Source organism: Streptomyces sp. NPDC017979 (assembly GCF_044328175.1).
Classification (GTDB): domain Bacteria; phylum Actinomycetota; class Actinomycetes; order Streptomycetales; family Streptomycetaceae; genus Streptomyces.
Map to the genome: position 1 here is coordinate 279,538 of NZ_JBIRGU010000002.1, position 43,691 is coordinate 323,228.

General features: G+C 72.2%; 37 protein-coding genes (1 of these 37 running past the window's edge). 18 read left to right on the forward strand and 19 right to left on the reverse strand.

What is annotated here, in order from left to right:
• On the forward strand, positions 1 to 291 hold the final stretch of the coding sequence (locus ACH4E8_RS07235) for a TetR/AcrR family transcriptional regulator (RefSeq protein ID WP_398445218.1). The gene continues 303 nt to the left of window position 1, outside the view; the window shows 291 of its 594 coding nt (coding positions 304–594); the start codon falls outside the window, past its left edge; its stop codon occupies positions 289 to 291.
• A 24-nt stretch (positions 292 to 315) separates the two neighbouring features.
• Here the strand turns inward: ACH4E8_RS07235 and ACH4E8_RS07240 are convergent, their stop codons facing one another.
• Positions 316 to 1,422, reverse strand: a complete 1,107-nt coding sequence (locus ACH4E8_RS07240) for a citrate synthase 2 (protein ID WP_398445220.1) — start codon at positions 1,420 to 1,422, stop codon at positions 316 to 318.
• A 464-nt stretch (positions 1,423 to 1,886) separates the two neighbouring features.
• Between ACH4E8_RS07240 and pdxH the strand changes: the two genes are divergently transcribed.
• The gene (pdxH, locus tag ACH4E8_RS07245; protein ID WP_398446067.1) at positions 1,887 to 2,531 is read left to right on the forward strand and encodes a pyridoxamine 5'-phosphate oxidase; all 645 of its coding nucleotides are present in this window, start codon (positions 1,887 to 1,889) and stop codon (positions 2,529 to 2,531) included.
• A 302-nt stretch (positions 2,532 to 2,833) separates the two neighbouring features.
• Here the strand turns inward: pdxH and thrS are convergent, their stop codons facing one another.
• Positions 2,834 to 4,099 carry a threonine--tRNA ligase gene (gene thrS / locus ACH4E8_RS07250; RefSeq protein WP_398445222.1) on the reverse strand — a complete coding sequence of 422 codons (1,266 nt, stop codon included), beginning with the start codon at positions 4,097 to 4,099 and terminating at the stop codon, positions 2,834 to 2,836.
• Positions 4,100 to 4,933: 834 nt separating this feature from the next.
• The gene (locus tag ACH4E8_RS07255) at positions 4,934 to 5,692 is read right to left on the reverse strand and encodes an SIS domain-containing protein (RefSeq protein ID WP_398445223.1); all 759 of its coding nucleotides are present in this window, start codon (positions 5,690 to 5,692) and stop codon (positions 4,934 to 4,936) included.
• A 267-nt stretch (positions 5,693 to 5,959) separates the two neighbouring features.
• Here ACH4E8_RS07255 and ACH4E8_RS07260 point away from each other — a divergent pair, with 267 nt between their 5' ends.
• The gene (locus ACH4E8_RS07260) at positions 5,960 to 6,652 is read left to right on the forward strand and encodes a metal-dependent transcriptional regulator (RefSeq protein ID WP_398445225.1); all 693 of its coding nucleotides are present in this window, start codon (positions 5,960 to 5,962) and stop codon (positions 6,650 to 6,652) included.
• 756 nt (positions 6,653 to 7,408) lie between these two features.
• The gene (locus ACH4E8_RS07265; RefSeq protein ID WP_398446069.1) at positions 7,409 to 8,326 is read left to right on the forward strand and encodes an alpha/beta fold hydrolase; all 918 of its coding nucleotides are present in this window, start codon (positions 7,409 to 7,411) and stop codon (positions 8,324 to 8,326) included.
• A gap of 71 nt (positions 8,327 to 8,397) precedes the next feature.
• Here the strand turns inward: ACH4E8_RS07265 and ACH4E8_RS07270 are convergent, their stop codons facing one another.
• On the reverse strand, positions 8,398 to 9,078 hold the full coding sequence (locus tag ACH4E8_RS07270; protein ID WP_398445227.1) for a GPP34 family phosphoprotein: 681 nt from the start codon (positions 9,076 to 9,078) through the stop codon (positions 8,398 to 8,400).
• Between the two features lie 162 nt (positions 9,079 to 9,240).
• Between ACH4E8_RS07270 and ACH4E8_RS07275 the strand changes: the two genes are divergently transcribed.
• Positions 9,241 to 10,134, forward strand: a complete 894-nt coding sequence (locus tag ACH4E8_RS07275) for a GNAT family N-acetyltransferase (RefSeq protein ID WP_398445229.1) — start codon at positions 9,241 to 9,243, stop codon at positions 10,132 to 10,134.
• Between the two features lie 20 nt (positions 10,135 to 10,154).
• Here the strand turns inward: ACH4E8_RS07275 and ACH4E8_RS07280 are convergent, their stop codons facing one another.
• The 5 genes from ACH4E8_RS07280 to ACH4E8_RS07300 all read right to left on the reverse strand — a co-directional run bounded on the left by ACH4E8_RS07280 (position 10,155) and on the right by ACH4E8_RS07300 (position 15,385).
• Entirely contained in the window at positions 10,155 to 10,619 is a 465-nt protein-coding gene (locus ACH4E8_RS07280) for a subtilase-type protease inhibitor (RefSeq protein WP_398445231.1), read from the reverse strand.
• Between the two features lie 418 nt (positions 10,620 to 11,037).
• The gene (locus ACH4E8_RS07285; protein WP_398445233.1) at positions 11,038 to 11,958 is read right to left on the reverse strand and encodes a hypothetical protein; all 921 of its coding nucleotides are present in this window, start codon (positions 11,956 to 11,958) and stop codon (positions 11,038 to 11,040) included.
• A 22-nt stretch (positions 11,959 to 11,980) separates the two neighbouring features.
• On the reverse strand, positions 11,981 to 13,666 hold the full coding sequence (locus ACH4E8_RS07290; protein WP_398445235.1) for a transporter: 1,686 nt from the start codon (positions 13,664 to 13,666) through the stop codon (positions 11,981 to 11,983).
• On the reverse strand, positions 13,663 to 14,493 hold the full coding sequence (locus ACH4E8_RS07295; protein WP_398445237.1) for an ABC transporter ATP-binding protein: 831 nt from the start codon (positions 14,491 to 14,493) through the stop codon (positions 13,663 to 13,665). Before ACH4E8_RS07295 ends, ACH4E8_RS07290 begins: the two co-directional genes overlap by 4 nt.
• Before the next feature lie 271 nt (positions 14,494 to 14,764).
• Positions 14,765 to 15,385, reverse strand: coding sequence for a bifunctional DNA primase/polymerase (locus ACH4E8_RS07300; RefSeq protein ID WP_398445239.1), 621 nt, complete (start codon positions 15,383 to 15,385; stop codon positions 14,765 to 14,767).
• A 487-nt stretch (positions 15,386 to 15,872) separates the two neighbouring features.
• Here ACH4E8_RS07300 and ACH4E8_RS07305 point away from each other — a divergent pair, with 487 nt between their 5' ends.
• Both ACH4E8_RS07305 and ACH4E8_RS07310 read left to right on the forward strand, forming a co-directional pair.
• Positions 15,873 to 17,258, forward strand: coding sequence for a transcriptional regulator (locus tag ACH4E8_RS07305; protein WP_398445241.1), 1,386 nt, complete (start codon positions 15,873 to 15,875; stop codon positions 17,256 to 17,258).
• Between the two features lie 249 nt (positions 17,259 to 17,507).
• Positions 17,508 to 19,358 carry a hypothetical protein gene (locus tag ACH4E8_RS07310; RefSeq protein ID WP_398445242.1) on the forward strand — a complete coding sequence of 617 codons (1,851 nt, stop codon included), beginning with the start codon at positions 17,508 to 17,510 and terminating at the stop codon, positions 19,356 to 19,358.
• A 64-nt stretch (positions 19,359 to 19,422) separates the two neighbouring features.
• On the opposite strand, the gene ACH4E8_RS07315 is transcribed toward ACH4E8_RS07310, so the two are convergent.
• Entirely contained in the window at positions 19,423 to 20,826 is a 1,404-nt protein-coding gene (locus ACH4E8_RS07315) for an ABC transporter substrate-binding protein (protein ID WP_398445244.1), read from the reverse strand.
• 183 nt (positions 20,827 to 21,009) lie between these two features.
• Here ACH4E8_RS07315 and ACH4E8_RS07320 point away from each other — a divergent pair, with 183 nt between their 5' ends.
• Together ACH4E8_RS07320 and purU are read left to right on the forward strand one after the other, a co-directional pair.
• Entirely contained in the window at positions 21,010 to 21,447 is a 438-nt protein-coding gene (locus tag ACH4E8_RS07320) for a hypothetical protein (protein ID WP_398445246.1), read from the forward strand.
• Between the two features lie 126 nt (positions 21,448 to 21,573).
• The gene (gene purU, locus ACH4E8_RS07325; RefSeq protein WP_398445248.1) at positions 21,574 to 22,425 is read left to right on the forward strand and encodes a formyltetrahydrofolate deformylase; all 852 of its coding nucleotides are present in this window, start codon (positions 21,574 to 21,576) and stop codon (positions 22,423 to 22,425) included.
• Positions 22,426 to 22,554: 129 nt separating this feature from the next.
• On the opposite strand, the gene ACH4E8_RS07330 is transcribed toward purU, so the two are convergent.
• A complete protein-coding gene (locus ACH4E8_RS07330; RefSeq protein ID WP_398445250.1) occupies positions 22,555 to 24,042 on the reverse strand; it encodes a maleylpyruvate isomerase N-terminal domain-containing protein in 1,488 nt (495 codons plus the stop codon).
• Positions 24,042 to 24,623: a sigma-70 family RNA polymerase sigma factor gene (locus ACH4E8_RS07335; RefSeq protein ID WP_398445252.1), complete on the reverse strand. Its 582-nt coding sequence runs from the start codon at positions 24,621 to 24,623 to the stop codon at positions 24,042 to 24,044. The genes ACH4E8_RS07330 and ACH4E8_RS07335 overlap by 1 nt, the downstream gene beginning before the upstream one ends.
• Before the next feature lie 365 nt (positions 24,624 to 24,988).
• On the opposite strand from ACH4E8_RS07335, the gene ACH4E8_RS07340 reads away from it, so the two are divergent.
• Complete coding sequence (locus ACH4E8_RS07340) at positions 24,989 to 25,504, forward strand: EF-hand domain-containing protein (RefSeq protein ID WP_361971047.1); 516 nt, start codon at positions 24,989 to 24,991, stop codon at positions 25,502 to 25,504.
• 350 nt (positions 25,505 to 25,854) lie between these two features.
• On the opposite strand, the gene ACH4E8_RS07345 is transcribed toward ACH4E8_RS07340, so the two are convergent.
• Positions 25,855 to 26,508 carry a response regulator gene (locus ACH4E8_RS07345; protein WP_398445254.1) on the reverse strand — a complete coding sequence of 218 codons (654 nt, stop codon included), beginning with the start codon at positions 26,506 to 26,508 and terminating at the stop codon, positions 25,855 to 25,857.
• A 191-nt stretch (positions 26,509 to 26,699) separates the two neighbouring features.
• A complete protein-coding gene (locus ACH4E8_RS07350) occupies positions 26,700 to 27,791 on the reverse strand; it encodes a sensor histidine kinase (RefSeq protein WP_398445256.1) in 1,092 nt (363 codons plus the stop codon).
• Between the two features lie 493 nt (positions 27,792 to 28,284).
• Here ACH4E8_RS07350 and ACH4E8_RS07355 point away from each other — a divergent pair, with 493 nt between their 5' ends.
• Positions 28,285 to 29,268 carry a CPBP family intramembrane glutamic endopeptidase gene (locus tag ACH4E8_RS07355; protein WP_398445258.1) on the forward strand — a complete coding sequence of 328 codons (984 nt, stop codon included), beginning with the start codon at positions 28,285 to 28,287 and terminating at the stop codon, positions 29,266 to 29,268.
• Between the two features lie 34 nt (positions 29,269 to 29,302).
• On the opposite strand, the gene ACH4E8_RS07360 is transcribed toward ACH4E8_RS07355, so the two are convergent.
• Positions 29,303 to 30,742, reverse strand: coding sequence for an MFS transporter (locus ACH4E8_RS07360; RefSeq protein WP_398445260.1), 1,440 nt, complete (start codon positions 30,740 to 30,742; stop codon positions 29,303 to 29,305).
• A 261-nt stretch (positions 30,743 to 31,003) separates the two neighbouring features.
• On the reverse strand, positions 31,004 to 32,575 hold the full coding sequence (locus ACH4E8_RS07365) for a class I adenylate-forming enzyme family protein (protein WP_398445262.1): 1,572 nt from the start codon (positions 32,573 to 32,575) through the stop codon (positions 31,004 to 31,006).
• 166 nt (positions 32,576 to 32,741) lie between these two features.
• Between ACH4E8_RS07365 and ACH4E8_RS07370 the strand changes: the two genes are divergently transcribed.
• From ACH4E8_RS07370 to ACH4E8_RS07380, 3 genes are all read left to right on the forward strand, one after another.
• On the forward strand, positions 32,742 to 33,887 hold the full coding sequence (locus tag ACH4E8_RS07370; RefSeq protein WP_398445264.1) for an acyl-CoA dehydrogenase family protein: 1,146 nt from the start codon (positions 32,742 to 32,744) through the stop codon (positions 33,885 to 33,887).
• 1 nt (position 33,888) lies between these two features.
• On the forward strand, positions 33,889 to 34,812 hold the full coding sequence (locus ACH4E8_RS07375; protein ID WP_398446071.1) for an acyl-CoA dehydrogenase family protein: 924 nt from the start codon (positions 33,889 to 33,891) through the stop codon (positions 34,810 to 34,812).
• A 400-nt stretch (positions 34,813 to 35,212) separates the two neighbouring features.
• Positions 35,213 to 35,683 (forward strand): ATP-binding protein, encoded by a 471-nt coding sequence (locus ACH4E8_RS07380; protein WP_398445266.1) that lies wholly within the window; start codon positions 35,213 to 35,215, stop codon positions 35,681 to 35,683.
• A gap of 150 nt (positions 35,684 to 35,833) precedes the next feature.
• Here ACH4E8_RS07380 and ACH4E8_RS07385 read toward each other — a convergent pair whose 3' ends face one another.
• Positions 35,834 to 36,760, reverse strand: coding sequence for a cyclase family protein (locus ACH4E8_RS07385; protein WP_398445268.1), 927 nt, complete (start codon positions 36,758 to 36,760; stop codon positions 35,834 to 35,836).
• A 116-nt stretch (positions 36,761 to 36,876) separates the two neighbouring features.
• Between ACH4E8_RS07385 and ACH4E8_RS07390 the strand changes: the two genes are divergently transcribed.
• The 3 genes from ACH4E8_RS07390 to ACH4E8_RS07400 are packed head-to-tail and all read left to right on the forward strand — an operon-like array spanning position 36,877 to position 40,026.
• Positions 36,877 to 37,782: an SDR family oxidoreductase gene (locus ACH4E8_RS07390; protein WP_398445270.1), complete on the forward strand. Its 906-nt coding sequence runs from the start codon at positions 36,877 to 36,879 to the stop codon at positions 37,780 to 37,782.
• Entirely contained in the window at positions 37,775 to 38,980 is a 1,206-nt protein-coding gene (locus ACH4E8_RS07395) for an acyl-CoA dehydrogenase family protein (RefSeq protein WP_398445271.1), read from the forward strand. Before ACH4E8_RS07390 ends, ACH4E8_RS07395 begins: the two co-directional genes overlap by 8 nt.
• Positions 38,977 to 40,026 carry an alcohol dehydrogenase catalytic domain-containing protein gene (locus tag ACH4E8_RS07400; RefSeq protein ID WP_398445273.1) on the forward strand — a complete coding sequence of 350 codons (1,050 nt, stop codon included), beginning with the start codon at positions 38,977 to 38,979 and terminating at the stop codon, positions 40,024 to 40,026. The genes ACH4E8_RS07395 and ACH4E8_RS07400 overlap by 4 nt, the downstream gene beginning before the upstream one ends.
• A gap of 37 nt (positions 40,027 to 40,063) precedes the next feature.
• Here ACH4E8_RS07400 and ACH4E8_RS07405 read toward each other — a convergent pair whose 3' ends face one another.
• Positions 40,064 to 40,780: a hypothetical protein gene (locus tag ACH4E8_RS07405; protein ID WP_398445275.1), complete on the reverse strand. Its 717-nt coding sequence runs from the start codon at positions 40,778 to 40,780 to the stop codon at positions 40,064 to 40,066.
• 76 nt (positions 40,781 to 40,856) lie between these two features.
• A complete protein-coding gene (locus ACH4E8_RS07410) occupies positions 40,857 to 41,852 on the reverse strand; it encodes a GlxA family transcriptional regulator (RefSeq protein ID WP_398445277.1) in 996 nt (331 codons plus the stop codon).
• Between the two features lie 71 nt (positions 41,853 to 41,923).
• Between ACH4E8_RS07410 and ACH4E8_RS07415 the strand changes: the two genes are divergently transcribed.
• Positions 41,924 to 43,237, forward strand: coding sequence for an MFS transporter (locus ACH4E8_RS07415; RefSeq protein WP_398445279.1), 1,314 nt, complete (start codon positions 41,924 to 41,926; stop codon positions 43,235 to 43,237).
• Positions 43,238 to 43,691: the final 454 nt, after the last annotated feature.

Sequence of the window (43,691 nt, forward strand, 5' to 3'; positions counted from 1 at the left end):
ACCGGCCCCCTGTTCCGCGCCGCGCTGCGCCTGTGGGTCGCCGCGTCGAACGAGGAGCACCTGCACGCCCGCGTCGCCGAACTGGAGTCCAGGCTCGGCCGCGAGACCCACCGCATCGCGGTGCGCCTCCTCGCCGTCGACGAGTCCCGCCCCGGCGCCCGCGAAACCGTCCAGGGCCTCCTGGACATGGCCCGCGGACTCGGCCTGGCCAACCTCCTGACGGACGACAGCGCCCGCCGGCAGGGTGTGGTCCGCCAGTGGGCGCTGATCTTGGACGAGGCGCTGGGGTGAGCGTGCCGGCCGGGCCGCTCGTACTCAGCCGGCCGTGACCGCCTGCTCGTACCCCTCGACCTCCCGCGGGTCCCGCGACGGCGGGCCCACGTACCGCGCCGACGGGCGGACCAGGCGGCCGGTGCGCTTCTGTTCCAGGATGTGGGCCGACCAGCCGGCCGTGCGGGCGCAGGTGAACATCGAGGTGAACATGTGCGCGGGGACCTCGGCGAAGTCCAGCACGATGGCCGCCCAGAACTCCACGTTCGTCGCCAGGACCCGGTCCGGGCGACGGTTGTGCAACTCCTCCAGCGCCGCCTTCTCCAACGCCTCCGCGACCTCGAAGCGCGGGGCCGCCAGCTCCTTCGCGGTGCGGCGCAGCACCCGGGCGCGGGGGTCCTCGGCCCGGTAGACGCGGTGGCCGAAGCCCATCAGCCGCTCGCCCCTGTCCAGCGCCTGCTTCACGTACGCCGTCGCGTCGCCCGTCCGCTCGATCTCCTCGATCATGCCGAGCACCCGGGAGGGCGCGCCGCCGTGCAGCGGCCCCGACATCGCGCCGACCGCGCCGGACAGCGCAGCCGCGACGTCCGCGCCGGTGGAGGCGATGACGCGGGCGGTGAAGGTGGACGCGTTCATGCCGTGTTCCGCCGCGGACGTCCAGTACGCGTCGACCGCCTTCACGTGCCGCGGGTCCGGCTCGCCGCGCCAGCGGACCATGAAGCGCTCGACCACCGAGTGAGCCTTGTCGATCTCGCTCTGCGGGACCATCGGCAGGCCCTGCCCCCTGGCACTCTGTGCCACGTACGACAGCGCCATGACGGCGGCCCGCGCCAGGTCGTCCCTCGCCTGCGCCGCGTCGATGTCCAGCAGCGGTTTCAGCCCCCACACGGGCGCCAGCATGGCCAGCGCGGACTGGACGTCGACCCGGATGTCGCCGGAGTGGACGGGGATGGGGAAGGGCTCGGCGGGCGGCAGCCCCGGCTCGAACGCGCCGTCGACCAGCAGCCCCCACACGTTCCCGAACGAGACGTGTCCGACGAGGTCCTCGATGTCGACGCCGCGGTAGCGCAGCGCGCCGCCTTCCTTGTCGGGCTCGGCGATCTCGGTCTCGAACGCCACGACTCCTTCGAGTCCAGGTACGAAGTCGGACATCAGGCGGCTCCTCACGATCATGACGCGTCGGGGGCGTACGACTGGTGGTCGGTCATCCCGGTGATGCCCCGTGCGATGGGTGGTCACCCGTTCGACGGGAGCGGAAAGCCGCCTCGGCTGCTGTGGGAGGGCAACAGGGGCAGCGGATCGATTCTGTACGGTTCCCACGGTCTCGCGCAGCGTGAGAACTGGCACAGCGTGCCATCGAGTGGTCTGAGGGTTGCGGACCTGCCACCGAGGGAAGAATGAGTGGCGCCGTTGCGCCGGAGGGCTCGCCGCCGGGTGCCGGTTGCCGGGGGCTCGGCGCTGGGTGCCGGTTTTGGCATATGCCGGGCGGCTGCCGGCCGTACGGCGGCCTACGGCAGGATGGCACCGTGACCGACCACGCCGCCGCTGCGAAAGCCGCCGCTCAAGCCGTCGCCCGGATCGCCGCGGCGACCGGCTCCGCGCCCGATCCCGCCGTGATGCGCGAGCAGTACCGCTCCACCCCGCTGCTGGACACGGAGCTGGCGCCCACGCCCATGGACCAGTTCGTCCGCTGGTTCCACGACGCCGTCACGGCCGGGCTGCACGAGCCGAACGCCATGGTCGTCGCCACGGCCACGCCCGACGGCCGGCCCTCCTCCCGCACGGTGCTGCTGAAGGAGTACGACAGCCGCGGCTTCGTCTTCTTCACCAACTACGAGTCCCGCAAGGGCCGGGAGATGGCCGCCAACCCGTACGTCTCGCTGCTCTTCCCCTGGCACCCGATCGCCCGCCAGGTCGTCGTCACGGGCACCGCGTCCCGGATCGGCCGGGACGAGACCGCCGCGTACTTCCGCAGCCGCCCGCACGGCTCGCAGCTCGGCGCGTGGGCGAGCCGCCAGTCGTCCGTGATCTCCTCCCGACAGGAACTGCTGGACGCCTTCGACGAGTTGGCCGACCGCTACCCGGCGGGGGAGCAGGTGCCGGCGCCGCCCCAGTGGGGCGGGATCCGGGTGGAACCGCAGACCGTCGAGTTCTGGCAGGGCCACCAGGACCGGCTGCACGACCGACTGCGCTACGTACGGATCGACGAAGGCGAGAGCGGCGGCGGGGAGGGCTGGCGGGTCGAGCGCCTGGCGCCCTGAGCGGCGCGGGGGTGAGGGCCACGGGCAAAAGCAGAACCCGCGGGCTCTGGTTCCTCCTGACGGAGGAGCCGGCCGGACGTACCGGCGAGCCCGCGGGTCGGTGACTGCTTGGAATTGCGGCAGGTGGCCTGCCGACTGCACAGAGTGCGACAGCAGGCCCTAGCCCGCAGTCACCTCACGCGTCCGGATTGCATACATCTGCCGAACCACCTCCTCTCTCGTGTGCGCCACACACTAGGAGGGTGCAGAAGGGCGCATCAAGCGCTTTTTTCGCGTCTCGCCTGCCATCGCCTTTCCGCAGGTCAGCGGCGTGCGTCCGGACCGTCCCCGACCCAGAGCCCGGTGCCGCGCGCCGCGGCCACCCGCTCGATCCGCCCCACCGCCTCCCCGGCCGGCAGCGCGGCCACCTGCCGGCCGTCCCGCAGCCGCAGCGCCACCAAGTCGCCCGCGGCCTCCCGCGGGCCGACCACCGCCTGGTACGGCACCAGCCGCGCGGCGCGGATCCGCGCGCCGAGGGTGCCGCGGTCCGGCCCGACCGACTCCGCCCGCAGCCCCGCCTCCCGACAGCGCTCCACCAGCCTCGCGGCGACCTGCCCCTCCGCGTCGGTGACGGGCAGCGCGACGACCTGGACCGGCGCGAGCCAGACGGGGAACGCGCCGCCGTGCGCCTCGACGAGGTGCGCCACGGCCCGCTCCAGACTGCCCACGATCGACCGGTGGATCATCACCGGGCGATGCTTGGCGCCGTCCGCGCCGACGTACTCAAGACCGAACCGCTCGGGCTGGTGGAAGTCGATCTGCACGGTGGACAGGGTCGACTCGCGCCCGGCGGGGTCCGCGATCTGCACGTCCACCTTGGGCCCGTAGAACGCGGCCTCGCCCTCCACCGCCTCGTACGGCAGCCCGGAGCCGTCCAGCACCTCGGTCAGCAGGGCGACCGACCGCCGCCACGACTCGGGCGCGTCGACGTACTTGCCGCCCGGCCCCGGCAACGAGAGCCGGTAGCGGGCCGGCCGGATGCCCAGCGCTTCGTACGCGTCCCGGATCAGCCCCAGCGCCGCGGCCGCCTCGTCCACGACCTGCTCCATGGTGCAGAAGACGTGCGCGTCATTGAGCTGAATGGCCCGCACCCGGGTCAGCCCGCCCAGCACCCCGGACGGCTCGGAGCGGAACATGGTCCCCAACTCGGCCATCCGGACCGGGAGTTCCCGGTAGCTGTGCGCGCGGGAGCGGAACATCAGGGCGTGGTGCGGACAGAGGCTGGGCCGCAGCACGACCTGCTCGCCGCCGAGCTCCATCGGCGGGAACATGTCGGCGCTGTAGTGCGACCAGTGCCCGGAGATCTCGTACAGCTCGCGCTTGCCGAGCACGGGCGAGTACACGTGGCGGTACCCGGCCTTCCGCTCCACCTCGCGGACGTACTCCTCCAGTGCGTACCGCACGACGGCGCCGTCCGGCAGCCAGTACGGCAACCCCGCCCCCATCAGCGGATCGGTGTCGAACAGATCGAGCTCGCGCCCGATGCGCCGGTGGTCGTGGACGGTGGTTTCGGCATTCTCGGGATTCACGGCGGTCTCCTCGCTGCGCTTGCTGCGCCTGCTGGGGGAGCGAGTGACCACACGGCGAAGCCCCGGGGCACTCGCCCCGGGGCTTCGACTTCGTCAGCTGTCAGCGCGCCGGGACACTCTCCGGCGTCGTCGTGTACACGGCGGCACGCTGCATGCGCCCCACGCTAACAGCCGGCGCCCTACGGTGCGGGCTAGTTACTGCCGCCCGTCCGCGGCCCGCGTCCCTGAAACCCACTCGCCATAGCCCTGCGGGCTGCGTTGACGTCTGCGGACCGTGGGTGGCTGGTCGCGCAGTTCCTCCCCCTACGCCCAGGGGGCGTGGGGGACCCCCAGCGCCCCTAACCCTCCCTGCCTGGGCCCGCAGACGAAGCACTTGGGGCAGCGAAACAGGGGCGCGGGGAACTGCGCGACCAGCCCACCACCGGGCCGCGGAGACCAATGAACCGGTGGGACGACGGCGAGTGGGTTTTAGGGGCGCTGGGGTCCCCCCCCCACGCCCTCTGGGCGTAGGTGGGGGTACCCCCGTGCCCGCAGGGCACAGGGGGAGGAACTGTGCGACCAGCCCACCACCGGGCGGCGGGTAAACGGCTACGGCCAGCACATCAGGGGCGCGAGGAACTGCGCGAGTGCCCCACCACCGGGTCGCAGGTAGACGACTACGGCCAGCACACCAGGGGCGCTGGGGGTCCCCCCACGCCCCCTGGGCGTAGGGGGAGGAACTGCGCGACCAGCCACAGACGGCCCGCGGAGACCAATGCGCCCGCAGGGCCACGGCGAGCACGTCACCCCGCAAGCCAGCCCGCAGGGCGAACCGCAGGGCGAACCGCGGGGCGCTCAGGCGTGGCGGTAGAAGATGCGGGCGCGGTTCTCCGACATCACGCGGCCGTTCCACTCGTGGCCGCCGTCCACGTTCCCCGACCGCAGCAGCGGCGGCTCCACGCCCCGCTCCGCCAGCGTCTCCGCCGCCGCGGCCATCATCGCCTGCATCAGCGCGCTGGTGACGACCGTGGACGCGGGCGCGAAGGGCGCCTCGATCGCGTCGTGCGTGAGGACCGTGTCGCCGATGGCGATCTTGGAGTCGAGGACGACGTCGCAGTGGTCCTTCAGGAACGTGCCCGTGGTGTGCCGCGATGAGGTGGAGTCCGCGTACGCCACCGACGTCACTCCGATGACCTTCAGTCCCAGCGCCCGCGCGTTGAGGGCCATCTCCACCGGCAGGGCGTTGCGGCCCGACAGCGAGATGATGACGAGGGTGTCGCCGGCCTGTGCCGGGCTGGTGTCGAGGACGGCCGCGGCCAGCCCGTCGACGCGCTCCAGCGCGGAGCCCAGCGTCGCGGGGACGACGTCGACGCCGACGACGCCGGGGACGGCCAGCAGGTTCATCACGGCGAAGCCGCCGGCCCGGTAGACCACGTCCTGCGCGGCGAGCGAGGAGTGGCCGGCGCCGAAGGCGAACAGGCGGCCCCCGGCGGCCACGGTGTCCGCGATGACCTCCCCGGCCGCGGCGACGTTCTGCGCCTCCTCGTCGCGTACGCGCGCCAGCAGATCGATCGCCGCGTCGAAGAACTGACCTGCCAGCTTGCTCTCGCTCATCGCTGAGCCCTTTCGAGGAGGTGGGAAGCCCGGTGGCAGCACGCGGCGCGCACGCATGCGGTGCGTACACGTCCGGGTACGCGGACACCAGGGAACGCGCCGGGGAATGCCCGCGCCGTCGATCACGTTGCGGTCTGGACCATTGCCCTGTCAATACGGTCACCGGTCGCTCTTGAACGCCGGCTTCCGCGGTGACGGCACGGTTGTCAGTGGGATGCGTAAGAATTGAGTTCGGGGCCGCACCGCACGATTCTTCGAGGGGCACGAATGTCCGGACTGATCGACACCACGGAGATGTACCTCCGCACCATCCTTGAGCTCGAAGAGGAAGGTGTGGTTCCCATGCGCGCCCGCATCGCCGAGCGGCTCGACCAGAGCGGGCCGACGGTCAGTCAGACCGTGGCGCGAATGGAGCGCGACGGCCTCGTGACGGTCGCCGGGGACCGCCATCTGGAGCTCACGGAGGAGGGCCGGCGGCTGGCGACGCGCGTGATGCGCAAGCACCGGCTGGCCGAGTGCCTGCTCGTCGACGTGATCGGCCTGGAGTGGGAGCAGGTCCACGCCGAGGCGTGTCGCTGGGAGCACGTGATGAGCGAGGCGGTGGAGCGGCGCGTGCTGGAGCTGCTGCGCCACCCGACCGAGTCGCCGTACGGGAACCCGATCCCGGGCTTGGAGGAGCTGGGGGAGAAGGCGGAGGCGGATCCGTTCCTGGACGTCGGCATGGTCTCGCTCGCCGACCTCGACCCGGGCTCGGACGGCAAGACCGTGGTCGTCCGCCGGATCGGTGAGCCGATCCAGACCGACGCCCAGCTGATGTACACGCTGCGGCGGGCGGGCGTGCAGCCCGGCTCGGTGGTGAGCGTGACGGAGGCCGCGGGCGGCGTCCTGGTCGGCAGCGGCGGCGAGGCGGCGGAGCTGGACGCCGACGTCGCGTCGCACGTCTTCGTCGCCAAGCGCTGAGCCGCCTGCCGCCCGAGCCGTCTGCCGCCTGAGTAACCTGCCGCTTGAGCCGCCCGCCCGAGCCGCGGGCCTTGAGCTGCGGCCCCCGGGCTGCCCGTCTTGAGCCGTCGGTGCTGAGCCGAGCGCGCCCGGTGCCCTAGACGCACCGGGCGTGCTGCGTGCCTGCCGTACGGAGCCAGCGCGCCTCCCCCGCCGTACGTCGCCGCGAGGCGCACCGCGCACCCGCAGCCCCCTGTGCAGCGCCATCGCGTCACCTCATCGCGTCCGGGTCGCCTTGTCGTGGCTTTTTCCGTACGGAACTACAGCGTCTGCGCGCCGCGCGTGCCACGCTGGGGCGAGGCATATGACTCAGAGCCGTGGAGGGATCAGGCATATGCGCCCCTGGCACGCCCGGCGCACCCAGCGGCGCACTCACCTCGCCCCGGCCCACTCCCCTCACTCCTGGGGCGCGCTGCCGCTCCCGCGCCCCTCGCGTACCGCCTGGTGGGGCCCCGGCATCCGTGGATGCCGGGGCCCGTCCTCCCCTGTGCTGACCCGGAGCCCCGAGCTCTCAGGGTCATTCCCGTCGGACCGTCTTCCCCGAGCGGCCCGCCTCCCGCAAAAGATCTCCCCCGGCCACTCGGCGCCAACCCTCGCCCCCCGTCACACGAAGGTGGGGTGTTGTCCGCCGTTAGCCGGGCATGGGCCCGTGTTCGAATAACAGTTCGATAGGCTGGTCTTACTGGCCGTGCGGGAGGGATGGGGGGTGCCGGGTACGTGGTGCGGCGCATTGATGTGACCGGAGCGGATGGCGCACGCCTGGTCGCTTGGGAGTACGGCGCCCCGACGCCGCCGCCCGTCAGCGCGCCCGCGAACTCCGGCACGGCGCCCGGAGCGACCTCCGGGACGACCTCGGGCGCCGGCCGTGACCCCGGCGTATTACTGCTGCACGGGCTGATGGGCCGGGCCTCCCACTGGACCACCACCGCACGCTGGCTCTCCACCCGCCACCGCACCGTCGCCCTCGACCAGCGTGGCCACGGCCGTTCCGACCGGTCGGCGGACGGCCCGTTCACCCATGACGCGTACGTCGACGACGCCGAAGCCGCCGTCGAACAGCTCCGGCTCGGCCCGGTCAGCATCGTCGGCCACTCCATGGGCGCGCTCACCGCCTGGCGCCTCGCCGCCCGCCGCCCCGACCTGGTCCGCGCCCTGGTCATCAGCGACATGCGGGCCTCCCCGCTCGGCGCGGCCTCGCAACGCGTGTGGGAGAGCTGGGTCCGCGCCTGGCCGGTCCCGTTCGCCACGCTCGCGGACGCCCGCAAGTGGTTCGGCGAGGAGGACCCCCTGGTGGAGCGCCCCAGCCCGGTCCGCGGCGACTTCTACGCGGAGGTGATGGCCGAACGCCCCGACGGCTGGCGCCCGGTCTTCTCCCGCCGCCAACTCCTCAAGGTCCGCGAGACCTGGGTGCACGACGCCCACTGGGACGAACTCGCCCAGGTCCGCTGCCCCACGCTCGTGGTCCGCGGCCTGGACGGCGAACTGGGCCGCGCGGAGGCCCACGAGATGGTGCGCGTCCTCCCGCACGGCCGGTACGCCGAGGTCACCGACGCCGGCCATCTGATCCACTACGAACACCCCGCGGGCTGGCGCGCCGCGATCGAACCCTTCCTCGACGAGGTGGCCAGCGCCTGACCGTCGGCCACCCCGGGCGGTCCGCGGCCGTACGGAACGAACGAGCGGGCCAACCGTCGGCGGCCCGGCGGTCAGGTGCCGACGACGACCGAGGTGACCACGGCGGTGGTGATGATCGTCGTGAGGGCGAGCTGCGCCGCCTCGACGGCCCGTCGAACGGCCGGAGCCGCCCATCGGCCCTCCGCGATCTCGGCCATGGCGGCTTCGACCCGGGACTCGTCGTCGGTCGGGAAGGCCAGCCGGGCCAGCCCCGCGCCGTGCAGCAGGGCGATCAGGCTCGCCGTCCGCTCGTCCGGACTCGCGCCGCGCAGCACGGCGGCGGAAAGCCGCTCGCGCACCGCGGCCTCGACCGAACCGTCGGCCTCGGGGTAGCGGCGCACCGGGAAGAGCCCGAGGACCTTCTTCGTCTCCGCGCGGACCAGGCCCTTGTCCACCAGCCCCTTGCCCGCCGCGGCGACCGCGTCCTTCTTCAGGGCCTCGATCCAGTGGGCGACCTTGCCGGGCTTCTTCCGGGCGGTGACGGCGTCGAGCGCGGCCTCCAGATGCGGGGGACCGACAGGGGCCGGGCCGCTCTCCGCGGGGTCGGTCACCGAGACGACGCCGTCGGCGTCGATCGCGATCCGGCGGGCGAGCGCCAACTCCACCAGGGAGGCCGCCCCGATGGCCAGGGCGACCTTCGCGGACTCCCGTTCGACGCCTGACTCGTCGTCCAGCGACAGGAGCAGGAGCTGTTCGCCCAGAGTTGTTTCCATGCACATACAGACGCCGCGCGGCGCAGGAACGGTTGAGGGGAAGCCGTTCGCGCACCGGCCGTTCGGGTCGCGCACCGGTGGTTCCGGTCAACGGCGCGCCCCGGAGCTGCGCCATCTCCGCCCGCGCCGTGCCAAACGCACGCGTACGCGCGACCATGCCCCATGCGTCCGGACGACTGGCACCTCACCCAAGACCTGCACCACTTCCTCAGCCGCGCCCGTGGCTTCCTCCACGCGCGACCCGCCCTGCACACGCTCCCCCTGACCGTCACCGAGACGCTCCGTGCGCAGGGGGCGGACGCGTACGGGCCCGACGCGCCCGTCTTCGGTTGGTTGGAGCGGTCCGGGGAGGTGCGCGCCGCCTTCTTCCGCACCCCGCCCAGGAGGTTGACCCTCACCCCGCTCGACCCCGGGGGCGCGGAATCCCTCGCCGCCCTCCTGGCCGAACTCGCGCACCCGCTGCCGGGCGTCACCGCGGACCACGACACCGCCGTGCCCTTCGCCGCCGCCTGGCAACGGGCCACCGGGGTGACTGCGGTGCTTCAGGAGCGGCACCGGCTTTACCGGCTGGGCGAGTTGAGCCCGTCGCAGCCGCCGCCGGCCGGGCGCGGGAGGGTCGCGGGGGTGCGGGACCGGGACCTGCTGGTGCGCTGGTACCGGGAGTTCGGGGCCGCGATCGGACGGGGCGCTGGGCAGGCCCCCGGGACCTGGGCCGACGTCCGGATCGCCGACCGCAGGGTGACGCTCTGGGAGGGGCCGGACGGCACCCCCGCTGCCATGGCCGCGGTGTCCCCGATGGTCGCGGGCCAGGTCAGGGTGGCGCCCGTGTACACCCCGGCCCACCTGCGCGGCCTGGGGTACGCGGGTGCGGTGACGGCGGAGGCCGGCCGGGCGGCGCTCGCCGCGGGCGCGACGGACGTCGTCCTCTTCGCGGACCTCACGAACCCCACCAGCAACGGCCTCTACCGGCGGATCGGCTACCGCCCCGTCGCCGACTTCACGATGTACGACTTCACGACGGAACCGGAGCCGGAGCTGAAATCGGAGCCCGCCTGAGCCCGACTGAGCCCTGCGACTCAGAAGGAGAAGACGACGCCCAACGTCGCGGTCATCTCACAACCGTTGTTGTACGTCCCCGACCAGGCGACGCGCTCGCCCCGCCAGACGCCGTTCGCGCTCACCGTGACCGGGTCCCACTCGCGCGTGCAGAGGGTCTGCGGCAGTTCGGACGGCAGCGCGGCGAAGTCGCCGTCCACGGCGTTCAGTTCGCGACAGGCCGCCGCGGCGGACGGGTGCGTGCCCGTCGCCCGCGGCGCGCAGTCGAGGGTGACCGCGCGCTCCACCGTCGACGGCGCCGCCGACGTGCCCTTCGCGACGGTGAGGACGAGCGCGGAGGGTGCGTACAGGCTGCTCACGGCGGCAGGCGGGGCGGCCGGCCCGGCGACGGGCTGGGCGATCGGCTGGGCTACTGCGGTGCCCAGAGCCGTACCGCTCAACAGAAGTGCGGCGGCCGTGGCGATCGTGCTCCGCAGATGGCGCATGGAGGGACTCCTTCACTACGAGGGTTACGAGGGTGATGCGAGAGGTGCAACGGGTGCGAGGGGTGCGTGTGACGTGAGAGCCACCAGGCTTACCGGAGCCGCGAGTTCGCACGGGTTCGTTGGCTCATGCGCTGGTGGGGTTGTACGACTGCGGACAGGAGTCTTGCGTACGCACACAGTGAGCGCATGCGACTGCGCTGTTTTCCGGTCGCGCATCACTCGTTAGGGGTGACCGAATGGTCGTTCGGGCTGTTCGCTGCGGGTGTGGACGCCTCGTGCAAGGCGTCCAACATATGGACGATCACGGGTGGTCCAACCCGAAACAAACGCCTGAGCTGCACACTTGCTCAGGCGGTACGTTCCTTCAGCCACGCCGCTTCGACGGGAAACAGCCCCTCGCAGCGCACCGGCGCCCGGCTCAGGAGCCGAGCGGCTTCCGCATCTCCTCGCGCACCCGCACCGTCGCCTCCGCGACCTCCGCCAAGTCGACCGCGCTCGGCGTCATGCCCATCGACGCGGGGGTGACCATCGACACCGACGCGTTCGTGTTGTCGTCCGCCCAGGCGCACATGGGCATCGTCGCCCGGCCCGTGTCGCTCTGGTCGGCCACCAGGACCTGACAGCTGATCTTCACCTCGGAGCCCGCCGGCGTGACGTCCTTCGCCGGCACGGCCAGTTCGATGCCCTTCGCCGTCGCGCTGCCGCGGAGGATCGAGTCGCGGGCCCGGTCCGGGTCGCTGATCCGGCCGTGCAGCCCGGAGACCACGATGACGCCCGCCGCCTGCCCGTGCACCGAGGTGTACTGGGCGACGGTCGACCGGGCGTCCTTGATGATGTCCTCGCTCGTGCCCTTCAGCCGCTCCTGGTACTCCTTCGACATGTCGCCGGCCAGCTCGTACTTCCCGTCGAGCAGCGTGGAGGGCAGCGTGAGCTGGTGCTCGGCGGGCGGGTAGCCGTCCGACGGCCCGTCGTCGGAGCCGCCGCCCACGACGTTGTTGCCGTACCAGGACAGCAGCAGCAGACCGGCCACGGCGGCGAAGGCTATGAGGACGTTCCGGCCGGTCCGCTTCGGCGGGGGCGGCGGCGGGCCCTGGAACGGCACGCCCCAGGGTCCCGGCGCCGGCGCCTGGGCCTGGGCCTGCGTCGGCCAGGGCCCCGGAGCTCCGTACCCCTGCGGATGCGGGGGCTGTTGCCCGTACGCCCCCGACTGCCCGTACGCTCCCGGCTGTCCGTGCGCCTCGGGCCGGCCGTACGGCCCCGGTTGTCCGTACGGGCCGGGCTGTCCGTAGCCTCCCTGCGGGGGCTGCTGCGGCTGGTGCGGAGGCGGCGGCGTCGACATGAGCAGCAACCTACGCCACCCGCTACTTGCTGACCGCCGCCAGGATCTCCGGCAGTTCCCGGATCGTCGCCGGCGCCGCGAGCCGCAGCCCAGCCCACCCGACGAGCAGCCCGTACGCGGCACCGGCCGGCAGCACCGTCCACAGGTGTCCGTGCCCGTCCGTCAGGTGCAGCCAGACCGTCACGGCGATCAGCGGCGCGCACACCAGCGCGGAGACGACCGCGCCGCTGAGCAACGACGTCCAGGCCAGCGCCCCCTGCCCCGCCGCCACGTTCTTGTACGCGCTGTCCTGCGGGATCGTGTACGGGCGGCGGGCCGAGGCGAGCGCACCCGTGCCCACCATCGCGCCGAGCACCGCGAGCGACAGCCCCAGCGCCGACGGCAGGCCCTGCCAGTCGCCGACGAACGCCGCCACCGTCACGACCGCGACGACCGTGTACGGCAGCGCCACCAGCAGCAGCGCCAGGGCGCGCGCCCGCAACTCCTCGTAGGCGTCCCGCGGCGTGGCCAGCGTCTGCATGACCATCCAGAACGCCGAGGTGTCCTGGCCGAACTGGTTGTACATCTGGAAGCCGAGCATGCCGGTGGCGAACGATGCGAAATAGACCGACTCGACGCCCTGGGCGGCGTTGAAGATCGGAATCAACAGACCGATCGCCAACGTGCTGACCAGGCCCGCCTTGGTCTTCGGATCGCGCCAGAAGTAGCGCAGGCTGCGCTGCATCACGGCGGCCGTGCGGCCCCGCGGGAACAGCCGGTGCAGCAGGGCGGACTCCGTGGCGTCCGAGGACGAACGGGCCGCCCGGGCCCGCGGGCCGGCCGCCGCGATCGTGGAGCCGTCCGGGGACGTCATCAGCCTGCCGAGGCTCGCCCGCCACCAGGCCAACAGCCCGTACAGCGCCGCGGCCGACAGGGCGAGTTGGGCGACGGCCGTGCCGTACGAGCCCTCGCTCACCGAGTCGACGGCGCCGAGCGCCGACGCCGGCGGCACCCAGCGCACCACCGCGGCGGCCGGCTCCAGCGCGGACAGGTCCACGTCGGTCGAGCTGAGCCGCTGGAAGCCGAAGTTGACGAACTGGATGCCGACCGCGATCACCAGACCGCTCAGCAGCGCCAGGTCCCGGCCCCTGCGGGAGGTCAGCAGCCGGACGTTGGCCGCGGCGACGGCCCGCGCCAGCGTCACGCACACCAGCAGCGTCAGGGGTACGGCGACCAGGGCCGCGGCCCACGCGGCGGGGCCGTGCGCCAGTGCGATCACCGAGCCCAGCAGCACGCACAGCGTGAACAGCGGGCCGATGCCCACCAGCGACGCCGTGGTCAGCGCGGCCACCAGCGGCCGCGGCCGCAGCGGCAGCATCACCAGCCGCGTCGCGTCCAGCGTCTCGTCGCCGCTGGCGAAGAACAGCGGCATGACGGTCCAGCCGAGCGCCACCACCCCGGCGAACAGCACGGTGACGGCGGCGGCGTGGTCGTGGCCGCGCATCGCGGCGAGCCCGAGCAGTTGCAGCAGGGCGAAGAGGAGCGTCGCGACGAGGGCGGTGACGAAGGCGCGCTTGCGCTTGGTCGACTGGCGCAGGCCGTTGCGCAGCAGCGACAGCTTCAGCCGTACGAAGATCCCGGCGAGGGCGCCGGGGGCGAGCTCGCCCGTGCCCGCATCCGCGGTGCGCGTGCCCGTACCCGCAACTGTGGTCGAGGGCGCCGCGTTCATCGGGCCGCACCCGCGCCGCCGAGCCAGTCCAGGGACCCGCTCCGGTCGTGGTCCTGCGCGCCGACGAGTTCGAGGAAGGCGCTCTGCAACGACGGCGCAGCGCCGCGCACCTCAGCGAGCGGCCCCTGGGCGCGGATCCGGCCCTGCGCCAGCACGGCCACCCAGTCGCACAGCGACTCCACCAACTCCATCACGTGGCTGGAGAAGACGACGGTCGCGCCGGAGGCGGTGTAGCGCTCCAGCACGCCCCGGATGGTCTGCGCGGAGACCGGGTCGACGCCCTCGAAGGGCTCGTCGAGGAAGAGCACCTCGGGGTTGTGCAGCAGGGCGCAGGCGAGGCCGATCTTCTTGCGCATGCCGGTGGAGTAGTCGACGACGAGCTTGTGCTGCGAGCCCGCGAGGTCGAGCACGTCGAGGAGCTGGGTGGCGCGCTTGTCGACCTCGTCGCCCGGCAGCCCGCGCAGCCGGCCGTTGTACGCCAGCAGTTCGCGGCCCGACAGCCGCTCGAACATCCGCAGCCCCTCCGGCAGCACGCCGATGCGCGACTTCACCCGGACGGGGTCCCGCCACACGTCGTGCCCGGCGACCTGCACCCGGCCCTGGTCCGGCCGCAGCAGACCGGTCACCATCGACAGGGTCGTCGTCTTGCCGGCGCCGTTCGGGCCGACGAGGCCGATGAAGCGGCCGGCCGGCAGCGTCAGGTCGACGCCCGCCACGGCTATCTGTTCACCGAACCGCTTCCACAGTCCTTCGACGCGGACCGCGGGCGGCGCCGGGTGCGCTCCGCCCGTCCCCGCGGCCGCTGGGGCCGTCTGTTCGTCCGGCATGGTCCTGCTCCTTAGGGTCCCCGTGGTCACACGCGCCACAGCCACGACGTCCGGACCAGGTGCAGCCCGGTGGGCGTGAGGTGAAATGACTGTGTACGCGTCAGTACGGAACCACCCTAAACAGGGCGCTACCTGCGGTTTCCCGCCCCTCCCCCGATCATCCCCACAAACCCCCGCGTTCCCCTCGCCCCGCCCCGTGCAACTCCCGCCCTGCGCGTCGTCGTCGACGGCGCGCGGGGGTCAGGCCCGGCGGGTGTCAGCTCCGGCGGCGTCAGGCCCGGCGGGCGGCCCGCGTCGCCGCCGCGTCCCGCCCGCAGGCGTAGGCGAGCGGGCTGATCAACTCGTCGGCGTCCGGCAGCCAGCGGTTCTCCGCGGTGGGTCGGCGCACCCACTGCACCGCGCCGCGGGCCCCCACCCTGGTCGGCGGCGCCGCGATGTAGTGGCCCTGTCCGCGCGGCACCAGGTCGATGGCGCTCGGCGCCCACCCGAGGTCGCGCACGAGCGCGGGCGCCTTGGCCGCGCCGCCCGGCAGCACGAAGAAGGACATCCGGCGGTCGGGGGTGAGGGTGACCGGGCCGAGCGGGAGGTCCATCCGCTCCAGCCGGGCGAGGGCGAGGAAGCCGGCCGACTCGGGGAGTTCGAGGACGTCGAAGGTGCGGCCGGTGGGCATCAGCACGGAAGCCCTCGGCTGCTTGCCCCACAGCCGACGTGCACCGCTGGCGCTGCCGGTCGCCTGGTTCGCCCAGTCCGAGCGGGCCGGGTGGGCGCCGGGCGCCGCGCAGTCGGAGTCGCCGCACGAGCATTGTTCCGTGGTCCCGGCCGCCTCCAGCCACGTCCCCGGAAACACGTCCCAGTGCCGCTCCTCGGCGTACCGGACGGCGTGATCCAGCATCTGTTCACCCCGTTGTTGGGGGATTTGTGCGGCTTCTGTGACTCCGATGGTCTCTTCCACGACCCTCTCAACTCCCGCGGTCACCTGGGGTTACGGGCCTCCGACGGGCCGCCCCGGGGATCATGATCCCGCATATGGGGCGCATGGATGCACATACGGGGGCGCGCATGCACATGGTGCACCGAAGGGGGTATCCACAGACGAGGGGGCGGCTGTGCGGGGGTGCACGCCCTGCCGGGCGAAGTCGCCTGGTCGGCGGGGCGGAGTGCACGTATCCCGCGTGCTTCATTTCGAAGGGAAACAGACTCTTCCGACGGCTTCTTTCGGGGGGTCTTCCGGACTTCTGGGCTTCTGACCTTCCGGATGCATCCAGGATTCTGGAGAAACCCGACCAACTCTCTCTCAACTCTCTTAAGTCTGCATTCTCCGTATAACAGCCGAGCGGTGGTCAGTTCGTCGATCACCGCGGCTCTCAGGGGGTAGAACCATGGCAGCCAGACCGCTCGTCGCCCGCCAGCCCAACGAACGGCTGCAGGCACTCATCCAGGAAGCCGGGTGCTCGAACGCCGGGCTCGCGCGCCGCGTCAACATGGTCGGTGCGGAACGGGGGCTCGACCTGCGCTACGACAAGACGTCCGTGGCGCGTTGGCTGCGCGGCCAACAGCCGCGCGGGCGGGCCCCGGGAATCATCGCCGAGGCCCTTGGCCGCAAACTCGGCCGTACGGTCACGATCGACGAGATCGGCATGGCCAACGGCAAGAACCTCGCCTCGGGCGTCGGCCTCCAGTTCTCGCCGACCGTCCTCGGGGCGATCGAGCAGGTCAGCGAGTTGTGGCGGAGCGACGTCGGTCGCCGCGACTTCCTGTCCGGCGCGTCCGTCGCCGCGTCCGCGCTCGTCGAACCCAGCCGCGACTGGCTGATCACCGGCGCCGACGCACAGGTCGCGCGGAGCGCCGGCGCCCGGGTGGGCACCTCGGACGTCGAAGCCGTACGGGCGATGACGACCGCGCTCACCGAACTCGACCACCGCTTCGGCAGCGGCCACATCCGGCCCGTCGTCGTCCACTACCTCAACTCCGTCGTCTCCGGCCTGCTCTCCGGCTCGTACCGCGAGTCCGTGGGGCGCCAACTGTTCGCCGCGGTCGCCCGACTCACCGAACTCGCCGGCTACATGGCCGTCGACACCGGACAACCGGGGCTCGCCCAGCGCTACTACATCCAGGCGCTACGGCTCGCCCAGGCCGCTGACGACCGGGGCTACGGCGGATACGTCCTGGCCGCGTCCATGAGCCACCTCGCGGCCCAACTCGGCAATCCGCGGGAGATCGCCCAACTCGCCCGCGCCGCCCAGGAAGGCGCCCGCGGCCAGGTCACCCCGCGTGCCCAGGCGCTGTTCTACGCGGCCGAGGCGCGCGGCCACGCCCTGCTCGGCGACGCCCGCACCTGCCACTCCGTCGCCGGCAAGGCGCTGGCCGCGATGGAGCGCACCGACCCGAAGGAGGGCGACGACCCGGAGTGGATCGCCCACTTCGACGAGGCGTACCTCGCGGACGAACTGGCCCACTGCTACCGCGACCTGGGCCAGGCGGAGGCCGCCGCGCACCACGCGTCGAGCGCCCTCGACGGGCATCCGGAGGGGCGGGCGCGGCGGCGCGCCATCGGCTTCGTCCTGCTCGCCACCGCACAGGTGCAGCAGCGCGAGGTCGAGCAGGCGTGCCACACGGGCACCCGCGCCCTGGAGTTGATGGGGACGCTGCGCTCCAGCCGGGGCGCGGAGTACCTGGACGACCTGCAACAACGCCTGGAGCCCTACGCGTCGGAACCGTCGGTGCGCGAGTTCGGGGCGCGGCTGGAGCTACAGGCGGCGGCGTGAACGCGGGCCGCCGGCAAGGGCGTCGGGGGCGCCCCGTACCGGCGCGGCGGCGCCGTTCCCGTACGGCCCGAGCGGTCACCGTCGGGTGAGGGGGCGTCCAGCAGGTTGAACGGGGGGCATCAACAGCGTCTGGGGGCGGCGTTGCGTTACCGGCCCGCGCGGGGGAGCGGGGGTCTTGAACCACCCGGTAGCGTGAAGCGGCGGTTCCTCGGTTCCGAGGTTCCCCCGTCTTCACACGTAGGAGTTCCGGTGACGCAGAGCGGACACGGCGACGGGCAGCGGCATCCCGCTGCCCGTCCCGCGCACGAGGGCGTCGTGCTGCCCGCCGAGGGATCCGACCCCTGGATACCCGACACCCCGGCACCCCAGCAGCACACCACGCCGGCGAGCGGGGTGCCGTGGGGCGAGCCGTGGGGGCCGCAGGGCGGGGCGGGGCAGGCTCCGCCGCCATCCGCGCCGCCGACTACGGCGCCGGGCGCGGTGCCGCTGCCGCCCGAGGCGCCGCCGACGGGTGCGCATGCGGCTGCGCCGCATCAGGGCGGGCATCCGGCGACTCCGCATCGGGGCGGGCATCCGGCTGCGCCGCTACCGCCGGCCGGGCTTCCTCCGCAGGCCGCGGTGCCGGGGGCGTATCCGCCGGGCATGGGGCCGGAGGCGTATCCGCCGGGCGCGGTGCCGGGTGCGTACGCGTCACCGGTGAACCCGGAGCACCCGAACCCGGCACCGTACCCGCCCGCCGCGCACCCCGGCCCGCTGCCGCCCGTGGCCGGGGAACTCGTCGTACCTCCGCAGGCTCCTCCGGTCGGCCCGGGTGGCGGTGCGATGCCGCCGCCGGCGCAGCCGGGGCCACAGCCGTACGGCGCGGCGGACGCCACGCAGCTCATCCCGCCGATCGCGCCGGGCGCTCCCTTCGCGCCGGGCACGCCTTCCGGGTCGGGCACGCCTTCCGGGCCGGGGGCCGGTGACGCGACGCAGGTCATCGCGCCCGTCCCGGCCGGGCCGCCGCCGCCCGGCCCCGGCGCGCTGCCGCCGGAGCAGTCGTACGGCGCCGGCGCCGTGGACGCGACGCAGGTGATCCCACCCGTTCCTGCGGGCGGTGGTGACGCGACGCAGGTCATCCCGCCCGTACCGACCGGGCCCGCCGCGGACCCGCCCACCACCTTCCTCGGCACCGGACGGCTCGGGCAGCAGGGCCCGGGCCGCGGCGGGGAGTACGGAGCCGGGCGCGGTGCCGAGCCCGTGACGCAGCACCTGCCACCGGTCTCCGACGCGGCGGTGCCGGGGGAGTTCGACATGCTCTTCCGCGCGCAGGCGGAGTCCGGGGCGGGATGGGACGACGCTCGTCACGCACCCGGGGGCGCGCACGGCGGGCGCGGCGGGCGCGGCGGGCGTGCCTCGCGCGCCAACCGGGAGGACCGCGAGGAGCGGCGGCGCAAGTCGTCGCAACTCGCCGTCATGGGCGCGGTGATCGTCGCCTGCGCCGTCCTCGGGCTCGGGGTCAGCGCCGCGCTCTTCGGCCCGGGCGACGACGACGCGCCGAAGTCCACCGTCGACCGGAACGCCCCGCCGCCGTCCGCCCCCGCCGACGCCGGCACGCCGCCCCCTTCGCCGTCCGCGCCGTCGCCGTCCACCGCGGCCGCCGACCCGGTCAGGACGCAGGCCGTCGCGCTCGACAAGCTCCTCGCGGACAGCAACAGCAGCCGGGCCGCGGTGCTGCGCTCCGTCGAGAACATCAAGCAGTGCAAGGAACTCGACCGGGCGGCGTCCGACCTGCGCGCCGCCGCGAAGCAGCGCCGCGCCATGGTCACCCGGCTGGAGGGCGTGAGCGTCGACAAGCTGCCGCGCAACGCCGAGTTGACGGCCGCGCTCAAGCAGGCGTGGCAGTCGTCCGCCACCGCCGACGACCACTACGCGGCCTGGGCGACCCAGGTGAAGGGCAAGAAGGGCTGCAAGGACGACCGGGCCCGCAGCACCCGCAGCACGGTCGCGGCGAACCGCGCGAGCGGCGAGGCGACCAAGGCCAAGCGCCAGGCGGCCGGCTACTGGAACGCCATCGCCGCGACCCACGACCTGCCGCGCCGCTCCGGCGACCAACTCTGACGCCTCCTCGCACGTCCGGGGCGTCCGGGGCGTCCGGGGCGTTCGGAGGCGTCCAGGGGCGTCGTCAGTTCTTGCGCTGCGCCGAGAGGATCGCGTCGACGTTCACGAAGTCGGGCTCCTGGGCCACCAACCGCCCCTCGCGCACCACGTTGAACGTCACGTGCCGGTTGACCGCCCGCGGGAAGTCCGGCGTGCCCAACTTCGTCCCCCGGTCCCAGCGGAGCGTCGGCGTCACCCCGCCCGTCGACACCTCCAGGCCGTCCGCGAGGGTCTGCGACACCGCGTGCGCCGTGATCTCGTCCGCGTCGATCGCCTCGATCGTCGCGTTGAGGACGGTGTAGGCGATCCAGGTGGTCTGGGTGCCCACGTCCGTGGGGTCGACCCTGTTGTCCGCGAACGCGTGCTCGTCGATCACGTTCTTCATCTGGTTCCAGCGCGGGTCCGCAGCCGCCGGGTACCAGCCGGTGATGAACGCGCCCTCGAAGGGGCCCGAGCGCCCGCCCGTACGGTCGATGAGGGACTGCCCGACGCTGCCCACCACCGACGAGAGCGCGATGTCGCGCCCGTCGTCCGGGAGGCGGCGGAAGGAGTCCACGAACGTCTCGGTGCGGTCCCCGAGCGCCGTCGTCACGCACCCGGGCCGCTTGTCGTCGCTGGCTTCCGAGCCCTCCCCGGCCTTGGTGCGCGCCTGGTCGGCCTGGCGGGTGTACTCGGTCGCGTTGTCCGGTGCGAGGACGTCCACGGCCTCGCTGTGACCGCCCTGCGCGAGCCCCGCGTCGAGGAGTTCCGGCAGCTTGTCACCGGCGATGGAGTCCGGCCGGACGATCGCCACCCGGCGACAGGTGTCGGCGAGTTGGCGCCCCTGGCCGGCGAAGAGGGCGGCCGGCCCGCCGTTGACGGGGTAGGAGAGGAAGTTGGTGAACTCCTCCTCGGACGCGCCGAAGCCGCCGACGAAGGGGATCCCCGCGACCTGGAGCGGCGCCGTGAACGCCCTGCCGTGCTGGCTGTACGAGCCGACGACCGCGACCACGTCCTCCTCGACCGCCTGCCGCGCGCACTGGGACGCCCCTTCGGCGGTGTTCTTCTCGTTGCAGGTGACGACGGTGAGCCGATGGCCGTCGACGCCGCCGTTGGCGTTGACCCACCGGGCGTACGCCTTCGCCATGGCCGGCATCCCCGGCATGTTCGTGGCGTCCGTCCCCTCGGGGGCGAAGGTCATCACCTTCACCGGCTCGCGCGAGCCGCCGTCCAGACCGGGGAGCACGCCGCAGCCGGACGCCAGCAGCGCGGTGGCGACGGCCACGACCGCGGTCGCCGCGGCCCGGCGCCGTCCCGGGCGGGGCGCGGCCGTACGGGTCGGAGGCGTGCCGGCCCGAGACGTGCGGGCCTTGGAGGTACGGGCCGTACGGGCCCTCTGCGGACGGGGCGAGGTCTCACGGATGGCAGCGGTGCCGGGCCTGCTGGTCATGGTCCATCACGGTTCCGCTACCGCGGTAACGGAACCGTGAGCGATGCTGGCCGCGGGGTGTCGGACGGATGAACAGCCGGGGGGTGCGCGGGGCGCACGGAGCGGGAACGTACGATCGACGGCGTGGAGCAAGCCCCGGTCACCCCTTCCCGTCGCACCCGTCGCTCGTCCACCATGGGCGGTATGCCGTTGAATGACATGCCGTGGTGGCGCTGGCGCTGCAATGTGCGCTCGGCGTTGCACATGCTCTCCGCCCCCGCCTTCCACCAGGACGTCTGGCTGGCCGGGCAGGAGGGGTACGGCGACGTGACCGACGCCGTCTACCGCCTCGTCGAGGACACCTGGCTGGACAACTGGTCCGCCGAGAAGTACGTCGGCACGATCTTCCGCGACGCGAACGAGGCGGCGCTCGTGGACGCCGCAGTGCTGCGGGTGCTGCGGATCCTGCACCAGGTCGGCGCGGACGCCCACGTCTCGACGTACATGGAGCACCCGGGCTGGCCGGAGGCGGTCGCGGCGGCCCGCGAGGCCCACGTGTGCCTCGCGGCGAACGACGGCGACGCCGCGGACGAACCGCCGCGCTCGCTGGACGTGCTGCGGATCATGACGCGTACGGCGTAGGGGCGGCGCGCGGGCACTCGCGAGGTGCCGTGCTGTCGATTCGGTGGCTTTTGTCGGGAAATATTCCGCCTGTCCGCACGGCGGACGTGAACGCCTCCGCGACAGCCGGTGTGGCACCCTACGAGGATGACGGACCAGTACGTTCTGACGCTCTCCTGCCCGGACAAACAGGGCATCGTGCACGCCGTGTCGAGCTACCTCTTCATCACGGGCTGCAACATCGAGGACAGTCAGCAGTTCGGGGACCAGGACACGGGTCTGTTCTTCATGCGGGTGCACTTCTCCGCCGAGCCGCACGTGACCGTGGACAAGCTGCGGGCCAGCTTCGCCGCCGTCGGCGACGCCTTCCAGATGGACTGGCAGATCCACCTCGCCGACGAGCCCATGCGGGTCGTCCTGATGGTCAGCAAGTTCGGCCACTGCCTGAACGACCTGCTCTTCCGCTCCCGGATCGGCGCCCTGCCGGTCGAGATCGCCGCCGTGGTCTCCAACCACCGGGACTTCGCCGAGCTGGTCGGCTCGTACGGCATCCCCTTCCACCACATCCCGGTCACCAAGGACAACAAGGCCGAGGCCGAGGGCGCCCTGCTGGAGCTGGTGCGGGAGCTGGACGTCGAGCTGGTGGTGCTGGCCCGCTACATGCAGGTGCTCTCCGACGACCTGTGCAAGCAGCTCAGCGGCCGGATCATCAACATCCACCACTCCTTCCTGCCGAGCTTCAAGGGCGCCAAGCCCTACCACCAGGCGCACGCCCGCGGTGTGAAGCTGATCGGCGCGACGGCGCACTACGTCACCGCCGACCTCGACGAGGGCCCGATCATCGAGCAGGAGGTCGAACGGGTCGGCCACGACCTCACCCCCGAGCAGCTGGTGGCGGTGGGCCGGGACGTCGAGTGCCAGGCGCTGGCGCGCGCGGTGAAGTGGCACGCGGAACACCGCATCCTGCTGAACGGCAGCCGTACGGTCGTCTTCGCCTGACGGCACCGGCCCACGGCCTTCGGTCCTGCGGGTGGTGGGGGTGCCGCACATGGCGGGCGCAGCGCGCAGCGCGCAGGGTGCAGGACGTGGGGCGTGGCTGGTGGTCGGCTGGCGGGCCGACGGTCGTGGTCACATCCGGCTGAGCGACGCGGCCGCGAAGAGTACGTCCCGGATCGCCTCGCGGTCGCCGTCCTGACCGACCGCCGCCTCTTCCGGCGGCACGTGTCCGGCGACCAGCTTGCAGAACTCCACCCCTTCGAGGGCGACCTGCGCCACCGCACGGTCCGGGGAGCCGAGCGCCGCGGGCGAGTCGAGCGCGATGTACCAGTCGCCGCCGCCCGCTCCCTCCACCTCCAGCCGCACCGAACGTCCCGGCGCCCCCGCGGGCACCAACTCCTTCACCGGGCCGGCAAGCCCGGCCCGCCTGCGAGCGGCGAGCGTCGCCGGCAACAGCCGGGCCGCCAGGTCGATCATCCGCTTGAGGTGCGCGCCGCGCGGCGGGTCGTACGGATAGTCCACCGCGTCCGCGATGTCGTCGGCGTGGATCCAGCACTCGAAGGCGCGGTCGATGAGCGCGTCCCGCAACGGCAGCGAGAAGTCCCCGTACGACACGGACATCTCCGCCGCGCCGTGCGCCGCGAAGGACACCGTACGGATCAGGGTGTGGCTCTGGTCGCGCCACAGACGGTGCGCGGCACGCCCGGTGGGGAGGTGCTCGGAGCGCCAGAACTTCTCCGTGCGCTCCATCGGCTGCTTCGGGCCGTCGCGACCGGGCGGGGCATCGAGTCCGAGGGCGTTCGCCACGAGCCCGTCGACGGTCATCAGATGGCCGATGACGCCGCCGACGGTCGTCATGCGCCGCACCGACTCACGGCCGTCGAACCACAGCAGGTGCAGCGGCGCGTCCCACTCGGCGTCGCCGATGTCCCGCAGCAGTGCGTCGAGCCGGGCGGTCTCCGCGTCGTACGGCGTGGCCCAGTCGGGCACCGGGATGCGGGGCGGCCGGCGGCCGAGGCAGTTCTCCAGCACCCGGAAGCGCAAGGAGGGCGGAAGGTCGAGCTCGCACTCGGTGTGCAGCAACTCGACCGCGCCGCGCAGCCGCTGTGCCTCGTCATGGCAGGGCACGCAGAGCTTCAGATGTGCGTCGACTGCCGCGGTCTCCTCGGCGGAGCAGGCGGCCAGGGCCCAGGCGCCGAGCAGGGACTTGAGCACGCCGTGCGACGGCGGTGACGGCGGCCCTGCTCGATCGACGTCGCCCGGGTCGACGCCCGGGCCCTCGACGCCCGGGCCCTCGACGCCCGCGGTCTTTGCCGGCTCCTCGGTTCGCTCTTCTCGTTCGTCTGTTGCTGCTGGTGACTCTGGTGTTTCGGGCATATCGGCCTCGGCCGGTCGGTCGGCTGGCGTGGATCCGTGGGTGGGCGGGGGCGTGTGGCGTGAAGTGGACGCTGCGGAAGGCGGGGGGACGCGTGGTGCGACGTTCCTCCTGGGCCGGGGCACCCCGGAGGTTTCCCACGACGAAGGCGGGACGAGGCCGTCACCCGCCCGCCTGGGCGCGGGTATGCGTGGTACGCCCTGCACCTCCTCGTACTCGCCGTCGCCGCCCTCCCGGTGCGCCATCACAGGGAGCGCCCGTATCCAGGGGGTGACGAGCCCTCCACGGGCCGCGTGTGTGCAGTCGACAGCAACTGGAGGCCGAGCCGCAGTCTGCGCCTGGCCTCGTCATCGGTCACTCCCAGGTGTGCTGCGGTCTGTCGGTAGTCACGCCGCTCGAAATAGGCCAACTCCAGCGCCCTGCGCAGGGGAGCGGGCATAGAGGTGCGTATGTAGTCGGCCCGGGCCTCCGCCGCCGCCCGGCGCACCCGCTGCTCCAACTCCTCGGTGCTGCCCGTCCCGCCGTCGGCGAGCGCAGCGGCACCGGTGCGGCGCAGCCGCGACACGGCTTGCTGGTTGGTCAACTTGGCGACCCAGGACCGCAACGACCCCTGCTTGGGGTCGTACTCGTCCGGGTGTTCCCAGACGTAGCCGAAGACCTCACGGGTCACCTGGTCCGCTGCCTCGTCGTCGTCGAGCACTCGGTGGGCCAGGCTGTGCACGAGGGACGCGAGCCTGTCGTACAGCTCGCCGAGCGCCGCGGCCTCGCCCCTGGCGAGCCGCTGCTGCATCTTGCGGTCCCAGCGCGGCTGCGCGTCCTTCGCCATCGGTTCCGTCCCCCAAGCCTGCTCGCGCGTACCGCTCCGTGCACCGCCCTCCGCGGTGTCCCACGAAGCGCCACGGTGCTGTTGGTGCCCTCGATGTCCTTTCCCCGTCAACGAATGTAATGCGCGTGACGATGCCCGCACGCCCCTTTGCTCCAAGTGCGCCCCCGAGGGAGGGTTGAGGTGGTAATGGAGCTTCGGGCCGGAAGACGTCCCGAGCACGGCCCGACGGGGGGCGCACCGGACGCCCCGAGCCCTCGCCTTCGAAACTGTGATCAGGTCTTCACCCATGGTTCGTTTTGCGCTCCCTAGCAGCTAATTGGCGGGTACTTGCACGCGTCAGCCTTCCGGGGCCGTACGCTCCCCGCATGGACAGCGCAGAGTACGAGCGCAAGATCGCGTCTCGCTTCGCCGCATTCGATCAGGACGGCAACGGCTACATCGACCGCGAGGACTTCAGCGGGGCGGCGGCCCGCCTGCTCGCCGAGTTCTCCACCACTCCCCGCTGCGACAAGGGGCAGGCCCTCTACAACGGCGCGGAGGCGTTCTGGCAGGGCATGGCCGGTATCGCCGACGTGGACGGCGACCAGCGCGTCAGCCGCCAGGAGTTCGTCACCGGAGCGGTGAAGCGGCTCCGCGACAACCCCGAGCGCTTCGCGGAGATCGCCCGCCCCTTCCTGAGCGCGGTGATCGCCGTGGCCGACGCCGACGGTCAGGGCATGACCCCCGCGGCGGCCGAGCGAGTGCTACGAGTCCTAGGCGTGGGCACCGAGGTGACGGCCCAAGTGGCCACTGCCCTGGACACCGACGGCGACGGTCGCATCGGCGAGGACGAGGTCCTACGGGCCTTCGCCTCCTACTACGTGACGCCTGAGCAGCCCTAACTCCCCGAAGCGGCCTCCCCTGCCACAGCTCCCGGCCGGCTTCGCACGTTCCCGTGGAGCCCGGGGCCCCAGAGCCCCTGGGCTCCCGGCGAAGACCTGGGGTCCTGGAGGAGCCCTGGGAGCCCTTCGGCTCCCAGGGGAGTCCTAGGCGTTCGGCAGCCCTGTAGTTCCAGGCGGGGCCTTGGGCTTCAACTGAGCCCTTGGGCCGAGCAAAGCCCTGGCTGTCGCTGGCTGCCCGTGGCTTGCAGTGGCTTCCAGTAGTTGCCTGGGTTTCCGGCCGGTGGTCCCGGACAGTGGTCCTGGCTGGTGGTCCCGGCCGGTGGTGCCGGCCCCTGGGCGGGCGCCTCTGTTCAACCGTTGCTCACATAGTCCTCCCCTGGGACGACCAGGCCCGATTCGTACGCCATCACGACCGCCTGTGTGCGGTTCTGCGCTTCGAGCTTCATCAGGACGTTGCTCACATGCGTCTTGACCGTCTCCAAGCTCACCACGAGTCGCTGCGCGATCTCCGGGTTGGACAGGCCCTTCGCCATCAGCCGCAAGGTGTCCTGCTCGCGCCCGGTGAGCGGCAGCGGCAGGGGCGGGACTGCTGAAGCCGGGCGCGCGGTCACCAGCCGGCGGACCGCATCCGGGAAGAGCAGCGAGTCGTCGGTGGCGACCAGGTGTACGGCGCGGGCGATGCGGTCCGACGGCGCCCGTTTGAGCACGAACCCGTCCGCGCCGGCGCGCAGCGCTTCGTACACGTACTGGTCACTCTCGAACGTGGTGATCACCACGACCTTCGGCGGCTCGTCCAACTCCGCCCGCAGCCGTCGCGTGGCCTCGATGCCGTCCATCCCGGGCATTCGCACGTCCATCAGGACCACGTCCGGCCGCAACTTGGCCACCAGCGGCACCACCTCCGTCCCGTCAGCCGCTTCGCCGACCACGTCGAGCTGGGGCTTCGCCGACAGCAAGGTGCGCAGACCGGTGCGGGTCAGCTCCTCATCGTCCGCAATAAGCACGCTGACGGTCCTTGCCGCCCTGGCTCCCTCTATTGCCTCCGCACCCGCACCCGCATCCGACGCCCATGCCGTTGACGCGGGTGGGGGTGCTTGGGCGGGTGGCGTGGCTGTGGTCGCGGTGGCAGGCTGGGGCGGCGGCGCGAGTGCGGTCGCGGCTGTGGTGTCGTTCATCGACCCCTCCTCGTCCAAGGTCATGGATCTGGTTGCAGCGGGAGGCTGGCGGCGAGTCGCCAACGGCCGTCGGAAGTGGGGCCGCAGTCGAGGTCGCCGTGCAACAGGTGGACTCGTTCTTCCAGGTTCTTGAGTCCGAAACCGAGTCGGCCGGCGCGGGCAGGGCGGAAGCGTCGGGCCGCGGATCCAGGTATCGCGTTGGTCAACTCGACCTCCAACCGATCTCTTGTCACGTTCAGTACCAACTGCACAGCGGGCCCCGCGGCGTGTCGCAGCGCGTTCGTCAGTCCCTCCTGCACGATTCGGTACGCCTCCCGAGACACGGGGCCCGGGACGCCTTCCAGGTCGCCGTTGATGTCTATGTGCACCTCGATGCGGGCCTGTTGAACGCGGTCGACCAGGGACGGCAGCTCGGCCAGGGTGGGTCCGATGACGGCCGCGGCGGGGACGCCGCCACCCCGCCGAAGGGCACCCAGGACGTGGTCCAGGTCGTCCAGCGCGCCGCGCGAGGTCTCTTCGATGCTGTTGAGGGCTCTCCGCGCGGCCACCGGGTCGCTGTCCAGCAACTCACCGGCCACCGCTGCCTGGATGGTGGCTGCGGTAAGCGTATGACCGATGGAGTCGTGCAGCTCCTGAGCCAGGCGGTTGCCCTCCGCCAACACCCGCATCCGCTCTTCCAACGCGGCCACCCGCTCTGCCTGCCCCGGCCCGAGGAACAAGGGCGCGAGCCAGCGGAGCACCGCGGTGCCCACGGCGACGACGAACCAGGCGAGCAGCAGCGCGACACCGGCCAACGGCACCGTCCACGCGCCGTGCCAGCCCGCTGCGACGTCCGTGGTCACGGAGAGAATGCGGAGGTCCTTCCCGCCACCCTTGAGCCACATCGTGATGGGGAGGAGTGCGACGGCAGTTGATATCGCCGCCACCATGACGACGAAGCCGCCGACTACCGAACTCGCCAGCAACCACGCTCCCGTACGCAGTCGCTCTGGTGCCTCCGCGCGGGTGGGAGCGGGCAACTCGGAGCCGAGGAGCGCATTGGCCAGCCACACGGCTCGCCGGCGGGCGGAGTGCAACAGCCCGCAGAGCATGATGAGATCCGCCGCGAGCATGCCGCTGGCGACCGTTCGCCAACCTGAAGACCACGTGCGGGTGCTGGCCCCCAAGAAGAAGAGCGCGGTCAGCAGCGCGATGAAGCCAAGGCACGTAGCGAAGACGACGTGCCCAAGTCCGCGCAAGGTACTTCGCGGGTGCAGGGACAGAAGGAGGTGCTGGCGCATCGAGCTGCCCGACAGCTTTGCAAGACCCGCGAGGAATTGACGCGGGCGGGCTGTTGCACGCGCTGGAGATTGTGGACGGGTAGCTGGATGAGTCGGAGACGTTGGCAGGGATGACGGACGCTCGTGGGCCTGTTTGCTCTTCCACACCCTTCCGATTTTGCAGATGGCTGCGCGGTGGCGCCTCCCCCAGGTGAGGGAGATCCAATCTCGCTCACGATCGCGATGTGGGCGACCGGCCGTCCGGCGGACAGTGGTCGGCATGCGGCGTGCCTCACGAGCCGCAGAAAGCCATAGTCATGCCCACGGGAGAGAAGGTCTGCACGCCATGACGTACGTCGTCCCGACCGAGATTGATCAGCTATCGAGGAGGAACCGCACCCGCGGGTTGTGGGTGTTCTTCCTGATTACCTTCGGTGGCGCCTGGGCGGGGATGTCACTGCCGTTCTTCACCGACCTCTCTCCGCTACACCCTCTGGTGCAGATCATCTTCGGCTTCATGCCCGCCCTTGGTGCGGTGGTTGCCCGTCTCGTCACGGGGGAGGGCTTCTCCGATGCCGGGCTCCGCCTTCGTCTCCGCACCGCGTGGCCGCACTATCTGATCGCCTGGCTGGGCCCGTTGGCCTTTGCCGTCGTGGGCCTGGGGACTGCCCGGTTGTTCGGAATCTGGGACGGTGATCTGTCGCAGCTCGGCGACTCCGTTGACGGAGTGCCGGGGTGGGCGGTCGTGCCGTTGCTGATGCTCGCGGTGCTGATCCTGTCGCCGATCTATTGGGGCGAGGAGTTCGGCTGGACGAGTTATCTCAGGCCCCGACTGTGCTCCGGCCGCCCCTTGGCGTCCGTGGTCCTCACGGGTGCGATCTGGGCGGTCTGGCACTATCCGCTGGCCTTCAACGGCTACATCGAGTTCGAGCACCTGCTGCTCGGCCTGGCGGTCTGGTCGGTGGGCTTCCTCGCCCTGGAGATCATGCTCGCGGCGCTCGCCGTGCGCAGCCGCACGGTGTGGACCGCGTCCCTCGCCCACGCGGGGAACAATCTCGTGATCTCCCTGCTCCTGGAAGTCCTCGTCATGAACGGCGGCGACGGCAAGGAAGGCGGGCCCGGCCCGATATCGGTCACGTTGTTGACCCTGCTGCCGATGGTGCTGGTCTGCATCTGGATCCTGCGCAGCGGCAAGTTGGAGGCCCCGAGCGATGACGCAGGCAATGAGGATCGGCGCGGCGGGCGTCGCACCGAAGACTCTGCGGCGTTGACCTCCAGGTCTCTCGGTGCCTCCACCTCCCTCACGGCATCGAAGTCCAGCTCCTCATAAGACACTTCCCCTTCTTCTCGTTCTTCCGGCTCCTTCAGTGCCCCGAGGAGGTCACGATGAAGCGGCGTGGCACCAATGCCGTCACCAAGACCGCCACTGTGGTCACGATGCCGACTGACACCCATGACGTCGTGGTGAGCGCTGCGTCGAAGGCGTTACGGGCGGCGGCCAGGACCGTGGGGTCGCCCAGTTGCTCGGCGTCGCCGATGGACTCTTGCGCGGCGGACGGCTGGCCTGCCATGTGGCCCGCGTACGCGGCCGCGTGGATGGAACCGAGCAGCGCCACCCCGAGGCCCACCCCGAGTTCATACGACGTCTCCGAAACGGCACCGGCCTGTCCGGCGCGTTCCGCGGGCACCGCCGACACCAGGACCGCGGCGGCCGTGGTGATTGCGATGCCGTCGCCGAGCCCGAGGGCGATCAGGACCACTGCGACGTACGGATACGTGGTCGGTTCCGGGGAGAGCGCGAGGACGAGGAAGCCGGCGATGAGCCCGCTCAGCCCCAGTGCCATCGCGGCGCGGACCTGGATCTTGCGCATCAGCCAGGGAGCGGAGAGCGAGCCGACAAGGGTGGCGAGCGCTGCGGGCAGGGTGCGGACACCGGCTTGTGAGGGGGAGTAGCCGTGGACGTATTGCATCCACAGCGACAGCAGGTACAGCGCGGCGCCGATCGCGAGCATCGCCATCAGGGTCGCCAGCGCGGCGGCCGTGAAGGCGCGGCGCCGGAAGAGCCGTACGTCGAGGAGGGGATCGGGTTGGGCGAGCTGACGGCGGGCGAAGAGCGCCAGCGCGGCGAGGCCCAGGACCAGGGCGATGGGCCCGGTCGCGTCGGCTCCGCTCTTGCTGAGGTGCTTGATGCCCCATGCCAGCGCGATGACGCCGACGACCGAGAGCACCGCTCCGACCCAGTCGAGTCGCCCGTGTCCGGCGTCCTTGAACTCCGGCAGGAGCCACACCCCGGCCGCGACGGTGGCCACGACGACGGGCACATTGACCCAGAAGGCAGCCGACCAGTCGTACTCCTCGACGAGTACGCCGCCGACCAGGGGGCCGATGGCGGCGCCCGCGCCGGCGACGGAGGCCCACACGCCGATGGCGAGCGTGCGTTCGTGCGGGTCGGTGAAGATGTTCCGGATCAGCGAGAGCGTGGAGGGCATCACCATGGCGCCGCCGATTGCGAGCAGCACCCGCCCGCCGATGAGCTGCGCGGACGTGGCCGCGGTGGCGGCGACGACGGAGGCGGCACCGAAGAGGACGAAGCCGCTGAGGAAGAGCAGTTTGCGGCCGTAGCGGTCACCGATGCCTCCGGTGGTGACGAGCAGACCGCCGAGGACCAGCCCGTAGACGTCGATGATCCACAGCTGTTGGAGCGCATCGGGCTCCAGGTCGTCGATGAGGGAGGGCAGCGCGACGTTCAGAATGGTGGCGTCCATCGCGACCAGCAGGAGGCTCGCGCACAGCACCGCGAGCATGCTCCAGCGCCGAGCCCGGCTGAAGCCCGCTGGCGCCGGCCCGTTCGACGGGGGCTGCGGCGGTTGGGGCGGCTTCGGAGCCTGTGGCCCCGGTGGCTGCTGAGTACCGCCCATGCCGACCCGTCCCTTCGTGGCCCCCGCCGAGGAAGACTGCCGTGGCGGCGGCCGACCACCGCGGAGACGGGCCCGGTGCTTGCCCCGAACGGCGCACGGCCCGCGGCGCCGAAGGCCGGGGACGTGGCCCGGGACGCCGTCCCCGGGTCAGGCGAAGCGCTCCCGCAGCTTGTACTTCAGGACCTTCCGCAGGGCGTCGTTGCGGGGGAGGGCGTCCACCACTTCCAGTTGCTCCGGCAGCTTGTAGGGGGCGAGGCCCTCGGCCCGCAGGAAGGCAGTGACGGTGGCAAGGTCCAGCCGGGCGCTGCCGGTCCGCTGTTCCAGGACCGCGCAGACCCGTTCGCCGCGTTCGGCGTCCGGCAGCCCGATCACGGCCGCGTCGGTGACGTCCGGGTGGGTGTGCAGCAGGTCTTCCACCTCCTTCGCGGAGATGTTCTCGCCCTTGCGGATGATGACGTCCTTGAGACGACCGGTGAGCACCAGGTGTCCGGAGGGTGTCAGCCGTCCCAGGTCGCCGGTGATGAGGAAGCCTTCCTCGTCGAAGACGGCGGCGGACTGGACCGGGTCGAGGTAGCCCCGGCAGACGGCCTCGCCCCGCAGGCGCACCTCACCGTCGACGATCCGGATCTCCATCCCCTCCGGAGGCCGCCCCTCGGTCGTGGCGAGGTCGGCCACGGAGTCGTCGGGAGAGCCCATCGTGATCATGGGTACTTCGGTCATGCCGTAGCCGTGGGTGAGTTGGCAGCCCAGCTCGCGTACGACGGAGTGGTACAGCTCCGGTGGCTTGGGTGCTCCGCCGCCGGCCAGCAGCCGCAGCGTGGGGATCAGCTTCCGGCCCGGCTGCTTGCGCTGTTCGGCGAGGAAGAGGGAGTAGAAGGCCGTGGAGCCGCCGGTGGTGGTGACGCCGTGACGGCGGTAGTCGTCGAGTGCGCCGGGCAGCGCGAACTTCTCGAACAGGACCGCGGGAAAGCCGTACAGCAGCAGCATCACCAGGTAGTCGGCTCCGCCGATGTGGGCGAAGGGGAAGGCGATGGAGCCGATGTCTTCGGGGGTCAGTTGCAGCGCGTGCGCCAGGCAGGAGCCGCCCGCGATCAGGGAGCGGTCGGTGTGCAGGACCCCCTTGGGGTCGGAGGTGGTGCCCGAGGTCCAGTAGATCCAGCGGACGTCGGTGCCGCCGTCGGGTGGCGGGGGCAGGGTCGCGGGGTCGCCGCAGGGCAGCGAGCCGTAGCCGTCGAAGACGCCCCGTGCCCCGATGCGGGTGGCCATCGCCCCGTGGTCGAAGTCGCGCCACACCCCGGGTACCGCGAAGTGTTCGGCCTTGGACTCGCGGAGGGCGAAGGAGACTTCACGGTCCCGGTAGAAGGGGATGATCGGGGTCTGCACGGCGCCGAGCCGGGCGAGGGCGACGCACAGGACGACGGTTTCGATGGTGGTCGGGAGTTGCCAGGCCACGACCGTGCCGGGCCGCACTCCCCGGGCGTACAGCCCGGCCGCGGTCTCCTCGGCGGAGGTGCGCAGGCCGCCGAAGGTCAGCGATCGCTCGCCCTGGAGGAGGACCCGCCGGTGCGGGGTCAGTTCCGCGCGCCGGGTGACGAGGCCCCAGAGGGTGGGGGAGTCGCCGAGCGCGTGTGCGGTGTCCGCGCCGTTCGTGGCGGGCGCCTGGCCCTGGCCTTCCGCGGCGCGCCTGCCGTCCGTGTGATGTGTGCCGTCCGTGTGCATTGGGCGTACGCCTCCATCCACCCCGGGCCCGCGGTAGCCATGTCTGACGCACCGTCAGGCATGGTCGAGAGGGTAGGTCTCGGGCGCTTGTCGGTCCAGAGGCGCGGGGCTAACCTGCAATATCTGACGCAGCGTCAGACATCGGCGGGGAGAGGTGGTCCGGGTCGTGGACCTCAGCTATACGGAAGAGGAAGAGGCGTTCCGGGCCCGAATGCGGGAGTGGCTCGGAGTCAGTCTGCCGAAGCTTCCTTCGAAGCCGTCTCCCGACAACTGGCCCGCCCGACGCGCCTACGACACGCTCTGGCAGCGGATGCTGTACGACGCGGGCTATGCCGACCTCCATTGGGGCGCTCCTCCCACCGAGCGGCTGATCTACCTGGAGGAGAGCGAGTTGGCGGGCGCGCCGTACGTGGGGGCGAACTTCGTCGGACTGCTGCACGCCGGCCCCACCATCGCGGCCGAGGGCACGCCCGAGCAGCGGGACCGTTGGCTGGAGCCGATCCTGCGCGGCGACGAGATCTGGTGTCAGGGCTTCAGCGAGCCCGACGCCGGTTCGGACCTCGCGGCCCTGCGCACTCGGGCGGTGCGGGACGGCGACGAGTACGTGATCACCGGGCAGAAGATCTGGACCTCGCACGCGGAGGTAGCCGACTGGTGCGAGCTGCTGGTGCGCACCGACCCCGACGCGCCCAAGCACCGCGGGATCTCCTGGCTCGCGATGCCTATGGATGCGCCCGGCGTCACGGTTCGTCCGCTGCGCACGCTCGTCGGTTCGGCGGAGTTCGCCGAGGTCTTCTTGGACGAGGTGCGGGTGCCGGTCTCCCACCGGGTCGGTGCGGAGCACGACGGTTGGCGCGTCACCATGGTCACGCTCTCCTTCGAGCGGGGCACCGCGTTCGTCGGCGAGGTCGTCGCCTGTCGCCGCACCTTGCGGGAGGTTGCCCGGGTCGCCCGTGCCAACGGCAGGTGGGACGACGCGGTCGTGCGCCGCCGCATCGGGCGGTTGCACGCCGAGTTCGCCGCACTGTGGCGGCTCACCCAGTGGAACGTCAGCGAGGCGCAGGCCACCGGCGGGGTGCCCGGGATCGGCGGCTCCGTCTTCAAGCTTCGCTACTCCCAAGCCCGTCAGGAGCTGTACGAGGCGGCGGCCGAGGTGTTGGGTGCGGACGCGCTGGACCTGGACCGCGGATGGACCGCGGACCGGCTGTCCTCGCTCTCGTACACCATCGCCGCCGGCACCTCCCAGATCCAGCGGAACATCATCGCCGAGCGCATCCTCGGCCTCCCCAAGGAACCGAAGGGCGGTGTCTGACGTGCGATTCCAGTTCACCGACGACCAGCGGGTGCTGAAGGCCGCGACCCGCGAGTTGTTGGAGCGCGTCTGCCCAATTGAGGCGCTGCGGGCCGTGCTGGATGGGCCGCCGGCCCTCGACCGGCGGATGTGGGCGGCGCTTGCCGAGGCCGGGGTGTTCGCGCTGCGGCTGCCAGAGGCGGCGGGCGGGGTGGGCCTTGGGCGGGTGGAGGCCGTCCTGGTCTTCGAGGAACTGGGGCGGGCCTTGGTGCCCGGGCCGCTGGTGGCGAGTCATCTGGCCGCCGGAGTCGTGCCGGGTGCGGCGACGGGGGATCGGGTGGTGGCCCGGGTGGACGGCGGGTTGGTGGCGTGGCTGGCGGCGGCGGACGCCGTCGTTGCGGCGGACATGGGCCGCGTTCCCGTGGATACGGCCCGGGCCGTGCCGCTGAGGTCCTTGGACCCGTTGACCCCGCTGCATCGCGTCGCTTCCCCGCGCGTGGAGACGGGTTTCGAGGCGGGGGGCTGGGACGTGGAGGCGGCCCTGCTCGTTGCCGCCGAGCAGTTGGGCACTGCTGCCCGGGTCACCGATGTGGCCGTACGGTACGCGAAGGAGCGTGAGCAGTTCGGGCGGCCGGTGGGCGCCTTCCAGGCGGTGAAGCACTTGTGCGCCGACATGCTGGTGCGTACGGAAGTCGCCCGCGCCGCGGTGTACGGGGCCGCCGTCACGGGGGACCGCGTCGAGGTGGCCGGTGCGAAGCTGCTGGCGGACGACGCGGCCGTGCAGGGTGCCCGTGACTGCCTTCAGGTGCACGGCGGCATGGGCTTCACCTGGGAGGCGGATGTCCATCTGCACCTGAAGCGTGCCTGGGTGCGGGCAGGGATGCGGCCCCGGGCCGCCGAGGCGGAGGAGGTGCAAGCACAGGCGCTGACCGTCGCGTCGCTATAGCACCATTGGACGTCACGGTGCGTCGATATCGGGTTGTGTCCTTCGGATGACTCGTCACGGGCCGTCGTCGGGCACTCGCTCCGGTACGCTCCGTGAGGTGCGAGTCGTTCCGAGGCGTAACGGCCCCGGTGTTGCCCCTGTGGCGGCTCCGGGCGCGGGAAAGTGCGCCGCTCACACCCCTGGTGAGCGGGCTGCGCGCCTCTGTTCGACTCCTTGCAGCAGGCGTCGCACAGTATGCACCAAGCGTCATCCTTCGCGCTGGAATATGCCCGAAGCGCTTGTTGCCGTGACTGTACGTCAACCATGCTGGCCCGTAGGGGAGTCACGCACGGTGACTCTCTCGGGAGAGACCCAGTCGAGGCGCGAGGCGTTGTGTCCGCCGGTTCGGATGGTGTGAGCGGTGCAGGTGCTCCAGGTTCAGTTGGAGGTCGGTCCGGATCCCGCGGAGGTGGGGCGGGCCAGAAGATGGGCGCGTTCTCGGCTGGTGGGATCCGGCATACAGCATGATGAGCCGCTGGCGGAGACGCTGATCCTGTTGATCTCCGAGCTGGTCACCAACGCCGTGGTGCACACCGGCTGCCCCGCCGTGCTGAGGATGCTCTTCGGCTCGGGCAAGGTGGAGGCGGGCACGGTGCGGGTGGAGGTCGCGGACAACTGCGCGCGTCCGCCGCGGCGGCGCACCGCCGAGGAGGACGAGACCAACGGACGCGGGCTGGAGTTGGTCGACGGCCTCGCGGACCGTTGGGGCTGGGAGCGCGAGGGCGCGGGCAAGGCGATCTGGTGCGAGGTGGACCGGGGTGTGCCGGTGATCGCGTCGTACCGGAGGGACGTCCGGGCGGGGGTCCGGGTGCTGGCGGGAGCGCATCGCTAGGGCGGGAGCGGGGTGCGGGGGTTCCCTGTGGGCGGCTCGGCGTGGGGGTGCGGGTGGTTCCCGCGCTGCTCTGACGCGCTCCCCGTTCGCCTGTGGGGCGGCGCTTTGGCGGGACCTTGAAGGCGCCGCCGCTCTTTGCAGGCACCCCCTCTAGAGGATCGCCACGGGGGATACCGGGGTGCCGGTGGCACCGAGGAAGGGTTCGGGCATGGCGGAGAGGAAGAAGGCGTAGCGGGATTCTTGTGCACAGGCTGTGGACAAGGATTCCAGGTTCCAGTTCTGGCCCTGGAGCATGCCCATTTCGACCAGGTCGAGGGCGTGGACCGCTAGCCAGAGGTCGTCGATCTCCGGGGGGATGATCTCGAACGAGAGGGTGTCCGTTGCGACCGCGGACGCGTCGTGGGTGTGGAACCACTCCGGTGTGCGTATCGAGAGGCCCGGGGACGGGAAGCCGTAGGCGTGTTTGTCGCCGTCCAGGAGTAGGCGCATCTGGCCCGTGCGGACGAGGAGGATGTCGCCCGGGCTCGGTGTGACGCCGCCGAAGTCGGCTGCTTGCGACAGGTCCTCGGGGGTGACCGCGTGGTCGGTGGGCAGGCGGTCGAGGCCCTTGGCGCGGGCGACGTCGAGGAGGACGCCGCGGGAGACCACGTGCGGGACCTTGTCGATGCCGCTGAAGCGGGCGCGGTCGTGCGCGGTGATGGTGGTCGCCGGGCGGCCGTTGTAGATCTTGCCGCTGTGGGAGACGTGCGTGAGGGCGTCCCAGTGCGTGGCCGCCTGGAGCGCCATGGTCACGGTGTCGTCGCTGGTGGCGACGGCGTCCGGGCCGAACATCTCGTAGTTGATCTGGATCATGGTGTGCAGGGGGTTCGTGCGGCCGGGGATGAGGCCCGTTTGGAGGCCGTCGCGGTGGAGCGGCAGGGCCAGCGGTATGCGACGGCCGGTGTGGACGGTCGCGGCGGCGGTCCGTACGACCTCGTCCGTGACGAGGTTGAGGGTGCCCAGTTCGTCGTCCGCGCCCCAGCGGCCCCAGTTGTTGACGCGCCGGGCGATCTCGTGGAACTCGGGCGGCAGCGGCATCGGGACCGACCTCCAGGAGGTGTCCGCGGGGATGCCCCGGGGACGGGGGCTTGTGCTGGGGCGTCCAGCACACCGTAAAATCTAACGGTCCGTCAGAAACGCTGGAAGGGGCCGGTGTGGGTAACTTCTTGGCAGGCAAGGTCATCGCCGTCACCGGTGCGGGCCGCGGCATCGGACGTGCGGTGGCCGTCGCAGCCGCGGCCGAGGGCGCGCACGTCGTCGTCAACGACCACGGCGTCTCGATCGAGGGAGCGGAGCCGACGTCCGAGGTCGCGGAGGACGTCGTACGGGAGATCGGGCGGGCCGGCGGCAGCGCGACCGCGGTCGCCGACGACATCGCGACGATGGCCGGCGGCCAACGCCTGGTGGACGTCGCGCTCGCCGAGTACGGCCGGCTCGACGGCGTCGTCTGCGTCGCCGGCATCCTGCGCGAACGCATGCTCTTCAACATGACCGAGGAGGAATGGGACCCGGTCGTCGCCACCCACCTCAAGGGCACCTTCACCGTCTTCCGCGCCGCCTCCGCCGTGCTGCGCAAGCAAGGCTCCGGCACCCTCATCGGCTTCACCAGCGGCAACCACCAGGGCTCGGTCGCCCAGGCCAACTACTCCGCGGCCAAGGGCGGCGTCATCTCGCTCGTCCGCAGCGCAGCGCTCGGACTGCACAAGTACGGCGTGACGGCGAACGCGGTCGCACCCGTGGCCCGCACCCGGATGTCCGCGAACGTCCCCGTGGAGCTCAAGGAGATCGGGGAGCCCGAGGACGTCGCCGCACTCGTCGTCTACCTGCTCTCCGACCGCGCCCGCGAGATCACCGGGCAGGTGTACACCATCGCCGGCCCCAAGATCGCGGTGTGGGCGCAGCCGCGGGAGCTGCGCGCCGGGTACGCCGAGGGCTCCTGGACGCCGGAGAAGATCGCGGACTTCCTGCCCGGCACGGTCGGCGTCGACCCCATGCCCATGCTCGCCGCGCTGGAGGAGATGGCGCGCGCCGCACGGTCCGGCGACCGCCCCAATGCCTGAGGAGGCGCAGTTCGTGGACGCCGACGCCGATGCCGACTTCCTGCGCCGGGCCCGCGCCTGGCTCGACGCGCACGTCACCGCGGAGCACCGGCGCATCGGCGGCGGCCCCGGCAGCGAACACCTGGGGATGGCCGAACGCCGCGCCTGGGAGCGCGAGCTCGGCCGGGACGGCTGGATCGGCCTCGGCTGGTCCGAGTCCGGCTGGGGCAACCGCACCGCCACCACCGCCCAGCAGGTCGGGTGGGCCGAGGAGTACGCGCGGGCCGGCGCGCCCGCCCGCGTCGGCCACATCGGCGAGAACCTGCTCGCACCCACCCTGATCCGCTTCGGTTCCCCGGCGCAGAAGGAACGCTTCCTGCCGCCCGTCGCCCGCGGCGAGGAGCTGTGGTGCCAGGGCTTCAGCGAACCCGACGCCGGCTCCGACCTCGCCGGGGTGCGCACCGCGGCCGTGCGCGACGGGGACGCGTACCGCATCACCGGACAGAAGATCTGGACGTCCCTCGCGCAGGACGCCGACTGGTGCTTCGTGCTCGCCCGTACGGAAGCGGGCACGGCGCGCCACCGCGGGCTGTCGCTCCTGCTGGTGCCGATGGACCAGCCCGGCGGGCGGATCGAGGTGCGGCCGATCCGACAGCTCACGGGCACCAGCGAGTTCAACGAGGTGTTCTTCGACGGGGCCGTGGCGAGTGCGGAGCACGTGGTCGGCGGGGCGGGCAACGGCTGGCGCGTCGCGCTGGGGCTGCTCGCCGTCGAGCGCGGCGTCGCCACCCTCGCCCAGCAGATCGGCTTCCAGACGGAGTTGCGGGAGGTGGTCCGCACGGCCCTGGCCACGGGTGCGGCGGACGACCCGGTGCTCCGCGCCCGGCTCGTACGGCAGTGGGCGGAGCTGCGCACCCTGCGGTGGACCGCGATCGACGCGCTGGACGGACACGGCGACGAAGGGGGAGCGCCCAGCGTGGCCAAGTTGCTGTGGGGCGGCTGGCACCGGCGGCTGGGGGAGTTGGCGGTGGCCGTGCGGGGCGCGGCGGCGACCGTCGGGCCGGCCGACTGGCGGCCCGCCGAGCCGTACGGACTCGACGCCGCGCAGCGGCTGTTCCTCTTCTCCCGGGCCGACACGATCTACGGCGGCTCGGACGAGATCCAGCGCAACATCATCGCCGAGCGGGTGCTCGGCCTACCGAGGGAGCCACGGCCATGAGGGGCGTCGTGTTCGACGGGAGCCGGCCGCGGGTCGTCGACGACCTGGAGGTACGGGCGCCGGGGCCGGGCGAGGTGCTGGTGGCCGTCGCCGCCGCCGGGCTGTGCCACAGCGATCTGTCGGTGCTGGACGGGACGATTCCGTTCCCGGTGCCGGTGGTGCTGGGGCACGAGGGGGCGGGCGTCGTGGAGGAGGTCGGGCCGGGGGTGCGGCACGTGGCCCCGGGGGACCACGTGGCGCTGTCCACGCTCGCCAACTGCGGGGCGTGCGCGGACTGCGACCGCGGTCGGCCGACGCTGTGCCGCGCCGCGATCGGCCGTCCGACCAGGCCGTTCTCGCTGGGCGGCGAGCCGCTGTACCAGTTCGCCGCGAACTCGTCGTTCGCCGAACGCACCGTCGTCAAGGCGGTCCAGGCGGTTCGCATCCCGCGCGGCATCCCGTTGACGTCGGCCGCGGTGCTGGGCTGCGGGGTGCTGACCGGCGTGGGTGCGGTGCTGAACCGGGCGAAGGTCGGCCACGGCGAGAGCGTGGTGGTGATCGGCGTGGGCGGCATCGGCCTCAACGTCATCCAGGGCGCACGCATCGCGGGCGCGACGACGATCGTGGCCGTGGACACGAACGCGGCGAAGGAGGCGCCGGCGCGCACCTTCGGCGCGACGCACTTCCTCGACTCGACGGCGCAGGTGAAGGAGGTGCTGACGACGGGTGCGGACCACGTCTTCGAGTGCGTGGGCCACACCGGGCTGGTGCGGCAGGCCGTCGACCTCCTCGACCGCGGCGGCCAGGCCGTGCTGCTGGGGATGACCCCGCCGAAGGCGGAGGCGAGCTTCCTGCCGGCGTCGATGTTCCTCGACAAGTCGATACTGGGCTGCCGCTACGGGTCGTCCCGCCCGCAGCGCGACATCGCGCTGTACGCGGAGCTGTACGGGCGAGGGGCGCTGCTGCTGGACGAGTTGGTGACGGAGACGTACCCGGTGGCGGACTTCGCGCGGGCGGCGGACGACGCGCACCACGGGCGGGTGGCACGGGGCGTGTTGACGTTCTGAAGGCTTTTGGCGCGGTCCACGGGTTCGCGTCGCGGGCTCAGTTCTTCTCGTGCCTCTCCCAGGACACCTGGAAGTAGCTCTCGCTGCGGAAGTGCACCTGGAACACGGTGGCGTGGCGTTCGCGCAGCTGGGCCACGGTCGTGCCGGCCGGCTCGTTGACGCAGCGTCCGCCGCCTTCGGGCAGCGGGGGTTCGGGGCAGTGCACGACCGGTTCCAGGACCGTGGACCCGGACAGGGGGTCGTCCCACGACACCATGGTGGTGGGGTCGGACAACTGCGGAGGGCCCAGCTTGACCCCGTCCTGCACGCCCTTCAGCCGGTAGTAGCCCAGGGCGCGCTCGACCGTGTCGTCCCCGCCGAGTGCGGTGCCCCAGTGGCCGAGCACGGCGGCGTCGATCTTGCGCAGCACGGTGGGGACGGGGGTGTCGGTGCCGTAGTACGCGTACGCCTGCATCGAACAGTCGAAGGCGTAAGGGTGCTCCATGGGGTCGAGCCAGTCCGGGCGTTGGCCGCCGCCGCAGCTCCACTGGAGACGGAGGAGCGTCAGGTCCAGGTCCGTCCCCTTCGCGAAGGCGGCCACGCGGTCGCGTAGGGCCCGTTCCGCGTCGACGCGGTTCGACTTGGCCTGTGCCGAAGAGCCGTAGCGGCGGATGTCGTCGCTGCTGAGTTCGCCGTTGTCGAAGGCGCAGGAGGCGAGGGTGCCGGTCAGCAGCAGGGCGCCGGTCAGCGCCGCCCACTTCGTACGTCGTCGCACCGCGCCCGCCCTCCCGCACCCGTGTCCGACCGCCATGGTCGTTCGGCGCCGGCCCGGCGGGACACGGAGTGGCTACTCAGCGGGATGAGTAGGCGTACGGATGGGCGACCGACCGGAACGTCCTGCGGTACGCCGTCGGGGACACGCCGAGCGCGGCTTGGAGGTGACTGCGCATCGACTGCGCCGTGCCGAAGCCGGCGGCGCGGGCGACCCGGTCGACGGAGAGGTCCGTGGACTCCAGCAACTGCCGGGCTCGCTCGACGCGCTGTTGGGTGAGCCACTGGCCCGGGCTGACGCCGACCTCCTCGCGGAAGCGGCGGGTGAACGTCCGTACGCTCATCGCCTCCTGCTCCGCGAGGTCGCGCAGTTGGACGGGTTCGTGGAGGCGCTCCAGCGCCCACGCCCGGGCCGCGGACGTGGTGGCGAGCTGGGCCTCGGGCACCGGGCGGCTGATGTACTGCGCCTGGCCGCCGTCGCGGTGCGGCGGTACGACGCTCTTGCGGGCGGTCTCGTTGGCGACGGCGGCGCCGTGGTCGCGGCGCACGATGTGGACGCACAGGTCGATGCCCGCGGCGACGCCGGCCGAGGTGAGGACGTCGCCGTCGTCCACGTACAGCACGTTCGGATCGACCCGCACGGCGGGGAAGAGCTGCTGGAAGCGGTCCGTCCAGCCCCAGTGGGTGGTGGCCGGGCGGCCGTCGAGGAGGCCGGCGGCGGCGAGGAAGAAGCTGCCGGTGCAGATGGAGGCGATCCGGGTGCCCGGGCGGATCGCCGCGAAGACGTCCGTGAGCTCGGCCGGGAGGCGGCCCTCGGCGTAGAGCACGGCGGGGTGGTACGCGGCGGGCACGACCACGGTGTCCGCGGTGGCCAGTTCCTCGACCCCGCGCGTCACGTGCACGTCGAAGTCGGCAGTGGTGCCGACCGGGCCGGGGACGGGGGTGCAACTGACGACCTCGTACAGCGGTTCGCCGGCGGGCGTGGTGGCCCGGCCGAAGATCCGGTGGGGGATGCTCAGCTCGAACGGGATGACCTCGGGGAGCACGAGGACCACGACGCGATGCGGACCGGCCATGGCCCGATCCTAGCGAATGCTGTCCTTCGGGCCACTCGATGCGGGAGATCGGGGCGCGGAAGCTGTACGCCGTGACCACATCGCAGATCGAGACCTCCGGCGTCGGCGGGGCGGGGGCGCCCGGGCAGGGCGGCGCGCGCTCGGGCGGCGCGCGCCGCCCGCCGCGGATCCACCGCGCCTGGTTCGTGGCCGCCGTCGCCTTCGTGACGATCATCGGCGCGGCGGCCTTCGCGTCCCTCCCGGGCCTGCTGATCGACCCGCTGCACGAGGAGTTCTCCTGGTCGCGCGGCACGATCGGGTTCGCGGTCTCGGTGAACCTGGCGCTGTACGGGATCACCGCGCCCTTCGCCGCGGCTCTGATGGACCGCTTCGGCATCCGCCGGGTGGTGGCCGTCGCGCTCACGGTCATCGCGGCCGGCTCCGCGCTCACCGTCGTGATGACGGCGGCGTGGCAGTTGGTGTTGTACTGGGGCGTCCTCGTCGGCCTCGGCTCCGGCTCGATGGCGCTCGCCTTCGCGGCGACCGTCACCAACCGCTGGTTCGTGGCCCGGCGCGGCCTGGTGACCGGCATCCTCACGGCGGCGGGCGCGTCCGGCCAACTCGTCTTCCTGCCGCTGTTGTCCTGGCTGGTGGAGCAGCACGGCTGGCGCCCCGCGGCCATCACGGTCGCGCTCTCCGCGCTGGCCGTCGTCCCCTTCGTCTGGCTGCTGCTGCGCGACCACCCGGCGGACGTGGGGCTCGCACCGTACGGGTCGGACGAGGCGGTCCCGAAGCCGGCGCCGGTGCCGGGGGCCGCGCGGCGGGCCGTGTCCGTCCTGTTCCGGGCGGCCCGCACCGGGCCGTTCTGGCTGCTGGCCGGCACCTTCGCGATCTGCGGCGCGTCCACGAACGGCCTGATCAAGACGCACTTCGTGCCCGCAGCGCACGACCACGGCATGGCGATCACGGCGGCGGCGTCGCTGCTGGCGGTGATCGGCGTCTTCGACGTCGTCGGCACGATCGCCTCCGGATGGCTCACGGACCGCTTCGATGCGCGGCGGCTGCTGGCGGTGTACTACGCGCTGCGGGGCGTCAGCCTGCTGTTCCTGCCGATGCTGCTGGCGCCGACCGTGCAGCCGCCGATGATCTTCTTCATCGTCTTCTACGGCCTGGACTGGGTCGCGACCGTGCCGCCGACGATCGCGCTGTGCCGCGAGCACTACGGCGAGGACAGCGCGATCGTCTTCGGCTGGGTGCTGGCGTCGCACCAGGTCGGCGCGGCGGTGGTGGCGTTCGCGGGTGGGGTGGCGAGGGACGTGTTCGGGTCGTACGACGTGGTCTGGTACGCGTCTGGCGCGGTGTGCGCGGCGGCGGCGCTGATGTCTTTGGTGATACGTCGCGCGTAGCGTGGCGCATCCCCTCGCCCTGCGGGCGGCCTGGCCTTATCTGGGCGCGGGCCCTCCGGCGCGGCCTGGCCTGGTCTGGTCTGGCCTTGGCCGATGCGCCGTTGCCCTGCGGGCCCGTCGGCTTCCGCGACCCGGTGGGTGGCTGGTCGCGCAGTTCCTCCCCCTGTGCCCTGCGGGCACGGGGGCACCCCCACCTATGCCCTGTGGGCATGGGGGACCCCAGCGCCCCTGAACCCTCGGCCGTCTGCGGGCCGTGGGTGGCTTGTCGCGCAGTTCCCCGCGCCCCTGACGTACTCGCCGTAGCCCTGCGGGGACATTGGTCGCTGCGGACCGTGGTGGGCTGGTCGCGCAGTTCCTCGCGCCCCTGAACCCTCGGCCGTCTGCGGGCCGTGGGTGGCTTGTCGCGCAGTTCCCCGCGCCCCTGACGTACTCGCCGTAGCCCTGCGGGGACATT

Excerpts from the sequence above, each read along its gene's own strand:
- ACH4E8_RS07305 (WP_398445241.1), top strand. The coding sequence starts at position 15,873 with ATGGCAGCCAGACCGCTCGTCGCCCGCCAGCCCAACGAACGGCTGCAG.
- ACH4E8_RS07255 (WP_398445223.1), bottom strand. The coding sequence starts at position 5,692 with ATGAGCGAGAGCAAGCTGGCAGGTCAGTTCTTCGACGCGGCGATCGAT.
- ACH4E8_RS07360 (WP_398445260.1), bottom strand. The coding sequence starts at position 30,742 with ATGCTCGCGGTGCTGTGCGCGAGCCTCCTGCTGGTCGCGATGGACGCC.
- ACH4E8_RS07330 (WP_398445250.1), bottom strand. The coding sequence starts at position 24,042 with ATGGCGCACCGGGAGGGCGGCGACGGCGAGTACGAGGAGGTGCAGGGC.
- ACH4E8_RS07275 (WP_398445229.1), top strand. The coding sequence starts at position 9,241 with ATGCGTCCGGACGACTGGCACCTCACCCAAGACCTGCACCACTTCCTC.
- ACH4E8_RS07340 (WP_361971047.1), top strand. The coding sequence starts at position 24,989 with ATGGACAGCGCAGAGTACGAGCGCAAGATCGCGTCTCGCTTCGCCGCA.
- ACH4E8_RS07355 (WP_398445258.1), top strand. The coding sequence starts at position 28,285 with ATGACGTACGTCGTCCCGACCGAGATTGATCAGCTATCGAGGAGGAAC.
- ACH4E8_RS07320 (WP_398445246.1), top strand. The coding sequence starts at position 21,010 with ATGCCGTTGAATGACATGCCGTGGTGGCGCTGGCGCTGCAATGTGCGC.
- ACH4E8_RS07285 (WP_398445233.1), bottom strand. The coding sequence starts at position 11,958 with ATGTCGACGCCGCCGCCTCCGCACCAGCCGCAGCAGCCCCCGCAGGGA.
- ACH4E8_RS07400 (WP_398445273.1), top strand. The coding sequence starts at position 38,977 with ATGAGGGGCGTCGTGTTCGACGGGAGCCGGCCGCGGGTCGTCGACGAC.
- ACH4E8_RS07410 (WP_398445277.1), bottom strand. The coding sequence starts at position 41,852 with ATGGCCGGTCCGCATCGCGTCGTGGTCCTCGTGCTCCCCGAGGTCATC.
- ACH4E8_RS07260 (WP_398445225.1), top strand. The coding sequence starts at position 5,960 with ATGTCCGGACTGATCGACACCACGGAGATGTACCTCCGCACCATCCTT.
- ACH4E8_RS07270 (WP_398445227.1), bottom strand. The coding sequence starts at position 9,078 with ATGGAAACAACTCTGGGCGAACAGCTCCTGCTCCTGTCGCTGGACGAC.
- ACH4E8_RS07385 (WP_398445268.1), bottom strand. The coding sequence starts at position 36,760 with ATGCCGCTGCCGCCCGAGTTCCACGAGATCGCCCGGCGCGTCAACAAC.
- ACH4E8_RS07335 (WP_398445252.1), bottom strand. The coding sequence starts at position 24,623 with ATGGCGAAGGACGCGCAGCCGCGCTGGGACCGCAAGATGCAGCAGCGG.
- ACH4E8_RS07290 (WP_398445235.1), bottom strand. The coding sequence starts at position 13,666 with ATGAACGCGGCGCCCTCGACCACAGTTGCGGGTACGGGCACGCGCACC.
- ACH4E8_RS07350 (WP_398445256.1), bottom strand. The coding sequence starts at position 27,791 with ATGCTCGCGGCGGATCTCATCATGCTCTGCGGGCTGTTGCACTCCGCC.
- ACH4E8_RS07365 (WP_398445262.1), bottom strand. The coding sequence starts at position 32,575 with ATGCACACGGACGGCACACATCACACGGACGGCAGGCGCGCCGCGGAA.
- ACH4E8_RS07240 (WP_398445220.1), bottom strand. The coding sequence starts at position 1,422 with ATGTCCGACTTCGTACCTGGACTCGAAGGAGTCGTGGCGTTCGAGACC.
- ACH4E8_RS07280 (WP_398445231.1), bottom strand. The coding sequence starts at position 10,619 with ATGCGCCATCTGCGGAGCACGATCGCCACGGCCGCCGCACTTCTGTTG.
- purU (WP_398445248.1), top strand. The coding sequence starts at position 21,574 with ATGACGGACCAGTACGTTCTGACGCTCTCCTGCCCGGACAAACAGGGC.
- ACH4E8_RS07395 (WP_398445271.1), top strand. The coding sequence starts at position 37,775 with ATGCCTGAGGAGGCGCAGTTCGTGGACGCCGACGCCGATGCCGACTTC.
- ACH4E8_RS07295 (WP_398445237.1), bottom strand. The coding sequence starts at position 14,493 with ATGCCGGACGAACAGACGGCCCCAGCGGCCGCGGGGACGGGCGGAGCG.
- pdxH (WP_398446067.1), top strand. The coding sequence starts at position 1,887 with ATGCGCGAGCAGTACCGCTCCACCCCGCTGCTGGACACGGAGCTGGCG.
- ACH4E8_RS07315 (WP_398445244.1), bottom strand. The coding sequence starts at position 20,826 with ATGACCAGCAGGCCCGGCACCGCTGCCATCCGTGAGACCTCGCCCCGT.
- ACH4E8_RS07300 (WP_398445239.1), bottom strand. The coding sequence starts at position 15,385 with ATGCTGGATCACGCCGTCCGGTACGCCGAGGAGCGGCACTGGGACGTG.